We start from the raw sequence: 57,671 nt of genomic DNA, 5'->3' as shown, positions 1-57,671 counted from the left end.
ACCCAACCATTGTTTCGCTTTATCTGAAACATCGATACTTAAGCGTTGATCCATCAATCTGATGTTCAATTGAGCGATAATTTTATCAACAATGTGACTCATGTCTTCTTCAGATAATGGTTTGAATAAGACGATATCGTCCATACGGTTTAGAATTTCTGGTTTGAAGTAAGCGTTCAAGCTATCCATTACCGCTTTTTCAGTATCCTCTGTAATTACACCAGAATCTTTCACGTTTTCAAGTAAAATTTGTGAACCAATATTACTAGTCATGATGATAATCGTGTTCTTGAAGTCCACGCTACGACCTTGTGAGTCAGTTAAACGACCTTCATCGAGAATTTGAAGTAACACGTTGAACACGTCTGTATGAGCTTTCTCGATTTCGTCGAGCAGGATGACTGAGTAAGGGTTACGACGAACGGACTCAGTTAATTGACCCCCTTCGTCATGGCCTACGTAGCCTGGAGGGGCACCGATGAGACGTGAAACAGAGTGTTTCTCCATGTACTCACTCATGTCGATACGAATCATGTGTTTTTCTGAATCAAATAATGTTGAAGCGAGTGATTTCGCGAGTTCCGTCTTACCTACCCCTGTTGGACCTAGGAAGAGGAAGCTACCGATTGGTCGGTTAGGATCTTTGATACCTGCACGTGCTCTGACGACAGCGTCAGAAACAAGGTCTACTGCTTTATCTTGACCTACAACACGTTCGTGAAGAATATCAGATAATCCTAATAATTTCTCACGTTCGCTTTCAACTAATTTAGATACTGGAATACCTGTCCAAGAACTTACGATGTCACCGATTTCTTCATCGGAAACGACTTCACGAATAATGCGATCAGTGTCGCCGCTTTGTTCATCTTGGAAAGCGTCTTCCATTTCACGTAATTCTTTCTCTAATTGTGGAATACGTCCGTGTTGTAATTCAGCTGCTTTTTCAAGATTGTAGTTATTTTCAGCATCTTCAAGTTCTTTACGGCTTTCATCTAATTCAGCACGTTTTTCTTGAAGTTTCGTGATTTTTTCTTTTTCTTGTTCTACACGAGATTGAATTTCAGATTGTTTTTCTTTTTCATTTGAAAGCTCTTCTTGAAGTTCTTTCAAACGTTGTTGACTAGCATTATCTGACTCATTCTTCAAGGCACTTTCTTCGATTTCTAATTGCATAACACGACGGTTAACTTGGTCTAACTCAGTTGGGTTAGAACCCATTTCTGTACGAATCGTCGCACATGCTTGGTCAACTAAATCAATCGCTTTGTCTGGTAAGAAACGATCTGTGATATAGCGGTCAGACAATTCTGCTGCAGCGACTAAGGCACGGTCTTGAATACGAACACCATGGTACACTTCGTAGCGTTCTTTCAAACCACGTAAGATAGAAATGGTATCTTCTACATCTGGTTCGCTGACTTGTACTTTTTGGAAACGACGTTCAAGCGCAGAGTCTTTCTCGATATTTTCACGATACTCGTTAAGCGTAGTCGCACCGATACAGTGCAATTCACCGCGCGCTAACATCGGTTTCAACATGTTGCCGGCATCCATTGAACCTTCTGTCTTACCAGCACCAACGAGCATGTGAATTTCGTCGATAAATAAGATGATGCGACCGTCTGATTCTTTCACTTCTTTTAATACAGCTTTCAAGCGTTCTTCAAACTCACCGCGATATTTCGCACCAGCGACGAGTGCACTTAAATCGAGTTCGAAGATCGTTTTATCTAAGAGTGATTCAGGCACGTCTTTCTTCACGATACGTTGCGCTAACCCTTCAACGATGGCTGTCTTACCTACCCCAGGTTCACCGATCAGAACTGGGTTATTCTTTGTCTTTCTGCTGAGAATACGTATCGCATTACGTATTTCTTCGTCACGGCCGATGACTGGATCCATGTTACCTTGTCGTACTTCTTCGACTAAGTCACGACCATATTTCTCTAATGCTTCATAGTTTACTTCAGGATTTTGTGTCGTCACATGATTTCCCCCTCTAACTTTCTTAATTATCTCTTCAATAACTTCTTTCTTATATTGTGTTGCTTGTTGCGTTGTATCATCAATATCCATCGCTGCTAGGAGGAGATGTTCCATTGAGATAAACTCATCTTCGTACTGCTTCATGTATTGTTCAGCTTTATTGATGAGTTCATTCGCCTTAGGACTTATATATTGTCCGTATTGGACATTATCTCCTTGTACTGATGGATAACTTTGTAATTTCTTCTCATACTGTTGCGCGAGTGCATCGATGTCGATGTCTGCACGTTCTAACACACTTCTGTAGAGACTTTCGTCCGCTTCTACTGCTGCTTTTAAAATGGCTTCAATTTCAATATTTTGATTTTCATATTCTTGAGAGAGTCCAATTGCTTTTTGTAATGCTTCTTGGACTTTGTAAGTCATTTGATTGATATCCAAATTATTCACCTCTATACGACCGCTTTCTCTCACTTTTTCAGCTTGATTGAAAGCAGGCCTTAAGCTTCATTTTAGATAAAATTACTATTCGATTTGATCAAAGAAGTTGTTTTGACTTTGACTTTCTTTGACCTTAACTATATTATACGACGCCTTTTAAGATAATTCAACCCTAAAGGTCAAAATTAGTTAAACTTTTTTAATCCCCTTGCAAAACGGATAATGACGCTCATCATTCGAGCTCATTTCACTTTAAACCTTTTACCTAAAATATAAAAATCAAAACATCAAACCACATAAAAAAGAACTAACAACAGCTCCTAAATAATCAGCCATTGCTAGTTCTGGTTGGATTATCCAATACCTAACGCAATCTTCGCATAGCGAGACATCATTTCTTTGTCCCAAGGTGGATCCCAAACAATATTAACCTCTGTATCTTGAATTTCTGGAATATCTGCTAATACGGTCTTCACTTGGTTAACAATCTGCGGTCCAAGCGGACAACCCATAGATGTTAGCGTCATTTCGACAGTACAGAGACCATCGTCATCGACATCAACTTTATATACTAAACCTAAGTTAACGATATCAATCCCTAACTCAGGGTCAATAACCATTTCTAACGCATTCAGTATACTGTCTTTCAATGCTTCATCCATTCGTCTCACCTCTCAGAATTTAATGATATACACAATATATCAAATATCTTACAAAACGCCAATAAAATGCTATGATGTTAATGCAATATTGCGCGTACGAGTAATAGTTTCTGACTATGAATTGCGCAGTTGAAATTACTGATAAGGAGCAAGTAATAATGAAGACAACGAACCCCTATCTTATTTGTTTAGACCTAGATGGTACACTACTCAACGATGAGAAGGAAATTTCACCTTATACTAAACAAGTATTGCTCACTTTGCAAGAACAAGGTCATCATTTAATGATTGCTACAGGTCGACCTTACCGTGCTTGTGATATCTACTATCATGAACTCAATATGCATACACCGATCGTCAATTTCAATGGGGCTTATGTCCACCACCCTGATGATACCGCATTCGAGATGATTCACGATGAGCTAGATTTAGATGTCGCTCACGAAATGATTCATTCACTGAAGAAGTATAATGTCTCAAATTTAGTCGCAGAAGTACGCGATCACGTGTATATCGACAATTACGACGAAACACTATTCGAAGGTTTCTCTATGGGTAACCCGAATATTGAAATCGGTAATCTACTCGAGAACTTAACTGAAGCACCAACCTCTTTATTGGTTGAAAGTCCTGAAGCTCAAATTCCTCAGATTAAAGATATGTTGAACCACTTCTATGCTGAGAATATTGAACATCGTCGTTGGGGCGCCCCATTCCCAGTTATTGAGATTGTGAGAAAGGGTATTAATAAAGCTGGGGGTATTGACTACGCACGTCAGTACGTTGATATCGACCGTGACCATATCATCGCTTTCGGTGACGAAGACAATGATAGTGAAATGTTGAAATATGCGACACATGGTATAGCGATGGCGAATGGTTTAGATGAGATTAAGATGATTGCGGATGAAGAGACTTATTCGAATAACGATGATGGTATCGGTCGTTATTTAAATGACTTTTTCAATTTAAATATCCCTTATAATGCAGATAAGTAAGAAAGGACATGACAAGTAATGCGTAAGATTGTAATCGTAGGTGCTGTAGCTGGCGGTGCGACAGTAGGTAGCCAAATTCGTCGTTTAGACTCAGAAAGTGAGATTGTAATTTTTGAAAAAGATCGTGATATGAGTTTCGCCAACTGTGGCCTTCCTTATTATATTGGTGGCGTGGTTCAAGACAGAGATCAAATATTAGAAGCCACACCTGAGGCATTTTACGATAAAAAGAAAATTACTGTGAAACCTTATCATGAAGTAACGGCGGTCAATACGGAAACGATGACCGTAACGGTGTATAACCGAGAAAGTAATGAAACGTTTGAAGAAAGCTATGACACATTGATACTTAGCCCTGGTTGTCGCGCTAATCGTCTAGATGTCGAAAGTGACATGATCTTCACGCTACGTAATATGGAAGATACAGATGCGATTGATCAGTACATTCGTGAACATCAAGTGCAGCGTGCGCTCGTAATCGGTGCTGGATATATAAGTTTAGAGATTCTGGAGAATTTGTATCATCGTGGTATCGAGCCGACGTTAATCCATCGTTCTGAAGAGATTAATAAATTGATGGACCAAGACATGAATGCACCTATTATAGATGAATTAGAAAAGCGTGGTATTTCCTATAGATTAAATGAAGAAATGACCGGCGTGGATGGTCATACTGTTACTTTCAAATCGGGTAAACAAGAGGACTATGATTTAATTATCGAGGGTGTGGGCGTGAAACCTAACTCTGAATTTCTTAAAGATTCTGGTCTCCAACTCGATGATAAAGGTTACTTGCCGGTCAACGCCCGTTTTGAAACCACTGTACCAGAAGTATACGCTTTGGGTGATTTAATTACACAACGCTATCGTCACGTAGACCTTCCTGCACATGTACCTTTAGCTTGGGGTGCTCACCGCGGTGCAAGTATTATTGCTGAACAACTTGCTGGTGATAGTAACGTAGCGTTTCCTGGATTCTTAGGTGCGAATATCGTGAAATTCTTTGATTATACCTTCGCTAGTGTAGGTGTGAAACCTCAAGAGCTCGAGCACTTTAATTATACGATGGTTGAAACGAAACAGAATCAACACGCAGGCTATTTCCCAGGAAATGAACGTTTGCATCTTCGTGTATATTTTGAGAACGACTCACGCAAGATCATTCGAGCTGCTGCAGTGGGTAAAGACGGTGCAGATAAAAGGATTGATGTCTTATCTATGGCCATGCAAAATCAACTTACTGTAGATGAACTTACTGACTTTGAAGTGGCTTATGCGCCACCTTATAGTAGTCCAAAAGATGCGATTAATATGATTGGATATAAAGCAAGAAATAAATAGAGAATAAGATAGATATCAAAATGTTTACGGAGTCTCACCCCAGCAAAAATGTTTAGTTTTGAAGGGATGCGAGCTACCTCAAGAACAGACAGCTACTGCGTAATTGCATTAATAGAATCACTCTCACTTTCTCAATAGAAGTATGATATTGATAATGCAGATTGGAAAATCATAGATGAGGTGTTTCTAACTCGATTAACTATTACGAAAAGCACGATGTCTAAAAGATGACGACATCGTGCTTTTTATGTAGACGTATAGATGAGGATTTCGCACATTTAATTTGTACTTGATTTAAGATGCGCTCTTCCATTCAGTCTAATTTCTCTCTTTTTAGATGACCTTTTAAAGTATGCTCTGAATATTCTGTTCTGAAATAACCTCGTTCTTGAAGAATAGGGATAACTAAATCGACGAACTTTTCAAACGACTCAGGATAGGTCGGTGGCATAAGCATAAAGCCGTCACAAGCCTCGTTTTCATACCACTCAATCATTTCTTGGGCGACCTGTTCCGGTGTCCCCACGATTGTCTTGTGACCTACCCACGTACCAAAACGATCTAGTAACTGTCTTAATGTTAATTGTTCCTCCTCACACGCTCTTTTAATCGCCTCATATAAAGAACGCGCCACTTTATGCGTTAACTCTGAGTACGCTGGAAGTTCAGGCACACGCGCATCTAACTCCCAATTATCTATATCGCATCCTATCGCTTTACGTAATTGTGCTTTACGCTTAGCCAAAGGTATAAAATCATCAAGTTGTGCTTTCAATTGAGCTGCTCGTTCGTAAGTTTCATCCACGTACACAGTCATCCCAGGTAACACTAACGGAGGACGCCGATGTTCCGTGTCTGCACGACGATGAATATCTGCTCTAAAATCTTGCGCATCTTGTTGATTCCAAGCAATAGAGAAGATGGCTTCTACATGTTTGGCTGCTAGAGCTCGCCCCGGTAAAGAAGTACCTGCTTGGAATAGCAATGGCCGTTCGAATCGACTCGTAGGGATATTTAACGCACCATTAACTTGAAAGTGCTTGCCCTCATGTTGAATCGGCCGTATATACTGACTATCGAGCCCCTCGCCCTTTTCCCTATCATTGATAATTGCCTCAGTTGTAAAGGAATCCCAAAGTTGCTTCATCACTGTTATAAATTCGTCAGCACGTGCATAGCGTTGTTCGAGAGGCGGTAAGTGGTCCATTGAAAAATTCTGAGCTTCCGCATCAAACTGAGAAGTCACAATATTAGCACCAATTCGTCCGTGAGAAAGCTGCTGTAAGCTAGATAACATCCGTGCTGCAAGATAAGGTTCATAAAATGTTGATGAAATGGTTGAAATCAAACCTATGTATTTCGTTTCTCGCGATAGTACTGATAATGCGGTTATAGGTTCAAAGTAATAAGAAATATGTCCTGTTTCTTCTCCAGAAATGTATTGACCATCGCCTAAAAAGAAAGCATCTAATTTACCTTTTTCAGCTAACTGAGCAATTTTAACTTGAAAATCAATATCTCCCACTTCGTCGATATGAGAATCAGATAAACGCCAAGATGCAGGGTGTAATCCTGTACTATAATAGAGCACCGTTAAATGCATTTCTGACATGCGATTGACTCCTTTCACAATAGTTTGATATTTAACATGAGTATAGCAAACTCTTTTAGTAAAATTAATATATGAAAGGTAAACTTTTAGAAATGTTATCAATAACAAAACACGGACTACTTTTACCCTGCGACATCTAACAAGCACAATAAAAAAACCGACGCTCATCGTTAAGTTAATCATCGACAAGCATCGGCAAGATACTAACCGCTTCTTAATGAATGCCAAAGAGTGAAGAAATTGGACCCCATGGGAGGATTACACCAAGAATCATCGTGATAATGATCATGATAATTGTCCACCATAGCAGACCATGGCTCGCTTCACCTTTCTTACGTTTAGCAATTGTCACTTCCATTAAAGCAATAACTACGATGCCGCAAAGCATCTTGATTGTAAGTAACAAGTGACCGCCACCATCGTTAGCTGTCATCTCTTGAATTAATGACCAGAAACCAGAAATGAGTACTAAAACCATAAAGATACGTAACAGAATGTGCGCAATCTTGAAGAATGGCGTCGCACCTTCTCTAGCGGAAAAGTTGAAGTATGTCGCAAAGAATAAAATAATTGCGAGTACCCAACTTGTAATATGAATGTGTAACACGAATATACCCCCACACTAATGTAATATTTACCATGTGCTATTATAATAGATACCCTATTATAATGCGAATTAAAGATGCTACGCGAATACGAAATAAAAAGAGCAAGTCACTCGGAAGCAACTCGCTCATCAATAATCATATCTTCTTATTCTTCACTATCTGCAATAAAGTTCGTTAAAGTTCCGATATTGTCAATCGTAATCTTCACTTCATCGCCAGGTTGTAAGAATTGTGGTGGTTCCATACCTGCACCTACACCTGCTGGCGTACCTGTCGCAATAATATCCCCTGGATGTAACGCCACATATTTAGAAATTTCTTCGATTAATTCATCAATATTTAAAATCATTTGGCTCGTATTACCATCTTGACGAATATCATTATTCACTTTCGTTACGATATTTACATTATCAGGTTCAGGTAATTCATCTTTCGTGACGATATAAGGACCCATTGGGCATCCACCTGTTAAACTTTTAGAAAGGAAAGCTTGATCATGAGCTTTCTGCGCTTTACGGTCTGTAATATCGTTAATAATTGTATATCCATAAACGTAGTCTAAAGCTAAGCCTTTAGGAATCTTCTCACCGGCCTTACCAATGACAACGCCAAGCTCACCTTCGTAATCGAGTTGATCCGTAATATCTTTGTGATTTGGGATTGTTGTGTTATCACCTGTGAGTGATGACGCCGCTTTAGTGAAGACGTACAGACGTTGTACTTCATGATTCAACTCGTCTGCATGTTCTTGATAGTTACGACCGAACGCAATCACATTGTTTGTTGGAGTGACTGGTGGTAGAAACTCAATATCGTTAAATTGAACTTTGTATGCCTCACCATTTCCACTTTCTTCAGCAGCGACTACCGCTTTACGTACTGCTTCTTGAAAATCTACTGATTGATTATGTTGTAAGCCTTGTAATAATGTTTTAGGGTGAAAGTCCGATTCTTGAGCGAAATCAGCGAAGACTTTCTTTAAATCCCACGCTGCTTCTTCACGCTTTACTTTCACTCCGTAAGATGTTTCTCCTTCGTATCTGAATGATAGGAATTTCATTCATCATCAGCTCCTCACCTTAATCTTAATCACATTATAACTAAATGTTGTGAGAAATCACAAATATCTGAGTATCATAATTTTCTAAATATTGTTGTTCGCAAGTCAAGTTTGCGTTATAGATTAATTTACCTTTTAAATGTGAAAAAGCACGCATTATCCGTAAATGATTACGATAATGGCGTGCTTGAAGTCATTTACATGATAGGTCGAGTTTCTCTATCATTTTACTAAAAGGACCTTAATCTTCACTTTCATCAATTGAAAGTGTCTCGAATTTAAAGAAGTAAAGATATCCTTTCACTTTAGTATCTAGAATCGTTTCGAGTGTATCTTTATAATACTGCATTTGCACGCGATAGCGCTCACGTAACTGTTGCCCTATTTCCTCATCTGTCATCCCTCTACGACGGTTAAAGGTATCGGTCTTGTAGTCTAGGAAGTAGTAACAGCCATCTTTGATATAGATTAAGTCAATCATACCTTGAATAATGGACACATCTTCTTTATCAACATCGATGTGATCGACACTTGCTTGATTCACTACAAACGGCAATTCTCGATACACTTTCTCGCTATGTGCAATATCTTGATAAATATCACTTTGAATAAATTTCATAATATCTTCATAGCTGATATCTCGTTTCGCATCGTCTTCGATAATATTTTTATCTATCAACGTATCGACATAGGCGTCAAGTTCGTCCTCAGTCAAACCTTCAGGACGGAACGGCAAATGTTGCATGACGGTATGCATTAGCGTCCCTTTCTCATTGGCTTTACGGCGTTTTTGTTCATGCATAAAAGCCGGCCGCTCGTACGAAGCGTAACCAATCTGATACTGTCTCACACGGTCATAGTTGGTATCTGCTTGTTCTGTCTCTAATTGACGCTTCAACTCTGACACCGATTGCTTGGAAGGTTTCTCAATATCCGCTTGATATGGATAATGATAACTCAATTGGCGATGAATTTGAGACTTCAACTCATCATCTCCACTATTGAGTGCTTCAATGTCTTCAACCGTACGTTGTTCTGAAGTATGAACATCACTTTCCGTAGCAATATCAACGTAATAAGTCGTATTCACTGTCACATAAGGATGCATTGCGTCAGGCAAATCATCAATGTGATCTTCGAAACGTAAATTTCTAGGAAGTTCAGGTAATTGATGTTTGGCTAATATTGGATAAATCAGTTGTATTGGCGATTGCGCAGTCAAACGATCGCTGACAGGTAAGTGTGTACCTGACACCGTTTGTTTCGCCATGTTCTCTAATTCTTTATCTTCCTTTACTCGACCAATGAGGAAAAGCTGTTCTTTCGCACGCGTTAAAGCTACATAGATTAACCGCATTTCTTCAGAAATCATTTCTTTCTCGGCAATTGCACGATAAGTTAATGAGGCGAGAGAAGGATAAGCGATATAATCCTCCATATCGAAATATTTCATGCCTAAACCGTATTCTTGGTTAAGGATCACAGCTTTATTTAAATCATTGCGTTGGAATCGAACGCTAAGGTTACCATAAATCACAAATGGAAATTCCAGACCTTTACTGCTGTGAATCGTCATCATGCGTACAACATCGTCGTTAGGACCTACGACTTGTTCCTCACCGAAGTCTTTTCCACGTTCAATCAATTCATCGATAAAACGGATAAATTGATACAAGCCTCTAAAGCTAGAATTCTCGAACTCTATCGCTTTGTTGAACAGTCCATGGAGATTCGCACGTCGTCCATTACCGCCAACTAAACCACTGAAGTACTGAATGACATAATGATAGTTGTAGAATTTGTCGATAAGCTGATACACCGGATGCGATTGACTGTAATCTTGATAATGTGCAATGTCAGCAAGGAAATGTTTCAACTTATCAACGAGATCTGAATCAGCGTCGTCAGATTGTTGATATTGTTTGATGGATTGATAGAAATAATCATCATTCGGACTCACAACACGAATTTCGGATAGCTCATCTTCTGTAAATTGATAAATCACAGAACGCATCAAGCCGACGAGATAAATGTCTTGAAGCGGATTGTCCACTGTTCGCAAGAAAGAGAGTATGAGTTGGACTTCCGTTTGTGCAAAGTACCCTTGCTTACTGTTCACGAAGAACGGAATATCATGGTCTTTAAACACTTGTTGTAACGTGTTCGCCTGACCATAACTACGCTCAAGAATAACGATATCCTTATATTCAGGTTTACGATAGGTTCCCGTCTTCATGTCATAAACCTCTTTGTGTTCCATGATATATTCCACTTGTTGTGCAATATACTCCGCTTCCTGTTCACTCGCAGTGAGTTCAGAATCCTCGTCTTTCACAAGCATGTTTAACTGCAGTGGATGCTCACGTTCGTCAAATGGCGCACCGTAGTAGAGTTGCGCGGCATCATCATATTCAATTTCACCGACCGCTTCATCCATCATATGTTTAAAGAGATAGTTCGTCGTCGAAAGCACTTCTTTACGAGAACGGAAGTTTTGAGACAGATCAATGCGTAGTCCTGTGCCGTCACCTTCAGTGGTAAAACGATTGTATTTATCGATAAACAATCCAGGATCCGCTTGTCTGAATTTATAGATAGATTGCTTTACGTCCCCTACCATAAACAAGTTGCCGTCTGCTTCGTCGCCTTGTTTGATACTTTGTAGAATCGTCTCTTGCACGCGGTTCGTATCTTGGTACTCATCCACGAGAATTTCCGCAAATTGATCACGATAGGCTTCTGCTACCGCTGATGGACGACCGTCTGCTTTCGTCAGAATTTGTAAGGCAAAGTGCTCGTAGTCTGAGAAATCAAGAATGTTACGTTCACGTTTTTTCTTGTTAAAACGCTCGATGACATCTTCAGCGACTTGGGCCAAATAACGCACACGAGGCGCTAAGCGCTGCATGTCTTGTGTTAAATCTTCAACTGAGCGAGAAAGATATTCTTCTTTCACTTTTGTCAGTTGCTTTTTATACGCCTCATATTGCGCCTTTCCGTCCGCTAACATTTCCTCCATACCATCATTGGCTTCTTTAATCTTTTTAGTAAGTGTTGGAAAGCGTTTAGGCAGTTCATGTTCAGTAATAACATCAGGATGCACTTGGCCGCCTTCTAATGCTTTATTTAGGAATTTGAGCTCTGCTTCTACCGTCGCAATTTGCTTCTCAGTATCCACCGCCATAGAGAAGAGTTCATGACTTTTCTCTAACGCTTCTTTACCAGCCTGTAAGAACACTTTTACGAACGTCTTCATCGTCCCTAGCATCGTTTCAATTCGCTGGTCATCTTGGTAGGCCTGATCAAGCTGATGTAACCAAGCAAATGGCGTAGGATTAGCCACACTAAAGAAGTACAGTTGTTTCACAATTTGGCGTAATTGATCATCGCTACGGTCAGATGCGAGATGTTCGGCAAGCTCGATAAACGCTGGGTCCAACTTCTCATAATGTCGTTCTAAGACCTCGTCTATCGTTTGTTCGAGTAACAGGATGTTCTCTGCTTCGCTACTTGTTCTGAAGTTCGGATCAATATCCAGCACATCATAATGTTGCTGAATAAGCTTCAGGCAAAAACTGTGTAACGTTGAAATTTGTGCTTGATGAATCTTCACACGTTGGGCTTTCAAGTGAGCGTTAGAAGGGTCAGCAATCGATGCTTCTTGAATGCGCGCTTCAACACGTTGCTTCATCTCTCTCGCACTCGCATTAGTAAAGGTCACGACGAGAAGACGGTCGACATCGATTTCGTCACGTAAGATGCGTTGAATAATACGTTCGACGAGTACCGCCGTCTTCCCTGAACCTGCAGCTGCAGCCACGAGAATATCTTGATCTTTCGCATAAATACTCTTCCATTGTTGGTCGGTCCATTGAACGTCATGAGGTTTGTCAGGAATTACACTTCTCATCTATCTTCACCTTCTAACTTCTCATCTTGAATTGCTTGAAGTGGATCAATCGTTTCATCCACACTGCGATAATGTTTACTATCGATCAAACTATCGACGTGACACACGGCACGATAATTGCAGAATTCACAAGGTAATTTGTCGTCGTAACGAAGCGGTGCCACTTCCGTATGGCCATCCATAATATCAGAAGCGATATCGATAAAGTTCTGACGATTATGCTGCAAGAATTTATAAATCGTCTCTTCATTCGCAACTTTACTAGAATAATGTAACGCGCCGTCTTTTTTAGCTCTCAAAGGCACGATATCTGATTTGAATTGGGGTTCGAAACGTGTGTCAAATGCATCGAGCACCTCTTCATCATCGTTAAGCAAGCCATTTAAACGGTAAGCGCCTAAGAACTCTTGACCAAAGTCCTTTTGTAGTAACTCATTTAATTGATATGACGGACGCGGTTGATGGACGTGGAAATACAACAATCCGCCTGGTTTCGTCATTTCAGTGAGTCCTAAGCGCATCTTGTTCTGTAGCACGACATCCATGTACGTCATCATTTGCATTTGCAGACCATAATACACTTTCGTTAAGTCTAACGTACCACTCGTCTTCGAAGATTTATAATCGACGACGTTGACGTAACTTTTATCCTCTTTCTGGTACGTATCAATACGGTCGATTTGGCCACGAATATTGATCGGAATACCTTGTCGTGTCTGTAGTGGTGTTGCCTCAAGTTCATTGTTGTTGCGCGGCTTACGTCTAAATCCTGCTTCAAAGCGTTGTGGCACAAACTTGGAGTGCTCGCCTTGGTACTTCAATGCTTTCAAGGTACTTTCTACGATCGTTCCGATACGTTGTGACAGATAACGATAGTAGGCTGTAGAATTTAACACGTTGAATTGCACTTCTGGCAGGATTTCATTCAGTGCCTCTACAGTTAATTGGTGAATTTGATTCGGTTGTAAATTGGTAAAATCACCATTCAAGCGTTCTGAAATATAACGCAAGACTTGGTGGAAGATATCTCCTAAATCAAAGTTCTCCAATTTATATTTCGTACGTTCGTTTAAACGCAATCCGTGAGACGCATAGTGCTTAAATGGACAGTTCTGATATCCTTCAAAGCGTGACACACTGGCATTCATCGTCTTACCATAAAGCTTTTTAGAAAGCTGGTTAGATAACTGCACCGTTTCGTTATTGTAAGTTAACGCTGACAGTAAGTAATTGAGTCCGTCATTGAGCTCAGAATCGTCCCTCAACACTTGGTACGTATCCAGCCATGTGTCCGCGACAATTTCTTCGTTGAGCCATGCTTGTAGAGATTCGAATAAAGCCGTCTTCGTTTGATGTGGATGCTGCATTAACGCAAGTGGCTCACGTTGATGGTAATGATGGATATTTGTCGTCGGCAGTTGATTGAATAATGCTTGAATTTGCGCAAGATATGGACTTGGTTCTTTCTCATCCCCGCTATTGCCCATCAAACTGTAGGACATCGTGAGTTGTTGGCGTGCACGCGTCATTGCGATATAGCAGACAAACGCTTCATCCATTTGTAAAATGTCTGACGTCGGGCTGAGTTCAATATTTGCATTTTCCTCAAAAAGTCGTTTCTCATCATCTGTAATGAGACTCGAAGAATTTACCGATTGAGGCAAACTACCATCATTGACACCGATTAAATAAACATGTGCTTTGTTGTCTACTTTCGCTAAATCCATCGTACCGATACTAACCTGATCTAATGTCTGGGGAATCATGACGAATTCGAGTTGATCTAAACCGATATCTAAGAGTTCTAAGAAACGTTTCTTTGTCATTGAGGACGTATCAAATACACGCACTAAGTCATCAAGCGTTTGGATAAATCCTTGCCAGATTTGGTCAATTTCTTCCGCTTTTTGCGTTTCGCCATCCAATTCGTATTCATCACGCTCTGTCATGAGTTGGTTCGGCAAACCAAAGTCTTCTATCGTTTCATAGAATGCCGTCGCGTACTCCACAGCTGTTGTCGCATCTTTCAAGTTACGTTCAAGCTGCAGCACATGATCCATGACATAGGATTTGAGTTGGACTACCTTTTCAAAGGTTTCACGGTCTTCTTCAGTTAATTTATGGTGTTTTAGACCCATTTTACTAAACTGCTCAATGGTAAAGTAACGGTCATCCACCCAGCGTTGACCGTAAATACCACGTTCAAGAACGAAATTCTCCAATAAATCAATGAGATAGTGGTCGTCCTTCGTATTTCGAGTAAGGACACCCGTCTTAAATAAACGCATAAGCGGCTCAAAGTTCCAGTTGGTCTGCACGACTTCGATGAGTGAACGGAACATTTCCATCACGGGATGATGGGTCATCGAACATTTCACATCGATATGATACGGAATGTCATACTGTGGCAGAATCGACTCTAAGAGGTAGGCGTAACTCTCGTCACGGTAAAGTATCGCTACATCTTGATAACGACGTCCGTGCTCGCGATTATCTTTAATAATTTGACGCGCGACCTCGTTCACTTCTTCGCGCATAGAAGAAGATTCAAGAATGCGGATATTGCCTTGCGCATTCACGGTTGAGGGTTGTAAGGCGTCAAATTGACGCTCAAGATGACTTAATTCTTCAGTGAGAAAACGCTGTTGTTGGTTAAACTGACGCTTGTGTAACGTCGTACCTAAATCGTGCGCGATATCTTCAAGATGCGTTAACACTTCTGAAGGCTTTCTGAACAGACTAAACGTGTCTTTGTCGCCATCCGTCGTCAGCAAGACACTCACACGTTTACAGTTCTGCGCCAGTCCACGGATGATTTGATACTCTAGTGTAGAGAAGTTGTGGAAACCATCTATGTAAATTTCAGCACGTGACAACCAGTCCGATTGTGGCATCATTTCAATAAAGCGCTGCAACGTATCTTCAGTAGAAACATAATTGCCTTGAATACGGTCTTCTAGCCGTTGATAAATATGAGCAATATCGTGTAGTTTATGTTTCATGCGTGTTTGCATAGGATGCGTGGCAATGAGTTCTGTTAATTGCTCTGGGCTCACTGCATATTTTTTAAAATCTTGAATTTGTTCGTAAAGCTTTTCACTAAAGCCATAATAGTCAATTTGAGAACCATATAATTGCAACTCAGATTTCTCCTGATGCAAAATGTCATAAATCATCATTTCTGTCGCTGCTTTAGATAATTGTTCTTCGTTCAGTCCACCTACTTCTTGAAACACACGATGACTCAAGCGTTCAAAGTGAAGTACTTCTGTACGCAGACTTCCCCGAAGATCTGAATCATTCACAAACGCTTGTTCAAGCTGGAACGTATTCTGTGTAGGTGCAATGAGAATAATAGGGTCTCCCAATGGATTCTCACGCATTTTCTCTTTAATTTCTTCTAGCATCGCATAAGATTTACCTGTGCCCGCCTTGCCGTATAACACATCCAAAAACATAAAAAACACTCCTTCACAAGATAGTTTAACACGCATAGGAGCAGCGTAGAAAAATTTTTTACGTAAAGAGAAGATATCGTGAATTTAGCAAGTTACGCACTCAAAATGTGAAATTAGCGTACTCAAACCATAGATACGAAAAACTACCCCATAACTTGAAATTATGGAGTAGTTGCTTAATTATTCATATTTTGTATCTGGATTGAAATTCGCTTTCCATTGACTAAATGGCCAATAACGTAGTGCGACTTTACCAACCACTTTATCTTTATCGATTAAACCGAAAGAACGACTATCTTTACTTACTTCACGGTTATCCCCTAATACAAGAAGTTTACCTTTAGGAATTTCAGCCTTACCGTTGTTGATTTCTTTCGTACTCCAGTCTTCGGAAGTAATATAATGTATGTGTTTGTGTTTTTCGTTGTAATCCAAGTAAGGCTCTTTCACTTTTTTACCATTGATGTATAGTTGGTCTTTCTTATATTCCACTTTATCGCCTGGTGTACCGATAATACGTTTCACATAATCATCTTTCTCTTGAGAATGGAAAATGATGACATTACCTTTCTCAAGATGACCCATTTTAACACCTGCGATATTGACGATAACGCGCTCTCCATCCTTTAAAGTTGGATACATCGAATCACCACGAACCGTATAAGATTTACCAACAAATTTAGTGATTACTACGATAAGGATGACTGCAATCGCTATCGCTATAATCCACTCTTTAATTTCTTTCTTCACGTTCTACACCTCAATCTCCTTTAAATTGCCAAGTCATGCGTTGTAGCGGATAATACCTAAAACTCACATGACCGATAATGTCTGAATGTTGTATATAACCGTATGTTCTAGAATCGCTTTGATTATTGCGTTGATCATTCAATACGAAATAAGCATCTGGCGGCACGATATCGCCTTCAGACCCTTTCACATGTCGCAACTCTAAATGTTTAATCTGCCCTTGAGTCGCATAGGGTTCATCGACTTGTTGATCGTTACGATATAACTGCCCTTTCTTAAACTCAATCGTCTCTCCAGGTTGCCCGATAATACGACTTATATGTAGTTGCCCATATTGTCGATACAGTATCACATCGCCGCCATGAAGTCGATTAAACATCGTATTTACTTTGTTAATGATTACGCGGTCTTCTGGAGACAACGTCGGTTGCATCGCTTTATCTTGCACCACGTAGCCTCTGACGAGAAATGTCTGAATCAACATTACAATAATAATTGCTATAACAAGAGAAATCAAATGTTTTAGTATTCTAGGCATTGCACAACCCCTTAAGTAGAACGTTCATATTTAAGTTCTACTGTCATAACTTCTTCTCTATTATAAAATGCGAGCCATATAATGAAAAATATTACATCTGAATCTCAGATAAATCAGTCGCGAGATGTAGAAAAATGAAATGAGTTGAGCGTTCGCGATAGCTGACTGAATTCGAGAAGGCACCTCGCTTTCTCAAACTCTATTCATCCTCGCGGGGGAAGCACTACGAAATCATAGATTTCTGTGCTTCTCCCCCAAAGTCCAGTACTGCTAATCAAATAGAAACACTAGCTTTAACTCTTATAATAAAAGAAAAAGTCTCGTTGAACGTGGAATGTTTTAAGGTCTGGAACAAAATTAAAACTTATTAATTCTCAATGTTAAAACTCTCGCTTGCTTATGGGACCACACTCAACTAATTCTTTTCGCTCTAAGAGCTCTAAGAATGGATTTTCGTTGTGGTCTAGTTCCATCAAGCGTCTCGAGTACACATTGAAAATTCACTCAAAAATTTAACTTAATCTTGTTTTTGATTTATCTAAGAAGTTAATTCGTATTAATGTACAAATCTCTTTCTCTACGTACTCACACAATACAAGTTAAGGGGGATGGTGCGACTCCTGCAGGAAAAGCATGAGTCTTGAGACTACAGGCTCAAGCCATGCCTGCGGAAAGCGTCACCACCCCCAATACGCAGTATTGCATATTAGAATAAGGCATTAACATATTACATGTCAGAAACATACAATACTTCATCACAAAACAAAACCCGCAGACATTAATCATCCGCGGGTCATCACACTTAAATTATAAACGTTTTTCCAACGCTTCTTTTTTATCCTCATAACCAGGCTTACCTAACAACGCAAACATATTTTGTTTATACGCTTCCACACCTGGTTGGTTAAATGGATTTACACCTAATTGATAGCCACTCATCGCACACGCTAATTCGAAGAAGTAAACGAGATAGCCGAACGTTTCAGCATCTAGACGAGGTACGCGAACAACTAAGTTAGGCACGCCGCCATCAGTGTGAGCGAGCAATGTACCTTCGAACGCTTTCGTATTCACTTCGTCCATCGTTTTACCAGCTAAATAGTTTAAGCCATCTAAGTCGTCTGGATCTTCTTCAATCTTAATATCATGTTTAGGCGTATCAACTTTCAATACAGTTTCAAACAAGAAACGGCGTCCTTCTTGAACGTATTGGCCTAAAGAGTGTAAGTCTGTAGTGTAGTTTGCACTTGAAGGATAGATACCTTTGTAGTCTTTACCTTCTGACTCACCGTACAACTGTTTCCACCACTCATTGAAATAAGATAGTGATGGTTCGTAGTTGATCAACATTTCTGTTGTGTAACCTTTCGTATAAAGGATATTACGGATTGTCGCATATTGATATGCAATGTTGTGCTCTAACTCATCTGATGAGAGTTCTTCACGTGCTTTCGCAGCCCCTTGCATCATCGCTTCCACATCGATGCCTGCTACCGCTATAGGTAAAAGGCCTACTGCTGTAAGAACTGAATAACGACCACCCACATCATCAGGTACAACGAATGTTTCATAGCCTTCGTTTGTCGCTAACTGTTTCAAAGCACCTTTCTCTTTATCCGTAGTCGCAAAGATACGTTCTTTCGCTTCCTCTTTACCATATTTATCTTCGAGTAACTGTTTAAATAATCGGAATGATACAGCAGGTTCTGTCGTCGTACCTGATTTAGAAATCACATTCACTGAGAAATCTTTACCATCTAAGTATTGGATTAACTCGTGCGTATAAGATGAAGATAAATGGTTTCCTACAAAGACGATTTCAGGATATTCTGTACTATTTCTGAAAGAAGAAGTTAACATTTCGATTGCTGCACGTGCACCTAAATATGAACCACCGATGCCAATCACGACGAAGACATCTGAATGGTCTTTCACGCGTTTTGCCGCTTCAACGATACGTTTAAACTCTTCTTTGTCATAATCCACAGGAAGATCTAACCAGCCTAAGAAGTCACTGCCAGCGCCAGACCCGTTATGAATTGTTTGGTGAATTGCTTTAACATTATCTTTCTGTTGTTCTAATTCGTGCTCTCCGAAGAATTCCAAAGTCTTACCGTAATCTAATTGAATATGAGTCATTAAACTGCCTCCTGAGTTTTTAATTACAAATATATTTTACTAAGTTTAAGTGGCCGATTCAAATGAGTTATCTACCGCCCTATTGGTTCCGCACTTCCATCTTTATGTATGCTAATGAATATCACTGTATATTTTATAAATATATACCTTCTTTTATGCATTTCATATAAAATTAAACCTACACAACCACTGTCATTATCGAAACAGGTAGCGTTGTATAATTTATTTATGCAAGTTTTTGTATATTTATGGTTTTCAAAACGCATTTTATCTGCTATGATAAGAACTATCATATTCAGAAAATTAATAAACGAGGTGTTCGACATGAAAGATAAAATTGTATTAGCGTATTCAGGTGGTTTAGATACAAGCGTAGCAGTACATTGGTTAATCGAGAAAGGTTATGACGTAGTTGCATGTTGTTTAGACGTTGGGGAAGGTAAAGATCTCGACGTTGTACATCAAAAAGCATTAGACATGGGCGCTGTTGAATGTCATATCATCGATGCGACAGAAGAATTTACTGAGGACTATGTAAGTTATGCCATCAAAGGTAACTTACAATATGAAAATACGTACCCACTCGTATCTGCATTATCTCGTCCATTGATTTCTAAAAAACTTGTAGAAATTGCAGAAAAAACAAACGCGATCGGTATCGCACATGGTTGTACAGGTAAAGGTAACGACCAAGTACGTTTCGAAGTGGCAATCAAAGCACTTAACCCTAACTTGAAAGCGTTCGCGCCAGTAAGAGAATGGGGTTGGAGCCGTGAAGAAGAAATCGAGTATGCGAAGAAACATGATATTCCATTACCAATTGAACAAGATTCTCCATACTCTATCGACCAGAACTTATGGGGCAGAGCAAACGAATGCGGTATCCTTGAAGATCCATATGCAGCTCCACCAGAAGATGCATTCGACTTAACAAACGCGCCAGAAGATGCACCAGACGAAGCGGAAGAAATCGTAATTCACTTTGAAGAAGGCTTACCTGTATCACTTAACGACAAGAAGATGTCATTAACTGAAATGATTCTTCACTTAAACAAAGTTGCTGGTAAACATGGTGTAGGTAGAATCGACCATGTTGAGAACCGTCTCGTAGGTATTAAATCAAGAGAGGTTTACGAAACACCAGCAGCAGAAGTCATCCAAACTGCACACAGAGCGTTAGAAACAATTACGTTAACGAAAGACGTTGCGCATTTTAAACCAGTCATTGAGAAACAATTCTCTGAACAAATCTACAATGGCTTATGGTTCTCACCATTAAGTGACAGCTTGAAACTCTTCATCGACAGTACACAAACTTACGTGACTGGTGATGTACGTGTGAAACTTTACAAAGGTAATGTGACAGTAAATGGTCGTCAATCTCCTTACACTTTATATAATGAAAAATTAGCAACTTACACTAAAGACGATGCCTTTAACCAAGAAGCAGCAGTTGGCTTTATCGATATCTTCGGCTTACCAACACAAGTGAACTCAATGTTGCACGGAGGTTATAGCAATGAGTAAGAAAGCTTGGGGTGGCAGATTTAGTGAAACACCTGAGGAATGGGTGGATGCGTTTAACGCGTCCATCCATTTCGACCAAACTTTAATTGACTATGACGTTGAAGGCAGTATTGCACATGCCACGATGTTAGCCGAACAAGGCATCATCACAGAAGAAGATAGCCAAGCGATTATTGAAGGTCTCAAAGGCATTCAGAAAGATTATCATGATGGCAAGATGTCTTGGGATGTCAGTCTTGAAGACATCCATCTCAATATTGAACACGAGCTCATTCAACGTATAGGTGAAGCTGGCGGACGTCTGCATACCGGACGTAGCAGAAACGACCAAATTGCCACAGATATGCACTTATATACGAAGACAGAAGTCCAAGCCATCATGGAGATGGTACGTAAATTACAACACACTATCGTTAATATTGCCGATCAGCATGTAGAAACGATTATGCCAGGTTATACACATCTTCAACGTGCACAACCTATCTCATTCGCACATCACATCCTCACTTATTATTGGATGTTACAGCGTGACTATAGTCGTTTCGAAGATAGTTTAGCACGTATCGATATGTCTCCACTCGGTGCAGCGGCCTTGAGCGGTACAACTTACCCTATCGACCGTCACCGTACACAAGAACTGCTTGATTTCGGTTCATTGTATGAAAATAGTCTCGATGCTGTTAGTGACCGTGACTACATTGTAGAAACATTACACAACATTTCCTTGACGATGGTACACCTCTCACGTTTTGCTGAAGAAATCATCTTCTGGTCTAGTGAAGAAGCGAAATTCGTCACACTTTCTGATGCATTCTCTACAGGGTCATCGATTATGCCTCAGAAGAAGAATCCAGATATGGCAGAACTCATTAGAGGTAAAGTAGGTAGAACGACAGGTCATCTCATGAGCATGCTCGTGACTTTAAAAGGTCTCCCTCTCGCCTACAATAAAGATATGCAAGAAGATAAAGAAGGCTTATTTGATGCTGTGCGCACTATCAAAGGTAGTTTACGTATCTTTGAAGGCATGTTGAGCACAATGACAGTGAATGTCGAGCATTTACAAGATGAAGTCACTCACGACTTTTCAAACGCAACAGAACTTGCCGACTATCTCGTTTCTAAAGATGTGCCATTCCGTAAAGCGCATGAAATCGTGGGCCAAATCGTCCTATCATGTACGCAACAAGGTATCTATTTACTCGATGTACCGCTTGAAGAATATCAACAAGCACATCCTGCTATCGAAAGCGATATCTATGATTATTTAAGACCTGAAAGTTGTGTGAAACGTCGTACAAGCTACGGTTCTACTGGCCAAGAAGCTGTACGTCAACAACTCGAACATATCAAAGCGAATATGTAATCTATGTTATAGAAAGGGGGATGATGATGTCTGACATTCCAACTCACCTTAACTTACAAGGCCAATCGTTCTTGAAAGAAAGTGATTATACTCAAGAAGATTTAAATCGTTTAATCGACATGGCGATTGATTTGAAACAGCAGAAACAAGACGGTGAGCCGCACAATTATCTTCAGAATAAAAATATCGCCTTGATCTTTGAGAAGAGTTCAACGCGTACCCGTGCTGCCTTTACAGTAGCAGCCAATGATCTCGGCGCGAACGTAGAATATTTAAATAAGAACGACCTTCAATTGGGTCAGAAAGAATCAATTAGAGACACCGCGCTTGTACTCGGTCGTCTCTTCGACGGTATCGCCTATCGTGGGTTTGCGCATACCAATGTCGAAACACTTGCGAAGTATGGCGGTATCCCAGTTTGGAACGGCCTTACGAATGAATGGCACCCTACACAATCACTCGCTGATTTCATGACAATCAAAGAGCATTTCAATACGTTAGAAGACCTCACAGTAACGTACCTCGGTGACGGTCGTAACAACGTAGCACGCTCATTAATGATTGCCGCAGCAATATTGGGTGTAAATATTCGTATCTGCGCTCCTACAGCGCTTCAGCCGGACACTGAAACGATTGAGTTAGCGCGTCAATTTGCTGAACAACATGATTCTGAGGTCTCTATTATGACTGACCCGCACTCAGCTGTGAAACAGGCTGACGTCTTATACACTGACGTCTTGGTGTCTATGGGTGAGGAAGAACATTTCGAAGAACGTCTTGATATGTTGCAAGCTTATCAAGTGAACGATGAGTTACTTCAAGCTACGGGTAAAAATGACACGATCTTCTTACATTGTCTTCCCGCCTTTCACAATACAGAGACGACATATGGTCAAGAAATTGCGCAGAAATACGGAATTGAAGAAATGGAAGTTACAGATCAAGTCTTCTATAGCGACAGTTCAAAAGTCTTTGATCAAGCGGAGAATCGCTTGCATACGATCAAAGCAGTCATCTTGGCTACGATGGGATAAGCACGGTGGAGTGGCTTCGTGAGATGAACGTTCAATCTATGCTGTTCCAAAGAAAGCGCAGTAGTTGTCTGACTTCATAATGGCTTTCGCTTTTATGAAGCCTAGACACCCTTGCGGGGGAAGCACAACGAAATCATAGATTTCTGTGCATTATCTTATTATCGTAGAAAGAATAACTCAGATTCTATTTGTCCTATTTTTACAATTTCGCAGTAGCTGCCTGCACTTGTGATAGCTAGCGCTGTCTCAAGTACTAGACAGCCTTGCGGGGGTGAGACAACGAAATCGGAGATTTCTGTCTCACTCCCTCGAACACTTACGTTACAATATAAATTAATTTTTTCACCTGAATACGACAAAAGGTTCAACTTGAAAATCACTCTTCAAGTTGAACCTTTTTCATATATATTGAAAGTTATAGTCTAGAGTTAAAGCTTACGCCCAACCACGGTAACGTGCAGCTTCAGCAGTACGTTTAAGACCAACGATATAAGCTGCTAAACGCATATCAATCTTACGGTTTTGAGACAATTCATAGATAGTATCAAATGCAGTTGTTAATTTTTCACGCATTTTTTCATTAACTTCGTCTTCTGACCAGTAATAACCTTGGTTGTTCTGAACCCATTCGAAGTAAGATACTGTTACGCCACCTGCACTCGCTAACACGTCTGGTACGAGTAATACGTCACGTTCAGTTAAGATACGTGTTGCTTCAGGTGTTGTTGGACCATTGGCAGCTTCAACAACGATATCCGCTTTAATATCGTTCGCATTGTCCGCTGTGATTTGGTTTGCGATTGCTGCTGGAACTAAGATATCGCAATCAATTTCAAATAATTCTTTATTAGAAATAGTGTCGTCAAATAAGTTTGTTACTGTACCGAAGCTGTCTCTACGATCGAGTAGATAATCAATATCTAAGCCTTCTGGATCATGTAACGCACCGTAAGCATCTGAAATACCTACAATCTTAGCACCTAAGTCATATAAGAACTTAGCTAAGAAACTACCTGCGTTACCGAAACCTTGAATAACGACGCGAGAGTCTTTGATTTCTCTACCTCTACGTTTCGCCGCTTGTTCAATTGCGATGACTACGCCCAATGCAGTTGAACGGTCACGGCCTTGAGAACCGCCGAGTACAATTGGTTTACCTGTGATGAATCCTGGTGAATTAAATTTATCTAGTGAACTATATTCGTCCATCATCCATGCCATGATTTGAGAGTTTGTAAATACGTCTGGTGCTGGGATGTCTTTCGTAGGTCCTACGAATTGTGAAATCGCACGTACGTAACCACGAGATAGACGTTCAACCTCATGAATACTCATTTCACGTGGGTCACAGATGATACCGCCTTTACCACCGCCGTATGGTAAGTCAACAATTCCACATTTCAATGTCATCCACATTGAAAGTGCTTTAACTTCTTCTTCGTCAACGTCTGGGTGGAAACGTACCCCACCTTTAGTTGGACCAACAGCGTCATTATGCTGTGCACGATAACCAGTAAAAGTCTTTACAGAGCCATCGTCCATGCGTACAGGTATACGGACTTGTAAGAATCTTAAAGGTTCTTTAATTAAGTCATACATACCATCGTCAAAACCTAATTTATGCAATGCTTCTTTAATAATTTGTTGCGTAGAAGTCACTAAATTATTATTTTCAGTCATGATTCATTTCGCCTCTTTTTCGTAACAATGATTTCGCTTTCATGGTAATTGTAACATAAGTTATAGCTTTTTAAAGACTCAGACTGTAGACAAACGAATTAAGTTGTTCTACCTCTGAAATCGCACGTCAAAACTACAATTTCAGAGGCATTTTTATCACTTAATCTTTATCATTGCCACAGCCTGATGTTAGAAAATGATACTATTTTGAACTCAATAACTAGAATTCTCGTTCAGAAGTATTATTGTGCAAAGACTTTCTTCACTTTATCAATAGCGAAGTCTAATTCTTCTTTAGAAATGATAAGTGGTGGTGCGAAACGGATAACAGTGTCATGTGTTTCTTTACATAAAAGACCTTCTTCTTTTAAGCGTTCACAGTAAGGTCTTGCACTTTCATGTAATTCGATACCGATGAATAATCCGCGACCTCTCACTTCTTTAATCACTGGATTATCAATTTTTTCTAATTCAGCTTTGAAGTATTCACCTAACTCTCTTGAACGACCTGCTAAGTCTTCATCGATAAGCACGTCGATCGCAGCCATTGATACTGCACAAGCGAGTGGGTTACCGCCGAATGTTGAACCATGAGAGCCTGGAGTGAATACGCCTAATACTTCTTCATCAGCGAGCACGACTGAAATAGGAAGCACGCCGCCACCTAATGCTTTACCTAAGATGTAAACGTCTGGTTTCACGTCATCCCAGTCTGTAGCGAAGAGTTTACCTGAACGGCAAAGACCTGCTTGAATTTCGTCAGCAATGAATAATACATTGTGTTCATCACAGAGTTCTCTGATTTCTTTCAAGTAACCTTCTGGCGGTACGTTGATACCTGCTTCACCTTGTATAGGTTCGATAAGCACTGCTGCAGTATTTTCGTTGATAGCTTGTTTCACTTGTTCGATATCACCGAAGTCTACTTTACGGAAACCATCTAATAATGGACCGTAACCACGTTGATATTCTTTTTCAGAAGAAAGTGAAACTGGCGCCATTGTACGACCGTGGAAGTTACCATTGAACGCGATGATTTCAGCTTTGTCTGGTTCAATTTGTTTCTTCTCATAAGCCCAACGACGTGCTGCTTTCAATGCAGTTTCTACCGCTTCAGCACCAGTGTTCATTGGTAATGCTTTCTCTTTACCTGCTAATTTACAAATCTTTTCATACCAGTCACCTAAGTTATCACTGTGGAATGCACGTGATAGAGTGTTGCTTTCTCAGCTTGATCTTTCAACGCTTGAATGATCTTAGGGTGTCTATGACCTTGGTTTACAGCTGAATATGCAGATAACATATCCATGTATTTATTACCTTCAGGGTCTTTCACCCATACCCCTTCAGCTTCAGAAATGACGATTGGTAGTGGTACGTAGTTATGCGCACCATAATGATTTGTTTTTTCAATGATTTCTTCTGTTTTTGTCATGATATCTCCCCTTTGTATATATTTTTAGGAAATAAATCCTAATTGATTAGTTATCCTTAGCATAACTTATTTAGTGCATAACTGAAACTATTTTATAAAAATAAGTTTACTCTTATTTAACATTATATTGAGTCAATATCCGTTGATGCTTGGCGCGCGTGAGGTTCATGAATTTTGAAAAATCTAAAAAATATTATAAGTGTTCGGACACAGTACGGCCTTGCATGTGAAGAACGAGATAATCTGGGCCGCCTGCTTTCGAGTCAGTACCGGACATTTTAAAGCCACCAAACGGCTGATAACCTACAACCGCACCTGTACATCCTCTGTTAAAATATAGGTTACCTACTTTGAAATCGCGACGTGCTTGTTCAAGTTTCATGCGATTATTTGAAATCACTGCACCTGTTAAACCATATTCCGTCGCATTCGCAAATTCAATCGCTTGATCGAAGTCTTGTGCTTTCGCAAAGCCAACAAGTGGTCCAAAGATTTCTTCTTGCATCACGCGAGAATCGTGCGCGAGATCTGCAAAGACAGTCGGATGTACGAAGTTACCCACTGTTTCTTCAGTATGGCCTCCAATCACTAAACGGCCTTCTTCTTTACCAATTTCAATATAATCTTTAATCTTATCTAATGATTTCTGATCAATCACTGGACCCATAAAGTTATGATAATCGCTCGCATCTCCTACCGTTAATTGTTCAGTACGTGCCGCTACACGTTTAACTAACTCATCATAGATACCCTCTACTGCAATGACACGTGAACAAGCTGAACATTTCTGACCAGAGAAACCAAATGCCGAATGGATAATCGCATCGGTCGCAGTATCTAAGTTTGCCTCATCATCGACAACGATTGTGTCTTTACCACCCATTTCAGCGATGACGCGTTTCATATGATATTGACCGTCCTGAATCTGTGCAGCCCATTGCATAATATCTGTGCCGACACGTTTAGAGCCAGTAAATGAAATCAATTCTACATCTTTATGTTCAACTAGGAAATCACCGATGTCGGCAGATGAGCCTGGAATCCAGTTAACGACACCTTTCGGTAATCCTGCTTCTTCAAGTACTTCCATAAATTTATAGGAAACGACTGGTGTGTTGGACGACGGTTTGAGTAAGACTGTGTTACCTGTAACCACTGGTGCTACTGTAGTCCCTGCCATAATCGCTAACGCAAAGTTCCACGGTGAAATGACAACGCTCACGCCAATCGGTAGATAATCATATTGGTTGAATTCACCTGGACGACTTTCGACAGGCTTACCATCTTTCAAACGCAACATTTCACGTCCGTAGTATTCCATAAAGTCAATCGCTTCTGCAGTATCTGCATCCGCTTCTTTCCAAGGTTTACCGCCTTCTTTAGTGAGTAGTGCAGAGAATTCATGCTTACGGCGTCTAGTAATCGCGGCAGCTCTGAAGAGAATGTTCGCACGCGTTTACGGTGCAACATTACGCCAAGTTTCGAACGCTTCTTTCGCCGCTTCTACCGCTTGTTTCGCATGTTCTTGAGTGGCTTTCGATACATAGCCAATCGTCTCTTCGCGATTCGATGGATTGTAAGAACGCGTCGTGTCGTCAGTGAAGATACGTTCACCATTAATAATCAAAGGGTACGTTTGTCCAAGCTCTTGTTCTACCTTGGCTAAAGCTTGGTAATACGCTTCGATATTGTCTTTGTTGCTGAAATCTGTAAAAGGTTCGTGTTTGTATGGAATCATAGTTGAATCCCCCTCTGTTGTATTTTGAAAACCCTTACATATATAATGACATGATTCGTGTAAAACAACAAGATAATACTTATAGAGGGCTGAAATTCAATTTGAGCTGGGTTGTAGAGTTGTAAAATATTGGAAAAGTTCAGTTGGAGGCACTTAGCTATCGATATAAGTGACGATAATGCGTTTGTATTGTTTTATTCTTGGAAGAATAGCGCTGAATTTCTCAAATTCGGAAACTTGTCGTGAATGGCATTATTAACATGAGAGTATTTGAGAAATTTATGCATAACATTACCCCCGTAGCATTGAATTTGAAATACTGCGGGGGTATTTAGAACTTATTTTACCTGCAAACTACTTGCCGTCCGTACGAGGAAGTGGATAGAATCCATCATCAAACTGCTTCCATAATTTCGGAGGTAAGTTATGACGGTCTTCACGCTCAGGATCATATTGTGAAATTATCTCATCTGTCCGACCATCTTTAATCTTCTCAATAAATTGATAGTCTAAGAGAATTTCTCTACCTAACGCGATGAGCTCAACATTACCTGATTGGATGGCTTTCAACGCATCTTCTGCTGTGAAGATTGAACCGATACCGATGAGTGGCATCTTACCGTCTATCCATTTATGCAAGAGTTCAACACGCTGAATATCTTTGTACTTACCTTCACGTGTTGGAGATTCAATGTCCATTAATGATGCGTGAAGATAATCTAAAGGTTTCTCAACGAGCGCTTTCACTAGTTGTTCTGTGATTTCCATTGAAATTCCTGGAGATTCAGGTTCTTCAGGTGAGAAACGATAACCTACGATAAATTTCTCATCTGCATATTGTTGCACTGTTTGTGTTACTTCGTCGACAACACGCATTGGGAATAACAAACGATCTTCGCCCCATTTGTCATTTCGACGGTTATAATATGTTGAAACAAATTGATGAATGAGATAGTGGTTCGCACCATGAATTTCGACACCATCAAATCCTGCTTCAATCACACGACGCGTTGCTTCGCCAAAGTCTTTGATCGTCTGTTCGATTTCTTCTTCTGTAATTGGACGTGCATGATGTTCTTTCGGATCACCGAAACTTTTAAGATCCATCTCAGAAGGTGCTACAACATCACCATCTGGAGTGAGTTGTGGTAAAGCTTGTGCCCCACCATGATGGATTTGAACAATGGCTTTAGCACCATTCTCTTTCATTGCTTGAGCAAGGCGTTTTAAACCATCCATATTTGAGTCATGTGCTACTGATGGTTGCCCAGGGAAAGCTTTCCCTACATCATTGACATTACTTGCTGCGCTGATAGCTAGGCCAACATCTTTAGAGCGTTGACGCATGTAATCAATTTCGACATCAGAAATTGAACCATCATCATTAGAAGAAACATGCGTAAGTGGAGCGAGTACAAAGCGATTTCGTATTTCAGTTTGGTTTGGGAATGTTAATGATTCGAATAAAGGTTGAAACTTTTGATCCATTATGAGACCTCCATCTCGTTATTTATATTCATGTGCATACATTCTAACTGATACACCTATACCCGTTAACTGATTTGCTTAATCGATAGATATGTTCTTTATAGTAATGGAATAAGAACTTTCATTGAGTGAGGAAGTCAAATGCTTTATCAGTATTAATCTGAACATCATACAATCTATGTTTAGTACAATTGCACTTATTTTCTAAGCCAATTCAAAATTTTGAGCGTTTTTACCCTCTCAGTCTTTATTCAAAAGATAAAAGCACTACCACAATTTAAAAGTGATAGTGCCCTGCGCATTAAGCTATTCTTCTTTAATTGCTTTCTTGGACTGTTTAATCCAAACCGGCAAGCGTTCTTTAATTGTTTGAAACCCATATTTCTCGGTTTCTTTAATATCATCTAATACTGAACGTTTCTCCTTTTTACGCTCATAATTTTTAAAATATTTATTATCCTTTAACGACAAGTTGAGCTTACCCTCTTCGTCGATAGAAATAATCTTCGCTCTGACAACTTGTCCAGGTGATAAAAATTTCTTCAAGTTATGCACATAATCGTCCATCACTTCGGATATGTGAATTAAACCTTCAGTATTATCAGGGGTTTCAACAAATGCGCCATACGGTTGAATTCCAGTCACACGAACTTTAATATGTTGACCTGCTTTATAGTATGCGTTCAACGTAATAACCCCTTATTCGATTTAGTACCATTTTTATAATAGCACAAAACCATATCAAGAAACTAATATTAGACTAAAAATATTGTGATTTTTTTCAGAAATTTAAATACGTTTCCTTTTAATTCAAAATAATCGGGCAGCAGTCTCACTCTAAATTGAATTATGCTCAAATAAAAAGCGCAGAAACGCACAACCGCTTCTGCACTTTTACAACTATTTAATTATTACGTCAAACGCTCTACAACATAGCGCATTACGCTTCTTCTACATTAATATGTTCAATCACTACATCATAAAGCGGTTTATCTTGTGGGCCTACTTTCGTTTGTGCAATGTCTTCTAATGTTGATTCGCCTTCAACAATTTGGCCAAATACTGTGTGGCGTTGATCTAACCATGGTGTACCGCCATTGTCCGCGTAAGCTTTGACGATAGGTTGAGGCCAACCTCCATCAGCTAATTGACTCAACATAGATTCAGGTACTTCTTTCGCTTGAACGATAAAGAATTGTGAACCATTTGTATTTGGGCCAGCATTTGCCGTAGAAAGTGCACCATATAAGTTGAACGCTTTATCAGAGAACTCATCTTCAAATGGTCCCCCATAAATACTTTCGCCACCCATGCCTGATGCAGTCGGGTCGCCACCTTGTACCATAAAGTCTTCAATCACACGGTGGAAAGTAATCTCATCGTAGTAACCATTTTTCGCGTGTGTCACAAAGTTCTCCACTGTCTTAGGTGCAATATTTGGGAAAAGTTTAAAGGTCATATCGCCTTTATTTGTCTGCATAACAACTTTAATTTCGCCTTCATGAATTTCTTTATTTAATTGAGGATACTCAGTCATTTTAATTCTCCATTTCATGTTAAGATAATAACTGTATTTTATCATAAAATGAAAGGGAGTCGCATATGAAGTTATATCGCTTTGCACATAAAACGGGCGTGTACGGCGTCAGCGTAGTAGAAGAGAATGACAATCAAGTGCTCGTACAAGTCGAACAAGTCATCAAACATCCGAAACAAGGAGACTTGCATAATCCGAAAGAAACAGAAGGTGTGTTCTTCCATGAACGTAAAGCATTGAGTCACTTTGAAAAGCGCTATACTAGTCCTTCTCAACTCAAACCTTTCGACGAAGAACCACTATCATATGAAGCATCACTGCAACGTGCAATTACAGCTTTAGAAGACAAACTTAAGGCACGTGACACAGAGCACGCGCGCTTATCATTAGAGAAATTGGATAATTTGAAAGAAGATTATGCGATTCAATATAAGTGCGAATTTAAATAGCTTAGTGAGCAATTTGTGACGATATAATTCAATTAAGTAATGAATTGAAAGTTGATTTAGAGCCTGGTTTTTCTTAATTCAGGCATTATTGTATAATATATCTATAACACTTCATCGTCAGATTACCGTTGGCATTTATATTGCTTTACCATGAAGATTTCAAACTATTCATGAGTTTTAAACGCGTAATTTGAAATGACAGAGATATTGAAGGAGGGAATAGAATGAGTTGGTTACATATAGCAGTCTTACTACCTTTAATATTTGCTGTTATCATACCAATCATTTACCGGTTTCATAAACGACTCCATCTCGGTTGGTTCGTCTTACCGATACCGGTTGTCTTATTTATTTATTTCTTAACGTATATTTCGCGTACATCCTCAGGGGATAATGTCTTAGCGCATTTGAACTGGATGCCACGCTTCGGTATGAACTACGACTTGCATGTCGATGGGTTAGGACTGTTATTTAGTTTACTCATTACAGGAATCGGAAGTCTGGTTGTGCTTTACTCTATCGGCTATTTAGATAAAAGTGAACAACTCGGCAACTTCTATTGTTACTTGCTCTTGTTTATGGGAGCCATGCTCGGTGTAGTTCTCTCCGATAATGTGATTATTCTTTATCTATTCTGGGAGTTAACTTCATTCTCCAGTTTCTTACTGATCTCATTCTGGAGAACAAAGCAGAAATCGATTTATGGTGCTCAAAAATCACTCATCATTACCGTGTTAGGTGGACTCGCCCTACTTGGCGGACTCATCTTGATCTCACTAGCAGGTAATACGACAAGTATACATAGTTTAGTGGAAAAAGCAGATGATATTCAGCAAAGTCCATTCTTTATTCTAGCAATGGTACTCATTATTATTGGGGCAATAACGAAATCGGCGCAAGTGCCATTCTATATTTGGTTACCTGATGCTATGGAAGCACCTACACCTGTTAGTGCTTACTTGCACTCTGCAACGATGGTTAAAGCTGGGCTCTATCTTATTGCACGAATGACACCGATATTTGCAGTTTCTGAAGGTTGGATATGGACGGTATCTCTAATCGGATTAATCACGTTGTTCTGGGCATCTTTAAATGCAACGAAACAACGCGATTTGAAAGGTATTCTCGCCTTTTCAACCGTCTCTCAACTCGGTATGATCATGGCGATGCTCGGCATTGGCGCAGTAAGCTATCATTTTAACGGCTCAGATAGTACGTTGTATGTTGCAGCTTACACAGCAGCTGTCTTCCATCTCATTAACCATGCGACGTTCAAAGGTGCACTGTTTATGATTACGGGTGCCATCGATCACAGCACGGGTACACGAGACGTGAAGAAACTCGGTGGTCTCATGACAATCATGCCTATCTCGTTTACTTTAACGATTATCACAGCTTTAAGTATGGCAGGTATTCCACCGTTTAACGGATTCTTGTCTAAAGAAAGCTTTATCGAAAGCATGCTTCATGTGACCCAAGCGAATATCTTTAGCCTCAATACGTTAGGTATACTCTTACCTATCATTGCGATTGTGGGTAGTATCTTTACGTTCGTTTATGCTGTGCGTTTCATCGGACAAATCTTCTTAGGACAGCACAAGCCAGAGGCGTTGCCTAAGAAAGCGCATGAAGCGTCACCGTTGATGTTAATTTCACCTATTATCTTAGCTGTGCTCGTCATCGTCTTCGGTTTCGCACCCAACTTGTTGACGTCATCATTGATTGAACCCGCAGCGAACGCGATAACTCATTCAAGTGGTATTACAGCAGAATTCAAGTTCTTCCATGGCTTTACACCTGCATTCTTCTCAACGCTCGTGATTTATATCGTAGGTATTCTGCTCATCTTGACGTTTGCTTATTGGGTTAAAATACTACAAGCCCAACCTAAAGCATTGACGTTTAACCAATGGTACGACAGTTTAGGTAAATATATTCCGAGCTACTCAGCCAACTTTACGAACAGCTATGTCACAGGTTATACGCGTACGAACCTCTTATGGATCTTAGGTTCACTCATAGTTATTGCAGCAGTGACACTTTTCGTATCACCATTCACACTGAACTTCAAAGATGTGAGTGCTGTGCGACCGTATGAGCTCGTCATCGTGGTAATTATCTTAACCGCCTCTACGATGATTCTCTTTGCGCGTTCACGCTTGTTCAGTATCATCATGGCTAGTGCGGTAGGTTATTCAGTCGCGATATTCTTTATCTTCTTTAACGCGCCTGACTTAGCACTTACACAATTTGTAGTAGAAACGATTTCTACAGCATTGTTCTTGCTCTGTTTCTATTACCTACCAAACTTAAACCGTCACAATGAGTCACGGACGTTCAAGTCAACCAACGCCATTATCTCAATTCTGACGGGTGCAGTAGTGACTATCCTTGGCTTGATCGCTTATGGTAACCGTCACTTTAACTCTATCGGTGCTTTCTACAAAGCGCACGTTCACGATCTCGCTCATGGTAAAAATATCGTTAACGTCATCTTAGTCGACTTCCGTGGTACCGATACATTATTCGAATCATCTGTGCTCGGTATTGCAGGACTCGGCGTTTATACGATGATTAAGTTGAGAGCGAAACATCAACGCCAAACGAAAGGAGGTCATGAGAATGAATAAACAATCTCATAAATCTAACAAGAATATTATCTTTCAATATTCTGCCATTCTCATCTTCTTCCTTATCGTGATGTTTGGGATTTCTCTCTTCCTTGCTGGTCACTATACACCAGGAGGAGGTTTCGTTGGGGGTCTCATCCTTTCAAGTGCGCTCGTCATCATCGCAGTCGCTTTCGATGTGAAGACGATGCGCAAGATTTATCCTTGGGATTTCAAGATTCTCATCGGTATCGGCTTGTGTTTCTGTGCTGCCACACCTATGGCAAGTTGGTTGTTCAATAAGAACTTCTTCACGCACAAGCCTTTCGACATTCCATTAGGCATACTGAAACCCATGGGCCTACACACTGCGACATTCTTTGACCTCGGCGTTATGTTAGCAGTAGTTGGAACAGTCATGACGATTATCTTAACGATTGGGGAGAATGAGTGATGGAAATACTAATGATCTTTGTTTGTGGCATCCTTACTGCCATGAGCGTGTACTTGATTCTATCTAAGAGCATTATACGCATCATTATCGGTACAACGTTACAAACACATACCGCAAACTTATTCTTAATTACTATGGGTGGTTTGAAAAAGGGTGGCGTGCCGATTTACGAACACGGTGCAAAAGCATACGTGGATCCCATTCCCCAAGCGCTCATCTTAACAGCGATCGTTATTTCGTTCGCCGTGACTGCATTCTTCCTCGTTCTAGCTTTTCGTAGCTATAAAGAACTAGGAACAGACAATCTTGAATCGATGAAAGGAGTGTACGATGATGATCACGAGTAACTTACTCGTCAGTTTACTAATCATACCGATATTCACCGCACTCCTACTCATATTTATTGGCAAGCGACCAATAGTCAAACGCTACGTCGCTTTAATTGGGACGTTCATTACATTAATCTTTGCGATTATCAACTTTATCAATGTGTGGCGAAACGGTCCGATTAAGCTAGAGTTAGGTTCTTGGAAAGCACCCTACAGTATCGTATTTGTCCAAGACTTGTTCAGTGCCCTACTCGTCATTACAAGTTTAATCGTGACATTGCTTATCATTCTATATTCATACAAATCTGTAGGGATTGAACGCGAAACATATTATTACTATTTCTCAATTATGTTTATGATCACAGGTGTCATTGGGGCCTTTATCACAGGCGATATCTTTAACTTATTCGTCTTCTTTGAAGTGTTCCTCATTGCATCTTATATCCTACTCGTCATTGGAGGTACCAAAGTTCAACTCAGCGAGACGATTAAATATGTGTTAGTGAACGTGACTAGTTCAGCTTTCTTCGTCATCGCAGTCGGTATTCTTTACTCAGTAGTAGGAACGCTCAACCTTGCAGATATTAGTGAAAAGTTAAATCACTTATCTGCACAACAAAGCGGATTATTAAATATCGTCTACATCATGTTTATCTTCGTCTTTGCAACGAAAGCCGGCGCCTTCCCGATGTATGTTTGGTTACCTGGCGCTTATTATGCACCACCTGTCGCAATTATCGCGTTCTTCGGTGCGTTGTTAACGAAAGTAGGTGTCTACGCCATCGCTCGAACAAGTAGTTTATTCTTTAACGACACGTCGAGCTTTGCGTACTACCTCATTCTCTTCTTAGCACTATTGACGATTATCTTCGGTTGTGTCGGTGCAGTGAGCTTTTACGATACGAAGAAGATTATTCTATACAACATCATGATTGCAGTCGGCGTCATTCTCGTCGGTGTAGCGATGATGAACCAATCTGGTATGATGGGAGCCATTTATTATACGATTCACGACATGCTAGTAAAAGCTTCTCTCTTCTTCTTGATTGGTATTATGGCTAAGATTACGAAGACACATGATTTGAAAAGATATGGCGGATTGATCAAGCACTACCCTGTTCTAGGGTGGACATTCTTTATCGCCGCGTTGAGTCTTGCTGGTATTCCACCGTTAAGTGGTTTCTACGGTAAGTATTACATCGTTCAAGCCACTTTCGAGAAAGGCTTCTACGTGAGCGGTATCGTCGTGCTACTTTCAAGTCTCGTCGTACTTTATTCAGTGATTCGCATTTTCTTATCAGGGTTCTTTGGTGAATCACACGGTTACGAGTACAATCCGAAATTAAGTTATAGAGGCTTATTAACTGTGGCCATTGTTGCTGTCGTTTGTACAGTCGTGTTTGCATTATCGGCTGATGCGCTCTATCCAGTGGTCAAAGAAGCGGCCTCATCATTCTATGATCCAAGTGTCTATATCGATAGTGTATTGGGGGATAAGTAATTATGGCAGTACAAGTGGTTATTAATTTATTACTCTCGTTGTTCTGGTTGTTAGTCACAGGTAGTTACACAGTCAATAACTTCCTCCTAGGATTTATACTCGGTTTGTTACTCGTCTATCTATTGCGTAGTGTCTTACCTGGTCGATTCTATATCATCACATTGTATAAAGTGATCAAGCTCATATGTGTCTTCCTCATTGAGCTCATCAAAGCCAACATCGATGTGATACGCATCGTGTTGCAACCATCATTGAAAAATGAACCTGCATTTTTCACATATAACACAGATTTAAAAACAGACTGGCAAGTGGTGCTATTATCTAATCTCATCACATTAACTCCAGGTACGATTGTCGTAGGTTTAAGTGATGATCGCACGAAAATATATATTCACGCGATTGATTTTGGTGAGAAAGAAGAGGAAATCGAGGGAATCAAATCCTCACTTGAGAAAGTCGTTAGAGAGGTGGGTGAACGATGAGTTACAAAGTTATTATTATTATCGCATTAGTTATCGTCGTCTTATCCATGCTCGCGATGCTTATTCGCGTCATCTTGGGTCCCTCCCTCGCTGATCGCGTCGTTGCAATAGACGCAGTAGGCTTACAACTCATGGCCGTCGTCGCATTGTTTAGTATGTTGATCGGCGTTCAATACATGGTCGTCGTCATCCTACTCATAGGTATACTTGCGTTCTTAGGTACGGCTGTCTTTGCGAAATATATGGATAAAGGTAAGGTGATTGAGCATGATCAAGACGATACTCATTAGTATTGCATTAATCTTAGTCGTCCTCGGCGCGATCATTAGCGCCCTAGCCGCTTTAGGTATCGTGCGACTCGACGATGTCTATTCTCGCGCGCATGCTGCTGGTAAAGCGGCTACATTAGGTGCCATGCTCATGCTTACCGGTGTGTTTATCTTCTTTATTGGTAAAGAAGGGTCTGTAAACATGCAGTTGATTATCGGTATTCTATTTATCTTGATAACCGGCCCTTTATCAAGTCACTTGATTATTCAATCCGCTTACAAATTGAAGACACCTTACACTGATCGTACGAAACGTGACGAGATACGCAAAGGTATCGAAGGTCACGAAGATGAGTAATTTAAAGCTCGTAGATGGAATGATTCCGTCTGCGAGCTTTTTGTATTGCGATGGATTGTAGGTCTTACCTCTGTCTCCTTATCCCCATTTGAATTGCGCAAAGTCTCACTTCGCGTTGACGTCCAGATATGCTATTTCCCTTTCCAATTTGTCCTTTTAAAAAATGTGTGGTATATTTTACAAATCAAAATGATTACTATTTAAGAATAGGAGGTTCTTCACTATGAAACAATGGACGATTATTGGCGGAGGAATACAAGCGGTAACCATTGCGATTCAATTACGTGAATTAGGCCTAAGTGCTAGAGATTTAAGGTTGATTGATCCTCATGAGAATTTATGTGCGCAATTTCGTAAATTCACTGAACGTTTAGAAATGCCTTTCCTGCGCTCTCCATGTGTCCACCACGTTCACCCTGACCCTTTCCACCTCAATCGCTATGCGAAAGAACATCAGTATACCGAATCACATTATGGACGTTATCAACGACCTCAGCGTGCGATGTTCTTAGATCATACACATGACCTAATCCATGACTATGCGTTGAATGACAGTCATGTTAAAGGAAGTGTGAAAGATGTCACTCCTACGAAGAACGGTTGGCAACTCACATTGGCAGACTACCGTGTACTTGAAAGCCACTTCGTCATCATCGCAAGTGGAAGTACTAATCGGCCTTATATTCCAAAAGATTACCTCAACCAACCTGATGTTGATCATGTATTCGACATCGAGGACATCGATGCTGAGTCTACGTCGCATATCATCGGGAGTGGTGTGAGTGCAGCACATCTTACTCTGCGTTTGTTAAACGAAGTATCACATTCACCTATCCATCTCTGGCTCAACAAACCGATCTCTGTGAATGATTTCGATGCGGACCCTGGTTGGCTCGGCCCTAAATATATGTCGCAATTCAAGACACTATCACTGAACAAACGTCATCTCGTAAACCAACGCGAACGTCATCGTGGGTCAATACCACGAGACTTATTTTTAAAGTTGAAGAAAGCCGAGAGTAAAGGACATTTACATATTCATATCAATGAGCACTTGAGATTAGAAGATCATCATATTGTCACGCAACAAGGAAGGCTACCGTATGACCACATCCTCCTAGCTACAGGGTTCGAGAAAGCAGTTCTCAATGCCCCTTTCCTACAACGTCTGATATTAGAACACTGTGCTCCTGTTGCCCACTGTGGTTTGCCCCATATTTCAAATGAGCTTGAATGGTTACCTGGCCTTTTTGTCAGTGGTGCTTTGGCGGATTTAGAGTTAGGTCCTTTCGCGCGCAATATTATGGGTGGACGCGAGGCTGCACAGCGTATAGGACAAGCGTTTAAACGCTATGTCGCTTTATCGTCGTAGCATTTATTTTGTAAAAGGATGAGTAAAGCGGATGTGGTTTTCTAACCGTGCATTAGTGATAAACGGAGTACTTTCTTTTTATTCAGATATCATTTTCTCACAACTAAATTAAACATGATCACTAATTTAATTTAACTAAATGAGTTGTTTTTGATAATATAATGACATGCATATAGAAACTACAAAAAGAGGAGCCTACAATGAAAAAATTATCGTTACTTATAATGGTATTTTTCTTATGTAATATGAGTGTTTGCGTCAACTCTGTTTCGGCTAAAACGCCTGTTGATGAGTCAAAGAAAGAACATGTTCAACTCGATAAGTCATTTAATCCTAAAGGTATGGTGGTTACGACAGAGGATGGGCAAATACTTTACGACTATAATAAAGATAAAACGGTAGAGCCCGCCTCTACTACTAAATTAATGACCATGTTAGTGGTTTACGATGACATTAAAGCTAAAAAAGTGAAGCTCAACGATAAAGTCAATATTACTTCCAGATATCAAAAAATGTCTGAACTGCCCAATCTCACTACTTTTCCACTCAAAAAAGGCCAAACCTACACGGTGGAACAGTTATTAAAACAGGCAGCTTTGAATTCGAGTAACGCAGCAACTTTAGTGTTAGCAGAACATATCGATGGAGATGTCTCTCAATTTACGGATAGAATGAATGCTAAAGCCAAAGCTCTGGGCATGAAACACACACATTTTACTAACCCTAGTGGTGCAGATAATCAGTTAATTCACCTTTATGAGCCTAAAGGTTATAAAAATGAGCGCACATCTCATACAACTGCACATGACATGGCCTTGCTTACCAATCATCTATTACGCGAACATCCTGAGGTATTAAAAATCACAAAATTAAAGGATGATACGCAATATCATCAGAAATTACATAATACGAATCTGTCGCTCCCACATCAATCTCAACATATGGAGGGCGTTGACGGACTAAAGACAGGTACAAGTAAGGAAGGCTATAACTTAGTCTTAACGGCGAAACGTGATCATCTGCGTGTAAATGCGAACATCTTCAATGTCCAGCCTTATCCGAGCGACCAATCAGAGCATGCGCGTCATAAAATCGCAAATGCGATTACCCGAGAAGCTTTCCACAAGTACGAGTATCGGAAAGTGATGTCTAAAGGCGAACATACAATTGATGGTAAGAAATACAATGTGAAGAACGATTTATATGATGTGGTGCCGAAAGATAAAGGCAAATATGATTTGAAAGTGTCTAAGAATCATCATCTATATGTGAAATACGACCGTCAATTTATTGGAAAGAAACATCTTCCGACCGTGAAAGTTGAGGAATCATCTCATTTTTTTAGCGGAAGCGTCAGAGTGATACTAGGTCTTCTAGGCTTTATTCTTATTGGAATCATCGCTTTGATAGGTGTAAAAGTGTATAAAAAATTATAATGAGTATTTGTATCTGCTAAGTATCCATATATTTAGAGAAGCGCCATGCTATCAGATTCAAGATAGAATGGCGCTTCTCGTATACTATTAATATTTTTATCTCTTGCGCTGTTTAATCGCAATCGTACCTCTCATCACACTGATTAAACGATCAGTGTCATCTTTGATATCAATATTCCACACTTGCGTCGTTTTACCTTCGTGAACGATGGTCGCCTCTGCATAAACGACGCCTTCTGTAGTTGAACTAATGTGATTCGCGTTCATCTCTAAACCGAGCGGAATATAACGTTCTGTATCTATGATATGCGCTGCACCGATTGAACATGCTGTTTCTCCTAAAGCAAGGTTCGCCCCTCCGTGCAGGTAGCCAAAAGGTTGTTTCACCTTGTCTGTCACAGGCATAGATACGATGATATGCCCGTGAGATTCTTTCTCTACTTTCATCCCTAAAGTTTCTAACATATTCGTCATCTTCAACGCCTCTTTTCTAATAATTTACAGTACCATCGCTGCAATTGTACCAAAGATGATTAAAGGTACGTTATAGAATACAAAGTTAGGTATACATGTATCTCGAATGTGATCGTGCTGACCGTCTACATCAAGCCCTGCTGTTGGGCCGAGTGTCGAGTCACTCGCAGGCGAACCAGAATCACCGAGCGCACTCGCTGTACCGATAACAGCAATTAACGCCATCGTACTCAAGCCTAGTGACTCACCTAGTGGAATAAATAATGTCGCGATGATAGGAATTGTCGCAAACGATGATCCAATACCTAATGTTACTACGAGACCAATAATATACATCACAATGATGCTCAATAATTTATTATCCCCTGCTATCGTACTTAAACTATGTACGAGTGATGAAATATCTCCTGTCTTATTCATCACACCCGCAAAGCCGTTTGCACTGAGAATAACGACACCGATATAGGCCATGATTTGAATGCCATCGACGAACTTTTTATCTAACTCAGACCACTTGTAAGCACGTGAGATAAAGAAGATGAGCACTCCGGCTAAAGCACCGAAGATCATTGAATCTGTGAAGGTTTGTACGAGAAAAGTCGCGATAATCGCAACAATCGTCACTCCTAGCACGTAAGGCTTGATTTCAATGTCATCGATTTCATCTAAATCTTTCTTCTGGATATATTTACGTGGCTTACGGTAATAGAATAAACCGAGGATTAAACCTACGATATAGCCTAGGGACGGGATAATCATCGCTTTCCACACTAAGTTAATATCGATGGGATGACCTGCTTTCGCAAACCCTTTCGTAATAATTTGATGGAAGATTTGCCCGAAACCATAAGGCAAAAGAATATATGGGAAACATAAACCGAAACCAATGATTAAAGCAATTTGACGTCGGTCCATGTTCAGTTCGTTAAATAAACTAATGAGTGGTGGAACCACTATAGGAATGAATGCAATATGGACTGGAATCAAGTTCTGACTCATGATACTAAGTGCTAAGAGTACCACCGTAATAATTAACTTGACAGTAACGCGTGAGAATTTACTATTCTCTGCACGAATCCCTTTAATAATCTTATTGACGAGGTAGTCAGTAATACCGCTATATGAAATCAATGCGGCGAATCCTCCGAGCAAGGCATAGCTCAAAGCAACCTCTGCCCCATCGACAATATTTTTACCAAATACTGTAACGATGTCTTCAACTGACATACCCGCAACGAGTCCGCCGACCAACGCACTGATAAATAGGCTGATGACGACGTTTAACCTGCACAAACACAGGACAATCATTAGAATAACTGCAACAACTACAGCATTAACCATATTGACATTCACTCCCTTTAATACATTATCGAACTAAAGCGTTATAGGTGTAATACTATCAATTCGCTTCTCCAATGTCAACATTATTTCAGAATATTTGCGAGAGTGAGGTGTGATAGGTTGCCTATTCTATGAGTTACAACGCGCTAAAAGCCCGCTTCATCGCCATCACGTTGATCTATAACGGCGATGGTGATAAGCGAGCGGTTAAATTTGAATTTGATTTGTAATGCGAGTGGAGCGATTAATGTGATAGGGTTAAAGCTTCTCGAGAACCCTTTTATCCGTATAAGTCAACAACGTTTAACCTTGTTGACGTAACCAATTCACAATCGTAGTTACAAGGAAACCTGTTGGGCCAGCTGGACCATTGTGATTGCCTGTACTTCGCGTCGCAGGACCTGCAATATCAAAATGCATATGCGGTGTGCTTCCTGCGAAATGTGAAATAAAGCTAGCTGCAAATAGTGCTTTACCGTGACCATTCGTATGGTTGACGAGATCTGCTACAGCTGAACGACGAATCTTGTCTTTCTCAGCCTGAGTGATTGGCAATTCGAAGGTAGGGTCGCCGTCCTCTAAAGCAAGTTGCAAGATGTCATCTAGCGGTGCTGTATTATCATTACGTAAGGCTGCTGCTTTGTCCTCGCCAAGCGCTGCTACGGCTGCACCTGTTAATGTTGCGAAATCGAGAATATAGCGTGGTTGGAATTGATTCGCATAGAAGACTGCATCGCCTAAGACGAGTCGACCTTCTGCGTCACTGTTTAACACTTCGACTGTTTCACCACTAAGCGCGGTAAAGACATCATCTGGTTTCATCGATTGTTCACTAATCATGTTCTCCGCGAGTGCAACCACTCCTACGATATTGATAGGCAGTTGTAGTCTTTCTGCAATGGAAATCATGGCAACAACATTTGCAGAGCCACACATATCAAATTTCATCGTCTGCATACCTAACTTCGACTTGATAGAATAACCGCCTGAGTCGTACGTCACGCCCTTCCCAACGAGCGCGATAGGATCTTGATCTTTCGCGCCCCCTTGATAGGTCATCGTAACGAGATGCGGCGGATTTACTGAGCCTTTGCCGACCGCGTGAATGAGTCCGAAGCCTTCTTGTTGTAGTTGCTCACCATCTTTGACGTCGACGTCCACACTTTTATCTGTAAAATGTTGGCTAATCTGTTCTGCGTAATAAGCAGGCGTCAATATATTTGGTGGCATATTACTGAAATCGCGAGCGACATTGATGCCTTCTCCTATTATTTGTCCTGTTTCAAGTTCTGCAGAGACCTCTGATTGTTCTGTGTGTATACTCAGCGTTAATTGATAAGGCGCTGATTTATCAGATTTGTAATTATCAAAGCGATACGTCGCACGTTCACTTTGGAGACCGATGAGTTCCACGATTGAACGTGATGTGTAATATTGATTGTTGAATGACTCTAGTAGCATAGAGGCTTGAGTAATACGTTCTGACTGTAAATATTGAAATAGATTGCCAAATGCTTTCAAATAATCTTGCGTGTTTAAGTCTTTAAGGTTACCAAGCCCAACTGTGATAAGACGATGAGGCTGATCGTTGAATAAGTAAAATGTTGAACCAATTTGACCTACAGTCGTTCCTACAATTTGTTGGTGCTTGAGCTCGTCTAAATCGGGCTTTATATCTTGCCCCTCGACTGCTAGCTCATCTAATTGATTGAGATGTGCAGGTAAACCGACGATAAGAACTTGTTCTGCCTTGTCCTTCGTTGAAACAAATTGTGCTTTCATCTTGTACACTCCCCTTTAAATCTTTCTTGATAAAAATAAGGAGCCCGTCATTATGACAGGCCCCTCTTGCGATTAAGCTTTGATTTATTAGAATTTACCTTTTTTGAATGCTAAGCCTACGCCACCTAATTTGAATACTGCACGTGTATCGATGACTTTCTTCATAAATGCAGCTTTTTTACCTTTAATGTCTCTGCCGTATACGACACCTACACCGTCATGTGAACCAAGAGAGCATACTGTACCGCGATCTACGTAGTTAAATGGTACTGTTGGTTCGCCGTGTAAGATGTTGTAAATACTTTGAGCAACAGTTTCACCTTGTTGCATAGCGATTTGAGCTGTAGTTGGTAATGGACGTTCTTCACCTTCTGGGATGAATGCAGAACAGTCACCGATAACGAAGATTTCGTCATGACCTTTGATTGTAAGATCTTGGTTGTTTACGATACGACCACGTTTAACGCCATCAAATGCGTCGTCCATGATGTGGTTACCGCGAACACCTGCTGCCCATACTACAGTGTTAGCTTCTAATTGTTCTTTCTTACCGTCAACTTCAACTACGAAACCTTTTTCGTTAGCTGCAACGATAGGTGTCGCAATCTTGAATTCAACGCCTCTGTCTTCTAAGAAGCTCACTGCGTGGTTCACTAATTCATCAGAGAATTGTGGAAGCATCTTAGGTGCAGCTTCAACACAAGTGATGTGTACACGGCTTTGTTCTACGCCGTATTTGTTACATAATTCAGGAATACGTTCAGTTAATTCACCTAAGAATTCGATACCAGTGAATCCTGCACCACCGACTAAGATAGCGATGTCTTTGTCATCTTTTTCTTTAGAAGAAGCATAGTTAGCAAATTTATCTTCGATGTGACGAGATAATTTACGTGAAGTTAAGATGTTTTCAATTTGGAAAGCATGATCTTTCATGCCGTCGATACCAAATGTTTCGCTTTCGAAACCTAAACCAACAACTAAGATATCGTAGTCGAATACGCCAGCATCAGTTTCTACTTTTTGTGCATTGCGATCGATTTTCTTAACTTCTGCTTTTACGAAATTCACTTTATCTTTGTCTAATACACTTTCTACTGGGTAAAGTGCATCTTCGTAGCTTAATGTACCAGCTGAAGCTTCGTGTAACCAAGTCGCTTCGTAGTGGTAATCATTTTTGTTGATTAATGTAATTTCTGCGTCTTCTTTAGAGAGTTGCTTTTGTAATTTAGTTACAGTTTGTAAGCCTGCGTAACCAGCACCTAAAACTAATACTTTTTTACGAGATTGAGCCATTTTATTCACCTAAGCTTTCATAATTATTTTTATTTATACGTCTTTTTAAATGACAGCATGAAGACGTTATACGTTAGCTGTGACAAAGCAATTTACTGAGTTGCTATGCTACATAACACCTTTCATCTTACATCAAACCACGATGCCTTTGTCACAATTTATTAATCATCACACTGTATTTTACCCGAGTTTTCACAAACAATTCATAAAAAAGACATTTTTCATCCATATATAATCTTATAGTTTTTATAGTATCATTTCAAGCACTTATCGGGGATGTGTGCGAAATTTCACAATATCAGTGATAAAATGAACCGATATATATGAAAAGGCTTTCTTTTTACACCTTAACACATATATCGGTCCTCTACTATTTAGCACTCTTCAGGTGTGCCTGAAACTTTCGCAGTCTTGAATGAACTGCCACAACCACATGAAGCGATGGCATTTGGATTGTCAATTTGGAATCCGCCACCCATCAAGGATTGTTTGAAATCAATCGTTGTGCCTTCAAGCACAGGTTTATCGTAATTATCAACAAGCACTTTCAAACCGTAGAATTCAAGCACTTCGTCGTTCTCACCAGGTTCTTCTTCAGCAGACATGCCGTAAGTTAAGCCCGTGCAGCCACCGCCATCAACTTTAATCTTAAGGTAGCCATCAGGCATGTCGTTTTGTTGGAGCATGTCTTTGACTTCGTATGCTGCTGCTTTTGTCAATGTCACTGTACTCATATTTTCTCCTCCTTTGGCTGTAAAATCAAGCGCAATCTACTTTGTCGATAAGCCTACCTCTTTGTTCATTTACGTGATCGTAAAAATCACTTCTTCGGTAGGCTTATCTCCGCGTTTCTTGCTGTTGATTTACAGCCATTTTTAATTTATTAAGCGATAATCCTTCGTCACTCATTTACCTGTAGTAAATTCGCGGCTTCATTGAACTTGATTCTACATAGTTGCTATTTTTGTGTAAACTACTCTTGTTAATTCGCTAATGATTCTTATTATGCTTAAATCAAATTAACGTACATTTGAATGCTATCTATCTAAACAAGAAGCATTAGAACATTGCCCAAGCTTCTTGTTGTTGCTCTATATGCTTGTAGATGTTTGAAAGTAATTCGTCTGGCGTGTTACCTTCAACAACTTCGCCATCGACTAAGGCATATAATCCACTCGAACAAATACCACAGTTTTGAAGGCAGCCGTACTCTAGAACATCTACTTCAGGATCTTCTTCTAACTTGTTATAAACATAGTCTCCGCCTTTGGCCATGTTTGAAACACAAAATTCTACAAGTGGAAACATATTTCACCTTCTTTACAGATTCAGTTCTTTTATTATAACAAACACACCCCTCGATTGCCCACAAGCTGATTTATACTAAAAAATTTTTCAACAATTACCTAAAAAGTGCTAAAACCCTTTTACAATAGTTAAGAAAGCGATTGCAAAATTAAGTCATTGCCTATAAAGTTATTTGTAGTAGCACATTAAAAAGCATATAATAAACTATGTATGATTTCATATCGTTCCAACATGGTAAGAGCAAGCAAAGGGTCTCTTATCAACTACATATAACGCGTAATACATCATGGATAGTGTGGGGCTACATTAAAGTCATCTTACCGCTTCACAAGCATACATTCGTGAACGACCTTTCTCGTTTCACAACACCTATACAGTTGAATAGAGATGTCGTTTAGTGCGGAAGTAATTAACGATAGACTTTGAACATGATGTAACTACAACAATCTAATTTCTGATTAAAGGGGTATTGAACATGAAAAATCTTGTACTACTCGGTGGTGGCTATGGGAATATGCGTATCATGTCGCATATCTTGCCAAACGCCCTGCCTAAGGACTATTCACTGACACTCGTTGACCGCATGCCGTATCATAGTCTGAAACCAGAGTTCTACGAGTTAGCAGCAGGTACGAAATCCGATAAAGATATTCGAATGAACTTCCCAGATTCTCCACGTATTAACACGGTTTACGGAGAAATTACGGAAATCGATTTAGACGATCAAATCGTATCAGTCGGCAATACTAAGATTGACTATGACGAACTTGTGATCGGCTTGGGTTGTGAAGACAAGTATCACAATGTACCAGGTGCAGAAGAACATACATTTAGTATTCAAACGTTATCTAAATCTAGAGAGACTTTCCACCACATCAGCGAATTGCCTAATGGCGCTAAAGTCGGTATCGTAGGTGCAGGCTTAAGCGGTATTGAACTCGCGAGTGAACTTCGTGAAAGCCGCAGTGATTTAGATATTTATCTCTACGATCGCGGTGAGCGTATCTTGCCACGTTTCCCAGAGAAACTCAGTCGTTACATAGAGAAATGGTTCAAGAAGAATGATGTGACAGTCGTTCCAAACTCTAATATTAACCGTGTAGAAGACGGTCGTATTTTCAACAATGACATTCCAGAAGATGTCGACCTCGTCGTTTGGACAGCAGGTATCCAACCGGTGGATATCGTGCGTAATTTACCTGTTGATATTAGTAAAAGTGGTCGTGTTATTCTCAACCAATATCATCAAATTCCTACTTATAAAAATGTTTATGTTGTCGGTGATTGCGCAGAATTACCACACGCACCAAGTGCACAGCTCGCTGAAGCACAAGGTGACCAAATTGCTGATGTGATGAAATTACAATGGCAAGGCAAACCATTACCTGAGAAGATGTCAGAGATTAAGATTCAAGGTTTCTTAGGTTCACTAGGCGAAAAACAAGGTTTCGCTTACATCATGGACCGCACTGTTACAGGACGTCTTGCATCTATTTTAAAATCAGGTGTGCTCTGGCTTTACAAATATCATAATGGTTAATGACATTAAAAGCGGTCTAGGATTTGCCCTAGACCGCTTTAATTATACAAATATTTATCTAAGATACTAAAAATATCACTAATCAACGAGAGTTATAACATTGAAAAACGAAACAACCTCATATTTTACCTAAAGTTCCTAACACACTTCACCTATGAAGTACTTAATCTTCTTGTACCGCTTCTGGAAAGCGTGCTTTCATAAAACGCTTAATGTCTTTCAATTGAATATAACCATCCGCGACGTACTCATCATTCATCGTCACTAACGGATAGAATAATTCCTCATCTTGAATTTGCTCAATATATTGTTGATCATGATCTGATAGGTTCTCCGTATCATGTTCAATATCGATATACGTAAATTCAAATTGAATATCTGGGTATTTACGTTGTAATAATGGTTGTAACCAATCATACGTATTTTTAGAAGTTGGTGCATTCACACAACTTGCACATACGACATCTGCGCCGTAAACGACTACACTAACTTTATTCATAAGCCTCTCCCTTTGTTTTCAATGATAGATTTTTTCGTCCATATCTATTATAATAAAGTAATAACGAGAAGATGAAATAATATACTTGAAAGGAGGCATTTCGCATGCCTACAGAAAACGCAACGATGTTCGATCAAGTCGCAGAAGTGATTGAGAAGTTACGTCCTTTCTTATTACGTGATGGCGGGGATTGTTCACTCGTCGATGTAGAAGATGGTATTGTCAAATTGCAATTACACGGTGCTTGCGGGACATGCCCAAGTTCAACAATTACGCTTAAAGCAGGTATTGAACGTGCTTTACACGAAGAAGTACCGGGCGTCGTTGAAGTAGAACAAGTATTTTAATATAGAGAGATGAAACCGGCACGTGCATCGACACGCGTCGGTTTCTTTATGTTCTATTCTAAGCTTTAACTTCAGTGACCGCTTGGCCCTCGTTTAGGACACCACGAATGTTATCTACACACAGCTGAATCATGTCATTGCGCGTCTGTTCAGATGCGCTACCGATATGAGGTAAGACGACAGCTTGAGGCAGTTCGAGTATAGGATGGTTCATGTCGATCGGCTCTTGGCGTAGCACGTCCAGGCCACAACCACCAATTTCTCCATCTTTCAACGCCTTCACGAGTGCATCTTCATCCACGATTGCGCCACGCCCAATATTGATAAAGACAGCTTCATTTTTCATTTTACTAAAAGCAGTGGCGTCAAATTGATCTCGCGTCGCATCCGTCAGAGGTGCCGTACACACGACGAAATCGGATTCTGTTAACAATGTATCGAAATCGACATATTGCTCATTCAACTCCGCTTCAGCCTCGTCGTGACGAGAGCGATTATGATACAAGACCGTCGTGTTGAATCCTTGCAAACGTCGCGCGAACGCTTTACCGATCGCTCCCATACCAAAGATGCCCACCGTCGAACCGTGCAAGTCTTTACCGGCTAAAAGATATGGCCCCCAACTTTGCCATTCGCCGTTCTGTACGTAACGCTCAGCTTCTACCACACGTCTCGCTACTGTGAGTAACAATGTTAGACCCAGTTCAGCCGTTGTTTCGGTTAAGACATCTGGTGTGTTCGTAATCGTTACGCCATACTGACGCGCCAAATCTAAATCGATGTTGTCATACCCTACCGCCATATTCGCGATGACTTGCAAGTGTGGAGCCGCTTCAAATACTTCCTGATCGATACGCTCACTTAAAGTAATGAAGCATGCCGTCGCCTCTTTCAACTCTTGTAAAAAATGTTTCCGTGGCATAGGTTCATAGCTTTCTTCCCACATGACCACTTCGCCTAACTGCTCAAGTTGACGAATGTAATCTTTTGGAATTTGTCGTGATACTACAATCTTAGTCAACTTAATCCGCTCCTTCGAGTTCAGCGATCACTTCATTTAAATCAGCAAACGTATACGTTGGTGGGATATCCTTCTCAGTAAGCTCTTCTTTCGTCGTCACGCCTGTTTGAACGTGAATCGTGTCGATATCAATATTGATACCCGATAAGATATCCGTATCATATAAATCGCCAATCATTGCTACGTTCTTTTTATCTAAAGAAAGAATATCTAAAGCTTTGTTCATAATTATGGGCTCAGGTTTACCGATGAAGATCGGATCTACGCCTGTAGAAACCGAAACGACACTCGTAATCGCTCCATTACCGGGCATGAAGCCACGTTCTTTCGGAATAGAGACGTCCTTATTAGTTGAGATAAACTTCGCACCATTTCTAACTGCTAACGTCGCCGTAGCTAACTTGTCGTACGTCACCGCTTCGTCGAGACCAATCACAACGTAATCGACGAACTCGTCATCTTTCAACTTTAATCCATGCTCAGTCAAGGCAGTACGAAGGCCACTTCCACCAAGCATATAGACTGTGGCGCCCGGGTCTTTGTCCGCGATAAATTCAGCAGTGGCAAGCGCAGAAGTCACCACTTCGTCACTGTTCGCCTCTACGCCCATCGTATGGAGTTTATCTGCTACTTGTTCAGGTTCTTTCGTAGAGTTGTTGGTCACGAATAGATGTGGAATCTCATGTTCATTGAGATAATGAATAAATTCTGCTGCACCATCAATTTTTTGGTTACCTTGATACATCGTTCCATCTAAATCGATTAAATAACCTTGATATTGCTTCATCTTCTGTTCACTCCTTTATTTTCCAAAAGCAGTAATAGGTACATTCTCATTCTCTAAAAACTGTAGCACTTCTTTAACGAAAGTTTGATATACGGGCACTGCACGATCGAATAGTGGCACTAGCGCTTCTGTATCCAGTTCATCGTAACGATGCACGAATTGCTTACGGTTAGCCACTGTTTCATTGACCACCTGTTGCGTATCTTTAGAAATGACACCTTCAAGCTCTAATATATCGATGACATCTTGATAATTTCCCGGATCTCTCAAGATAAAGCCATCAATAATCATATTTCCGATATCCACTGCAGATTCAATCAACATTTGCGCTATACGTTCAAAGGCATAGCGATTCCCTTTATTCTCCGGATAATCTTCAGTAAGTTGTTGTAAATAATTTAATTTATCTTCAAGTTTCTGTTTATTTACAAAGTACATGGTATTCACCTCTTAAATAGTTTCGTAGTTTGAATCTACTACTTTATCTTCACACTTACTTTCATGATACCATAATTTTGAACCCGCATTCATACACGCCAATTGCGGGAAGTGATTTCTTATCAACATCGCTTATAGCACGTGTTACAATAGATACCATGTTCACCATCTGTACTGATGGTTCTGATAGTAAAATGATTGGATGTAAACACTTTTTACGAAAGTGAGGATGAAATAATGATAGATATGTATTTATATGACTACAACGAGCCAGCACAAGTCCAATTTGTCGGTTTCGTAGGAGAAGAAAGTCGTTATGATTTAATGTTAATTCAAACAGACCGTCATTACGGTAAAACGATTGTGTTAAATATGCAAAATAATCGCTATGGGCTCATCGGTTCAGATGATTTAGAAGAAGAAGGCTATGTCGCTTATGCGTTAGGTGTCAATGAAGCAGAAGGCGAAGAAATTCAAAGTTATTTAAATGAAGTCATTCAGTAATATGAGAAGTCATTTTTATGTGATTCATGTAACATTTCATAATTAGACATGCTATTTTTTAAAAAGCGAGGCAATGAAATTCATTTGATTCCATTGCCCCGCTTTTTTAGGCTAAATGATTTTAGTGACCTCTACAACTACCCTATCACTTCTCAGTATCTTGAATGGTAGGCTTAATCTTAACGTCCTTCAACTTATCATTCCACACATCTCCATCTTGTTGCTGCGTCTCTTCTTGTTCCAACAAGCGCTTCAACTCCTGACGTGGAATACGTCGTAACACAAAGTAAGGGCATCCGAAATTACAGTACTCCAACAAATAATCCTGAATTGTAGAGAAACGTTTACTCATATCTACTTTCTTATTAGCGTCCTTATAGAAACCTTTCAATCTCAATTGTTCGTAACCGATATCCCCTACTACATAATCATATTTATCCAGAATTTCAGAGTATCTTTTCGCAAATTGTTCCTCATTGAAAGCTTCCCGATAATCTTCAATTAGTTCAAAGTATTTATCATCAATCTTAATCATAAACTTTGCTCAATCCTTTATGTATTTCCAGTTTCACTTAAGTCCTTAAAGTTATAAAAAGAGGTAGAGACCTCACTGTGTTACTCGTAAATTCTCATTGCTCACGAGCTTAAAGAACTCAATCTCATGTGGACGTGACGTAAATAGCTCAGAATTCCGTCTCGATCTCACATCAGTTCTCAACACGATTGTCTCAACCTCTTCCTCTTTATTATAATGATTGACTATTTATCTAAATAGTAATGAATCATTAATCATCTATATATAAACTGGTTGTAGTCATTATATGATACGCATTTAATTCGATGTCCTACGCTTGATTCCTGTACGACTTATTGATTTGTTTCAGCACTTAGTTGTTCTTCACCCATACGTTGTTTTTCCTTAGCTGCTTCGTTAACTTGTTCGTCAGCGTGGTAAGAACTACGTACTAATGGTCCTGCTTGGCAGTGTTTGAAGCCTTTTTCAAGAGCAACCTTTCTCAACTTACCAAACTCTAAAGGTGTGTAGTATTTCTCAACTTTCAAGTGTTTACGTGAAGGTTGTAAGTATTGACCAATAGTTAAGATGTCTACGTCATTGGCACGTAAGTCATCCATAGTTTCGTAGATTTCTTCGTATGTTTCACCTAAGCCAAGCATGAAACTAGATTTAGTAGGGATGTCTGGTTGTAATTCTTTAGAACGTCTTAAGAATTCTAACGTTCTGTCGTATGTCGCACGCGCACGAACTCTTGGAGTTAAACGACGTACTGTTTCGATGTTGTGGTTAAGAATATCAGGTCTAGAAGCCATTAATGTTTCAAGCGCTTCGTAGTCCCCGCCCATATCAGATGGGAGAATTTCAATCGTCGTATACGGATTACGCGCTCTTACTTTACGTACTGTTTCTGCATAAACGTTTGAACCTTGGTCGCGTAAGTCGTCACGAGCAACCGCTGTGATAACCACGTGTTTCAAGTTCATTAATTCAACAGATTCTGCCACACGTTCAGGCTCGTTTAAGTCTAACTCGTTAGGTAAACCTGTCTTAACCGCACAGAAACGACACGCACGTGTACATACCGCACCGAGAATCATAAATGTTGCTGTACGACGTGCACCCCAACATTCATGAATATTAGGACATTTCGCTTCTTCACACACTGTGTGTAAGTTTTTTTCGCGCATCATTTTTTTCAAACCAGTGTAGTTCTCGTTCGTGTTAAGTTTAATCTTTAACCAATCCGGCTTACGTAGGATTTCCTCATTTTTTGTAGCCATAGCAACGAACACCCTCCTGTATAGTTCTCCTATCTATTATAACGAAAATAAGTATAAATGAAAACGCATTAGCGACCTTGACTTTAACAATTTCTCACTGTCGTTCAAATCTTATTCACTTTTACACTGCTCAGTCAAAGCCGCTCAAATCCCATATTACTCAACGTCTTCAGCTACTTCTGTCAATTTCATCTTGAAAATGTCTCGCAGAAATTCTGGCATGATATACTCGATCGCCTCGCCTTTCAACATCGGGAAGTAACGACCGAAAGTGTACATATCAACCGTGCCCAATGAATATGTTTCTTCATCATCAACTTCACGGTCGCCGATAAAATAGCGCCCTTCCGATTCGATATAGCCGATATTGTAAAGCACATAACCGCCAAAGATATCTCCACGGAAACCGAGTCCTTGTGCATGTTCATTAAGATATTCCTGTTTCTGACTTTTATCAATAATGGCCTTTAATGTGTCACCTTTCAAACGCACGCGAACAGCGTTAATAGGATGCGGAAGCATTTGATGAATATCATATTCTGTCACTCGATCTTTATTAATGTCAGTGACGATCAATCCTGCGTTAATAATACTGCCTTCTGTATGCGTAAATTCTTGTAGACTTTCCGCGAGCATATAAGCGGTCTTAGAAATGCGATTCGTCGTACGTGGTAGATACATCGGATGATCGAGTACAGGGGTATCCATCAAGCGTTGTCCTTCTTGAATAAAGTCTGTCTCTACTTCCGGCAAGGTATCGAGCGGATGCAAGATCGCACTTTTACCTACAACTTGCTTGTCCTCTATATCTAATGTCACTTCGCCTAGGAAATGACCATACTTACCAGCAGCAGCCATCAATACACCGTTCTGCTCTTCACCATACTCAAAGTAATGATGAGTATGACTTCCTAGAATCAAATCAATCTCAGGTAATTCTTGACATAATTGCTCATCAAAGAAGATACCGACATGACTCATCACCACGAGTAAGTCGTACTGACCTTTATGAGCAGCAATCTCATCTTTAATCGCTTCAAGCGGGTCAGTAACTACCCAGTCTAACGCACGATAGAATGGTGTGAAAGGTGCTGTCGCTGCAACGAAGAGGATATTAACATCTTCCACAGTTTGAATATGTGAAGATACTATATTACGAGGTAAATTCCCTTCTTCGTCAAACACGTTCGCACATGTAACGGGGAAGTTCGCATCGTCATATAGGTGATTCAATGCCTCATGTGAAATCGTCATTCCTTCGTTATTACCTATCGTAGCAAGATCACATTGCGCGTCATTCAGTAGCTCCACGTTTTTCAAACCTGCAGTGGCTTCTGTCACAGGCAAAGAGAGATCGACGTGATCTCCTATATCTAAATAGAGAGAGGGATGCGTAAGCTGTGGACGATGTTCTTTCATATAAGCATCTATTCGCGCGTACTCGTGAAGATGACTGTGAATATCATTCGTATGATAAATCGTTAGCTTCATCTCTCATTCCCTCCTTTGTTATAAAAATGATTTAATAATTAAATAAACACCCATAATCAGTAATACCGTTCTAAGCAAGAGTACGACTGTATCGGATTTAATGGTACGGTTAATTCTCACACCGATTTGCGCCCCGATAATACTTGAAATGATTAAGACAAGTGAGTAACCCCAAGCAACATGCCCTTGTACCATGTGACCTAGTGAACTCATCAAGCTTGAGAAGAAGATCATTAGCATACTCGTACCGACTGCCAAATGAGGTGGAAAACGGAAGACGATGAGCATTAGCGGTGTCATCAAAGCACCGCCACCAATACCAAATAAGCCAGTAAGAATTCCGATAAATAACGTCGCTACAAAGGCGAAAATGGGCGGTACGTTGTAATGGTACGTCACGCCTTCATTATCCGTGTATGAACGGCGATATTTCTCTTTATTAAACAATTGAATCGGCTTAATTTTATTTCTGATAATCAACAATACAGCAACTAATATTAGGAATATACCGAAGTATAAATCGAATGAATTTAAAGTTAAGAAACGACTCAGTACTGAACCAATGAGCGACCCTGGCAGGAGCCCAAATAGAAAGATCGAACCATTTTTGAAATCCACTTGTTTCGACTTCATATAACCAAAGGTCGATGATAAACCTGTCACGATGAGTATGACAGAAGATGTCCCTATCGCGATTTGTGGCGTAATGCCGTGCAGTAAGTCATGTTCTACCCCTAAATAGATTAAGGTCGGTACTATAATCAGACCGCCACCGATACCGACTAACGAACCGAGTATCGCTGACAAAGCACCTATCAATATCAAACAAATAATCGTTAGCATCTAAATCGCTCCTCAGAAAAGTTTTAATTGTTGTGGTGCTAACCCTTCATATTCAATGCCGAGTATCTCTTGATAAGTCTGAGCATTCTGAGCAGCATGTCCACCTGAATTGTTGTTAAAGACAACATAGACTTTAGATGTCTTTTGTTCTAAGATCTTCACTTTCTGTGCCAAATCTTCAAGTTCTTCCTGATTATAGTTATATAAATAACGCACGTCACGCCAAGTTTGATCGCTCATATCTTGTTTCGTCCAACCACTCGTATTGCGACCATGGTAACGTACGAGCGCTACATCACTTGTCACTCGATTCACCAAAGGTACGCTGCCTTGTCCAACTTGTGGTTCGTCACATACTGAATGGATGATGTGGTTCTGAGTAAGAAACGACAATGTCTCTTCTTTAAATTGCGGGGTAAACCACGACTGGTGACGAAACTCCACACACATCGGATAGTCTTTCAGTTGTTCTCTGACGTAGCGAATATATTGGATATTGCGCGCATTACAGTCAAACCATGGTGGAAATTGAACGAGCACCATTGCCAATTTCTGATGTTGCTGCAAAGGTTGAAGCATCTTTTTGAAATCGTCAAATAACGCCTGTCTCGACTCTGCAAACTCTTGATAATCTGCGTGTAGCGTCAGCGCTTGGTAACTTTTCACTACAAACTTAAACCGTTCAGGCGTTTCTTTAATCCATTTATTAATATTTCTTTCAGGTTGTATCGCGTAATATGTAGCATCTAATTCCACTACTGGAAAATGACTCGCATAAGTCTTTAATTTATCCGTGGAACGCTGCACATCTTCATATAATGAATGATGATCGCCCCAACCTGTGAGTCCAATTTCAATCATAAACTATCACCACATTCATGATACCACATCTCGTATACCCCGTTCATTGAATTCATTCGCTTTTACAAATTCTTAAAAGGCGGATAAAAGCCAATAAACAAGACCTCGAGTCCACATTGAAATGTTCTCAACGCTGCTCGAGGTCCTCTATCATTGCACTATTCTACTATGACTGAAGCATTGTTTCCGCTTCTTGCACGATTTGACGAATTAACTCAGATGCAGAAATCGTACGTGCTAAACGTGGAGATTGACCACTCCACAGATGTGTATACTCTGCATCGCCTTCTCGGGCAGCTGCCTTACGAATTGCAGTCGTCAATTGGTTCTGAATAGGATATTCAGGAATTTCGCTTTGATAATCGGCAAAGTGAGAGATAAAGCGATTGCGAATACCTCGCGCAAATTTACCACTGTAGACATTCGTAATCGTAGGTTGTGTTTCATCGCTATCAAGAATCGCTTGCTTTTTAAGCGCTGAAGCGCCACTCTCTTCAGTAGTTAAGAAAGCCGTACCGAATTTCGTCGCTTCTGCACCAAGGGCTAAACTCGCCACAAGACCTCGACCGTCCATCATACCGCCAGCAGCTATAACAGGCACGTTGACCGCATCTACCACTTGCGGTACTAAGGACATCGTTCCAATCAGCGGAGGTTGATTTGCTTCATCAACGGTAAATGAACCACGGTGACCACCCGCTTCACTTCCTTGGGCAACAATAGCGTCCATACCAGCACTTTCTAACGCTTCTGCTTCTTCCACTGTCGTTGC

48 protein-coding genes and 2 pseudogenes (1 of these 50 cut by a window edge) are annotated in these 57,671 nt (G+C 40.2%); 18 read left to right on the top strand and 32 right to left on the bottom strand.

Going from position 1 to position 57,671, the window contains the following annotated elements; all coding sequences use genetic code 11:
• Window positions 1-2,430, bottom strand: partial view of an ATP-dependent chaperone ClpB gene (gene clpB / locus CD039_RS02320; protein WP_103370960.1) — the 5' portion only. It extends 183 nt beyond the left edge of the window; the window shows 2,430 of its 2,613 coding nt (coding positions 1-2,430); the start codon lies at window positions 2,428-2,430; its stop codon lies beyond the left edge, outside the window.
• 353 nt (window positions 2,431-2,783) lie between these two features.
• A complete protein-coding gene (locus CD039_RS02315) occupies window positions 2,784-3,092 on the bottom strand; it encodes a metal-sulfur cluster assembly factor (RefSeq protein WP_002472252.1) in 309 nt (102 codons plus the stop codon).
• A gap of 158 nt (window positions 3,093-3,250) precedes the next feature.
• Between CD039_RS02315 and CD039_RS02310 the strand changes: the two genes are divergently transcribed.
• Window positions 3,251-4,090, top strand: a complete 840-nt coding sequence (locus CD039_RS02310; protein WP_103370959.1) for a Cof-type HAD-IIB family hydrolase — start codon at window positions 3,251-3,253, stop codon at window positions 4,088-4,090.
• A gap of 18 nt (window positions 4,091-4,108) precedes the next feature.
• On the top strand, window positions 4,109-5,431 hold the full coding sequence (locus CD039_RS02305) for a CoA-disulfide reductase (RefSeq protein WP_103370958.1): 1,323 nt from the start codon (window positions 4,109-4,111) through the stop codon (window positions 5,429-5,431).
• A gap of 313 nt (window positions 5,432-5,744) precedes the next feature.
• Here the strand turns inward: CD039_RS02305 and CD039_RS02300 are convergent, their stop codons facing one another.
• The 8 genes from CD039_RS02300 to CD039_RS02265 all read right to left on the bottom strand — a co-directional run bounded on the left by CD039_RS02300 (window position 5,745) and on the right by CD039_RS02265 (window position 19,506).
• On the bottom strand, window positions 5,745-7,043 hold the full coding sequence (locus CD039_RS02300; protein ID WP_103370957.1) for an NtaA/DmoA family FMN-dependent monooxygenase: 1,299 nt from the start codon (window positions 7,041-7,043) through the stop codon (window positions 5,745-5,747).
• 214 nt (window positions 7,044-7,257) lie between these two features.
• The gene (locus CD039_RS02295; RefSeq protein WP_103370956.1) at window positions 7,258-7,650 is read right to left on the bottom strand and encodes a YisL family protein; all 393 of its coding nucleotides are present in this window, start codon (window positions 7,648-7,650) and stop codon (window positions 7,258-7,260) included.
• A 146-nt stretch (window positions 7,651-7,796) separates the two neighbouring features.
• Window positions 7,797-8,711 (bottom strand): fumarylacetoacetate hydrolase family protein, encoded by a 915-nt coding sequence (locus CD039_RS02290; RefSeq protein WP_103370955.1) that lies wholly within the window; start codon window positions 8,709-8,711, stop codon window positions 7,797-7,799.
• A 241-nt stretch (window positions 8,712-8,952) separates the two neighbouring features.
• Window positions 8,953-12,621, bottom strand: a complete 3,669-nt coding sequence (addA, locus tag CD039_RS02285; RefSeq protein ID WP_103370954.1) for a helicase-exonuclease AddAB subunit AddA — start codon at window positions 12,619-12,621, stop codon at window positions 8,953-8,955.
• Window positions 12,618-16,079: a helicase-exonuclease AddAB subunit AddB gene (gene addB, locus CD039_RS02280; RefSeq protein ID WP_103370953.1), complete on the bottom strand. Its 3,462-nt coding sequence runs from the start codon at window positions 16,077-16,079 to the stop codon at window positions 12,618-12,620. The genes addA and addB overlap by 4 nt, the downstream gene beginning before the upstream one ends.
• A 180-nt stretch (window positions 16,080-16,259) precedes the next feature.
• Window positions 16,260-16,829 carry a signal peptidase I gene (gene lepB / locus CD039_RS02275; RefSeq protein WP_103370952.1) on the bottom strand — a complete coding sequence of 190 codons (570 nt, stop codon included), beginning with the start codon at window positions 16,827-16,829 and terminating at the stop codon, window positions 16,260-16,262.
• 10 nt (window positions 16,830-16,839) lie between these two features.
• Entirely contained in the window at window positions 16,840-17,367 is a 528-nt protein-coding gene (lepB, locus tag CD039_RS02270; RefSeq protein ID WP_103370951.1) for a signal peptidase I, read from the bottom strand.
• An 807-nt stretch (window positions 17,368-18,174) separates the two neighbouring features.
• Entirely contained in the window at window positions 18,175-19,506 is a 1,332-nt protein-coding gene (locus tag CD039_RS02265; RefSeq protein ID WP_103370950.1) for a glucose-6-phosphate isomerase, read from the bottom strand.
• A 324-nt stretch (window positions 19,507-19,830) separates the two neighbouring features.
• Here CD039_RS02265 and CD039_RS02260 point away from each other — a divergent pair, with 324 nt between their 5' ends.
• From CD039_RS02260 to argF, 3 genes are read left to right on the top strand one after another with little or no spacing between them, the layout of a single operon-like run.
• Window positions 19,831-21,033, top strand: a complete 1,203-nt coding sequence (locus CD039_RS02260) for an argininosuccinate synthase (RefSeq protein WP_103370949.1) — start codon at window positions 19,831-19,833, stop codon at window positions 21,031-21,033.
• On the top strand, window positions 21,026-22,399 hold the full coding sequence (gene argH / locus CD039_RS02255) for an argininosuccinate lyase (RefSeq protein ID WP_103370948.1): 1,374 nt from the start codon (window positions 21,026-21,028) through the stop codon (window positions 22,397-22,399). The genes CD039_RS02260 and argH overlap by 8 nt, the downstream gene beginning before the upstream one ends.
• Before the next feature lie 26 nt (window positions 22,400-22,425).
• On the top strand, window positions 22,426-23,433 hold the full coding sequence (argF, locus tag CD039_RS02250) for an ornithine carbamoyltransferase (protein ID WP_103370947.1): 1,008 nt from the start codon (window positions 22,426-22,428) through the stop codon (window positions 23,431-23,433).
• Window positions 23,434-23,868: 435 nt separating this feature from the next.
• Here argF and CD039_RS02245 read toward each other — a convergent pair whose 3' ends face one another.
• From CD039_RS02245 to CD039_RS02220, 6 genes and pseudogenes are all read right to left on the bottom strand, one after another.
• On the bottom strand, window positions 23,869-25,113 hold the full coding sequence (locus CD039_RS02245) for a Glu/Leu/Phe/Val family dehydrogenase (RefSeq protein ID WP_002472277.1): 1,245 nt from the start codon (window positions 25,111-25,113) through the stop codon (window positions 23,869-23,871).
• A 242-nt stretch (window positions 25,114-25,355) separates the two neighbouring features.
• Window positions 25,356-26,548: pseudogene (locus CD039_RS02240) on the bottom strand (ornithine--oxo-acid transaminase).
• Window positions 26,549-26,741: 193 nt separating this feature from the next.
• A pseudogene (gene pruA, locus CD039_RS02235) lies at window positions 26,742-28,286 on the bottom strand (L-glutamate gamma-semialdehyde dehydrogenase).
• Between the two features lie 354 nt (window positions 28,287-28,640).
• Window positions 28,641-29,774 (bottom strand): NADH-dependent flavin oxidoreductase, encoded by a 1,134-nt coding sequence (locus tag CD039_RS02230; RefSeq protein ID WP_103370946.1) that lies wholly within the window; start codon window positions 29,772-29,774, stop codon window positions 28,641-28,643.
• Window positions 29,775-30,080: 306 nt separating this feature from the next.
• Window positions 30,081-30,461 carry a S1 domain-containing post-transcriptional regulator Ygs gene (gene ygs, locus CD039_RS02225; RefSeq protein ID WP_002472261.1) on the bottom strand — a complete coding sequence of 127 codons (381 nt, stop codon included), beginning with the start codon at window positions 30,459-30,461 and terminating at the stop codon, window positions 30,081-30,083.
• A 253-nt stretch (window positions 30,462-30,714) separates the two neighbouring features.
• Complete coding sequence (locus CD039_RS02220; RefSeq protein WP_103370945.1) at window positions 30,715-31,311, bottom strand: peptidylprolyl isomerase; 597 nt, start codon at window positions 31,309-31,311, stop codon at window positions 30,715-30,717.
• 65 nt (window positions 31,312-31,376) lie between these two features.
• Here CD039_RS02220 and CD039_RS02215 point away from each other — a divergent pair, with 65 nt between their 5' ends.
• The 10 genes from CD039_RS02215 (at window position 31,377) to pbp4 (ending at window position 40,570) form a co-directional block, all read left to right on the top strand.
• Window positions 31,377-31,760: a kinase-associated lipoprotein B gene (locus CD039_RS02215; RefSeq protein ID WP_103370944.1), complete on the top strand. Its 384-nt coding sequence runs from the start codon at window positions 31,377-31,379 to the stop codon at window positions 31,758-31,760.
• 224 nt (window positions 31,761-31,984) lie between these two features.
• Window positions 31,985-34,390, top strand: coding sequence for a Na+/H+ antiporter subunit A (locus tag CD039_RS02210; protein ID WP_103370943.1), 2,406 nt, complete (start codon window positions 31,985-31,987; stop codon window positions 34,388-34,390).
• On the top strand, window positions 34,383-34,823 hold the full coding sequence (locus CD039_RS02205; RefSeq protein ID WP_103370942.1) for a Na(+)/H(+) antiporter subunit B: 441 nt from the start codon (window positions 34,383-34,385) through the stop codon (window positions 34,821-34,823). Before CD039_RS02210 ends, CD039_RS02205 begins: the two co-directional genes overlap by 8 nt.
• A complete protein-coding gene (gene mnhC1, locus CD039_RS02200; protein ID WP_002472192.1) occupies window positions 34,823-35,170 on the top strand; it encodes a Na+/H+ antiporter Mnh1 subunit C in 348 nt (115 codons plus the stop codon). Before CD039_RS02205 ends, mnhC1 begins: the two co-directional genes overlap by 1 nt.
• Window positions 35,157-36,653 (top strand): Na+/H+ antiporter subunit D, encoded by a 1,497-nt coding sequence (locus tag CD039_RS02195; RefSeq protein WP_103370941.1) that lies wholly within the window; start codon window positions 35,157-35,159, stop codon window positions 36,651-36,653. The genes mnhC1 and CD039_RS02195 overlap by 14 nt, the downstream gene beginning before the upstream one ends.
• Before the next feature lie 2 nt (window positions 36,654-36,655).
• Window positions 36,656-37,135 (top strand): Na+/H+ antiporter subunit E, encoded by a 480-nt coding sequence (locus CD039_RS02190; protein WP_103370940.1) that lies wholly within the window; start codon window positions 36,656-36,658, stop codon window positions 37,133-37,135.
• The gene (gene mnhF1, locus CD039_RS02185) at window positions 37,132-37,425 is read left to right on the top strand and encodes a Na+/H+ antiporter Mnh1 subunit F (RefSeq protein WP_002472263.1); all 294 of its coding nucleotides are present in this window, start codon (window positions 37,132-37,134) and stop codon (window positions 37,423-37,425) included. The genes CD039_RS02190 and mnhF1 overlap by 4 nt, the downstream gene beginning before the upstream one ends.
• On the top strand, window positions 37,403-37,762 hold the full coding sequence (locus CD039_RS02180; protein ID WP_103370939.1) for a Na+/H+ antiporter subunit G1: 360 nt from the start codon (window positions 37,403-37,405) through the stop codon (window positions 37,760-37,762). The genes mnhF1 and CD039_RS02180 overlap by 23 nt, the downstream gene beginning before the upstream one ends.
• 223 nt (window positions 37,763-37,985) lie before the next feature.
• Window positions 37,986-39,134, top strand: a complete 1,149-nt coding sequence (locus CD039_RS02175; RefSeq protein WP_103370938.1) for an FAD/NAD(P)-binding protein — start codon at window positions 37,986-37,988, stop codon at window positions 39,132-39,134.
• A 200-nt stretch (window positions 39,135-39,334) separates the two neighbouring features.
• Entirely contained in the window at window positions 39,335-40,570 is a 1,236-nt protein-coding gene (gene pbp4, locus CD039_RS02170) for a penicillin-binding protein PBP4 (RefSeq protein ID WP_103370937.1), read from the top strand.
• A gap of 96 nt (window positions 40,571-40,666) precedes the next feature.
• Here pbp4 and CD039_RS02165 read toward each other — a convergent pair whose 3' ends face one another.
• From CD039_RS02165 to CD039_RS02140, 6 genes are all read right to left on the bottom strand, one after another.
• Complete coding sequence (locus tag CD039_RS02165) at window positions 40,667-41,044, bottom strand: PaaI family thioesterase (RefSeq protein WP_103370936.1); 378 nt, start codon at window positions 41,042-41,044, stop codon at window positions 40,667-40,669.
• A 24-nt stretch (window positions 41,045-41,068) separates the two neighbouring features.
• Window positions 41,069-42,385, bottom strand: coding sequence for a Na+/H+ antiporter family protein (locus CD039_RS02160; RefSeq protein WP_103370935.1), 1,317 nt, complete (start codon window positions 42,383-42,385; stop codon window positions 41,069-41,071).
• Between the two features lie 303 nt (window positions 42,386-42,688).
• The gene (locus CD039_RS02155) at window positions 42,689-44,167 is read right to left on the bottom strand and encodes a M17 family metallopeptidase (protein ID WP_103370934.1); all 1,479 of its coding nucleotides are present in this window, start codon (window positions 44,165-44,167) and stop codon (window positions 42,689-42,691) included.
• 87 nt (window positions 44,168-44,254) lie between these two features.
• Window positions 44,255-45,463, bottom strand: a complete 1,209-nt coding sequence (locus CD039_RS02150) for an NAD(P)/FAD-dependent oxidoreductase (protein ID WP_103370933.1) — start codon at window positions 45,461-45,463, stop codon at window positions 44,255-44,257.
• A gap of 374 nt (window positions 45,464-45,837) precedes the next feature.
• The gene (locus CD039_RS02145; protein ID WP_103370932.1) at window positions 45,838-46,197 is read right to left on the bottom strand and encodes a HesB/IscA family protein; all 360 of its coding nucleotides are present in this window, start codon (window positions 46,195-46,197) and stop codon (window positions 45,838-45,840) included.
• A 325-nt stretch (window positions 46,198-46,522) separates the two neighbouring features.
• On the bottom strand, window positions 46,523-46,771 hold the full coding sequence (locus tag CD039_RS02140; RefSeq protein ID WP_103370931.1) for a YuzB family protein: 249 nt from the start codon (window positions 46,769-46,771) through the stop codon (window positions 46,523-46,525).
• 475 nt (window positions 46,772-47,246) lie between these two features.
• Between CD039_RS02140 and CD039_RS02135 the strand changes: the two genes are divergently transcribed.
• Window positions 47,247-48,311: an NAD(P)/FAD-dependent oxidoreductase gene (locus CD039_RS02135; protein ID WP_002472195.1), complete on the top strand. Its 1,065-nt coding sequence runs from the start codon at window positions 47,247-47,249 to the stop codon at window positions 48,309-48,311.
• Between the two features lie 163 nt (window positions 48,312-48,474).
• Here the strand turns inward: CD039_RS02135 and CD039_RS02130 are convergent, their stop codons facing one another.
• The gene (locus tag CD039_RS02130; RefSeq protein WP_103370930.1) at window positions 48,475-48,810 is read right to left on the bottom strand and encodes a YuzD family protein; all 336 of its coding nucleotides are present in this window, start codon (window positions 48,808-48,810) and stop codon (window positions 48,475-48,477) included.
• Between the two features lie 104 nt (window positions 48,811-48,914).
• Here CD039_RS02130 and CD039_RS02125 point away from each other — a divergent pair, with 104 nt between their 5' ends.
• Entirely contained in the window at window positions 48,915-49,157 is a 243-nt protein-coding gene (locus tag CD039_RS02125; protein ID WP_002472275.1) for a NifU family protein, read from the top strand.
• A 58-nt stretch (window positions 49,158-49,215) separates the two neighbouring features.
• On the opposite strand, the gene CD039_RS02120 is transcribed toward CD039_RS02125, so the two are convergent.
• The 3 genes from CD039_RS02120 to CD039_RS02110 are packed head-to-tail and all read right to left on the bottom strand — an operon-like array spanning window position 49,216 to window position 51,403.
• A complete protein-coding gene (locus tag CD039_RS02120) occupies window positions 49,216-50,178 on the bottom strand; it encodes a 2-hydroxyacid dehydrogenase (RefSeq protein ID WP_103370929.1) in 963 nt (320 codons plus the stop codon).
• A 1-nt stretch (window position 50,179) separates the two neighbouring features.
• Window positions 50,180-50,965 (bottom strand): TIGR01457 family HAD-type hydrolase, encoded by a 786-nt coding sequence (locus CD039_RS02115; RefSeq protein WP_103370928.1) that lies wholly within the window; start codon window positions 50,963-50,965, stop codon window positions 50,180-50,182.
• A 15-nt stretch (window positions 50,966-50,980) separates the two neighbouring features.
• Window positions 50,981-51,403, bottom strand: coding sequence for a DUF86 domain-containing protein (locus CD039_RS02110; protein ID WP_103370927.1), 423 nt, complete (start codon window positions 51,401-51,403; stop codon window positions 50,981-50,983).
• 237 nt (window positions 51,404-51,640) lie between these two features.
• Between CD039_RS02110 and CD039_RS02105 the strand changes: the two genes are divergently transcribed.
• The gene (locus tag CD039_RS02105) at window positions 51,641-51,907 is read left to right on the top strand and encodes a DUF3055 domain-containing protein (RefSeq protein WP_103370926.1); all 267 of its coding nucleotides are present in this window, start codon (window positions 51,641-51,643) and stop codon (window positions 51,905-51,907) included.
• A gap of 145 nt (window positions 51,908-52,052) precedes the next feature.
• On the opposite strand, the gene CD039_RS02100 is transcribed toward CD039_RS02105, so the two are convergent.
• The 6 genes from CD039_RS02100 to CD039_RS12020 all read right to left on the bottom strand — a co-directional run.
• Window positions 52,053-52,442 (bottom strand): YutD family protein, encoded by a 390-nt coding sequence (locus CD039_RS02100; RefSeq protein WP_103370925.1) that lies wholly within the window; start codon window positions 52,440-52,442, stop codon window positions 52,053-52,055.
• A gap of 332 nt (window positions 52,443-52,774) precedes the next feature.
• A complete protein-coding gene (gene lipA / locus CD039_RS02095; protein ID WP_002472238.1) occupies window positions 52,775-53,704 on the bottom strand; it encodes a lipoyl synthase in 930 nt (309 codons plus the stop codon).
• Between the two features lie 156 nt (window positions 53,705-53,860).
• The gene (locus CD039_RS02090) at window positions 53,861-55,195 is read right to left on the bottom strand and encodes a bifunctional metallophosphatase/5'-nucleotidase (RefSeq protein ID WP_103370924.1); all 1,335 of its coding nucleotides are present in this window, start codon (window positions 55,193-55,195) and stop codon (window positions 53,861-53,863) included.
• A gap of 18 nt (window positions 55,196-55,213) precedes the next feature.
• The gene (locus CD039_RS02085; RefSeq protein WP_103370923.1) at window positions 55,214-56,038 is read right to left on the bottom strand and encodes a sulfite exporter TauE/SafE family protein; all 825 of its coding nucleotides are present in this window, start codon (window positions 56,036-56,038) and stop codon (window positions 55,214-55,216) included.
• 12 nt (window positions 56,039-56,050) lie between these two features.
• Window positions 56,051-56,899, bottom strand: a complete 849-nt coding sequence (locus CD039_RS02080) for a DUF72 domain-containing protein (RefSeq protein WP_103370922.1) — start codon at window positions 56,897-56,899, stop codon at window positions 56,051-56,053.
• 166 nt (window positions 56,900-57,065) lie between these two features.
• Window positions 57,066-57,671: NAD(P)H-dependent flavin oxidoreductase (locus CD039_RS12020; protein ID WP_240595029.1), on the bottom strand; the 606-nt coding region annotated here is incomplete at its 5' end.

It is taken from the genome of Staphylococcus argensis (assembly GCF_002902305.1).
GTDB lineage: Bacteria > Bacillota > Bacilli > Staphylococcales > Staphylococcaceae > Staphylococcus > Staphylococcus argensis.
This window is presented reverse-complemented; position numbering and strand designations above follow the sequence as displayed.

Coding starts and splice junctions, on each gene's coding strand:
- CD039_RS02315 (WP_002472252.1), bottom strand. CDS start 3,092: ATGGATGAAGCATTGAAAGACAGTATACTGAATGCGTTAGAAATGGTT.
- CD039_RS02310 (WP_103370959.1), top strand. CDS start 3,251: ATGAAGACAACGAACCCCTATCTTATTTGTTTAGACCTAGATGGTACA.
- CD039_RS02305 (WP_103370958.1), top strand. CDS start 4,109: ATGCGTAAGATTGTAATCGTAGGTGCTGTAGCTGGCGGTGCGACAGTA.
- CD039_RS02300 (WP_103370957.1), bottom strand. CDS start 7,043: ATGTCAGAAATGCATTTAACGGTGCTCTATTATAGTACAGGATTACAC.
- CD039_RS02290 (WP_103370955.1), bottom strand. CDS start 8,711: ATGAAATTCCTATCATTCAGATACGAAGGAGAAACATCTTACGGAGTG.
- addA (WP_103370954.1), bottom strand. CDS start 12,621: ATGAGAAGTGTAATTCCTGACAAACCTCATGACGTTCAATGGACCGAC.
- addB (WP_103370953.1), bottom strand. CDS start 16,079: ATGTTTTTGGATGTGTTATACGGCAAGGCGGGCACAGGTAAATCTTAT.
- lepB (WP_103370951.1), bottom strand. CDS start 17,367: ATGCCTAGAATACTAAAACATTTGATTTCTCTTGTTATAGCAATTATT.
- CD039_RS02265 (WP_103370950.1), bottom strand. CDS start 19,506: ATGACTCATATTCAATTAGATTACGGTAAGACTTTGGAATTCTTCGGA.
- CD039_RS02260 (WP_103370949.1), top strand. CDS start 19,831: ATGAAAGATAAAATTGTATTAGCGTATTCAGGTGGTTTAGATACAAGC.
- argH (WP_103370948.1), top strand. CDS start 21,026: ATGAGTAAGAAAGCTTGGGGTGGCAGATTTAGTGAAACACCTGAGGAA.
- argF (WP_103370947.1), top strand. CDS start 22,426: ATGTCTGACATTCCAACTCACCTTAACTTACAAGGCCAATCGTTCTTG.
- CD039_RS02245 (WP_002472277.1), bottom strand. CDS start 25,113: ATGACTGAAAATAATAATTTAGTGACTTCTACGCAACAAATTATTAAA.
- CD039_RS02230 (WP_103370946.1), bottom strand. CDS start 29,774: ATGGATCAAAAGTTTCAACCTTTATTCGAATCATTAACATTCCCAAAC.
- CD039_RS02220 (WP_103370945.1), bottom strand. CDS start 31,311: ATGACTGAGTATCCTCAATTAAATAAAGAAATTCATGAAGGCGAAATT.
- CD039_RS02215 (WP_103370944.1), top strand. CDS start 31,377: ATGAAGTTATATCGCTTTGCACATAAAACGGGCGTGTACGGCGTCAGC.
- CD039_RS02210 (WP_103370943.1), top strand. CDS start 31,985: ATGAGTTGGTTACATATAGCAGTCTTACTACCTTTAATATTTGCTGTT.
- CD039_RS02205 (WP_103370942.1), top strand. CDS start 34,383: ATGAATAAACAATCTCATAAATCTAACAAGAATATTATCTTTCAATAT.
- mnhC1 (WP_002472192.1), top strand. CDS start 34,823: ATGGAAATACTAATGATCTTTGTTTGTGGCATCCTTACTGCCATGAGC.
- CD039_RS02195 (WP_103370941.1), top strand. CDS start 35,157: ATGATCACGAGTAACTTACTCGTCAGTTTACTAATCATACCGATATTC.
- CD039_RS02190 (WP_103370940.1), top strand. CDS start 36,656: ATGGCAGTACAAGTGGTTATTAATTTATTACTCTCGTTGTTCTGGTTG.
- mnhF1 (WP_002472263.1), top strand. CDS start 37,132: ATGAGTTACAAAGTTATTATTATTATCGCATTAGTTATCGTCGTCTTA.
- CD039_RS02180 (WP_103370939.1), top strand. CDS start 37,403: ATGATCAAGACGATACTCATTAGTATTGCATTAATCTTAGTCGTCCTC.
- CD039_RS02175 (WP_103370938.1), top strand. CDS start 37,986: ATGAAACAATGGACGATTATTGGCGGAGGAATACAAGCGGTAACCATT.
- pbp4 (WP_103370937.1), top strand. CDS start 39,335: ATGAAAAAATTATCGTTACTTATAATGGTATTTTTCTTATGTAATATG.
- CD039_RS02165 (WP_103370936.1), bottom strand. CDS start 41,044: ATGACGAATATGTTAGAAACTTTAGGGATGAAAGTAGAGAAAGAATCT.
- CD039_RS02160 (WP_103370935.1), bottom strand. CDS start 42,385: ATGGTTAATGCTGTAGTTGTTGCAGTTATTCTAATGATTGTCCTGTGT.
- CD039_RS02155 (WP_103370934.1), bottom strand. CDS start 44,167: ATGAAAGCACAATTTGTTTCAACGAAGGACAAGGCAGAACAAGTTCTT.
- CD039_RS02150 (WP_103370933.1), bottom strand. CDS start 45,463: ATGGCTCAATCTCGTAAAAAAGTATTAGTTTTAGGTGCTGGTTACGCA.
- CD039_RS02145 (WP_103370932.1), bottom strand. CDS start 46,197: ATGAGTACAGTGACATTGACAAAAGCAGCAGCATACGAAGTCAAAGAC.
- CD039_RS02140 (WP_103370931.1), bottom strand. CDS start 46,771: ATGTTTCCACTTGTAGAATTTTGTGTTTCAAACATGGCCAAAGGCGGA.
- CD039_RS02135 (WP_002472195.1), top strand. CDS start 47,247: ATGAAAAATCTTGTACTACTCGGTGGTGGCTATGGGAATATGCGTATC.
- CD039_RS02130 (WP_103370930.1), bottom strand. CDS start 48,810: ATGAATAAAGTTAGTGTAGTCGTTTACGGCGCAGATGTCGTATGTGCA.
- CD039_RS02125 (WP_002472275.1), top strand. CDS start 48,915: ATGCCTACAGAAAACGCAACGATGTTCGATCAAGTCGCAGAAGTGATT.
- CD039_RS02115 (WP_103370928.1), bottom strand. CDS start 50,965: ATGAAGCAATATCAAGGTTATTTAATCGATTTAGATGGAACGATGTAT.
- CD039_RS02110 (WP_103370927.1), bottom strand. CDS start 51,403: ATGTACTTTGTAAATAAACAGAAACTTGAAGATAAATTAAATTATTTA.
- CD039_RS02105 (WP_103370926.1), top strand. CDS start 51,641: ATGATAGATATGTATTTATATGACTACAACGAGCCAGCACAAGTCCAA.
- CD039_RS02100 (WP_103370925.1), bottom strand. CDS start 52,442: ATGATTAAGATTGATGATAAATACTTTGAACTAATTGAAGATTATCGG.
- lipA (WP_002472238.1), bottom strand. CDS start 53,704: ATGGCTACAAAAAATGAGGAAATCCTACGTAAGCCGGATTGGTTAAAG.
- CD039_RS02090 (WP_103370924.1), bottom strand. CDS start 55,195: ATGAAGCTAACGATTTATCATACGAATGATATTCACAGTCATCTTCAC.
- CD039_RS02085 (WP_103370923.1), bottom strand. CDS start 56,038: ATGCTAACGATTATTTGTTTGATATTGATAGGTGCTTTGTCAGCGATA.
- CD039_RS02080 (WP_103370922.1), bottom strand. CDS start 56,899: ATGATTGAAATTGGACTCACAGGTTGGGGCGATCATCATTCATTATAT.